Origin of the sequence: Streptomyces rimosus, assembly GCF_008704655.1 — a bacterium.
GTDB classification, from domain to species: Bacteria; Actinomycetota; Actinomycetes; order Streptomycetales; family Streptomycetaceae; genus Streptomyces; species Streptomyces rimosus.
The window spans coordinates 1606988-1664658 of the sequence record NZ_CP023688.1 but is presented as its reverse complement, the minus strand read 5'-3'; the positions used below and the strand labels follow the sequence as shown (position 1 = coordinate 1664658).

37 protein-coding genes, 1 tRNA gene and 4 pseudogenes (1 of these 42 cut by a window edge) are annotated in these 57671 nt (G+C 73.4%); 26 read left to right on the top strand and 16 right to left on the bottom strand.

The window, feature by feature from the left end; all coding sequences use genetic code 11:
* The first annotated feature begins 33 nt into the window (after positions 1-33).
* On the top strand, positions 34-171 hold the full coding sequence (locus CP984_RS41195) for a hypothetical protein (RefSeq protein WP_003983635.1): 138 nt from the start codon (positions 34-36) through the stop codon (positions 169-171).
* Positions 172-195: 24 nt separating this feature from the next.
* Here CP984_RS41195 and CP984_RS06715 read toward each other — a convergent pair whose 3' ends face one another.
* From CP984_RS06715 to CP984_RS06695, 5 genes are all read right to left on the bottom strand, one after another.
* Positions 196-483 carry a hypothetical protein gene (locus CP984_RS06715; RefSeq protein WP_003983634.1) on the bottom strand — a complete coding sequence of 96 codons (288 nt, stop codon included), beginning with the start codon at positions 481-483 and terminating at the stop codon, positions 196-198.
* A 314-nt stretch (positions 484-797) separates the two neighbouring features.
* Positions 798-1121 carry an SH3 domain-containing protein gene (locus tag CP984_RS06710; protein ID WP_003983633.1) on the bottom strand — a complete coding sequence of 108 codons (324 nt, stop codon included), beginning with the start codon at positions 1119-1121 and terminating at the stop codon, positions 798-800.
* Positions 1122-1391: 270 nt separating this feature from the next.
* A complete protein-coding gene (locus CP984_RS06705; protein ID WP_003983632.1) occupies positions 1392-2222 on the bottom strand; it encodes an aldo/keto reductase in 831 nt (276 codons plus the stop codon).
* 96 nt (positions 2223-2318) lie between these two features.
* Entirely contained in the window at positions 2319-3341 is a 1023-nt protein-coding gene (locus CP984_RS06700; protein WP_003983631.1) for a hypothetical protein, read from the bottom strand.
* A 138-nt stretch (positions 3342-3479) separates the two neighbouring features.
* Positions 3480-5306: an AMP-dependent synthetase/ligase gene (locus CP984_RS06695; RefSeq protein ID WP_003983630.1), complete on the bottom strand. Its 1827-nt coding sequence runs from the start codon at positions 5304-5306 to the stop codon at positions 3480-3482.
* Between the two features lie 491 nt (positions 5307-5797).
* Here CP984_RS06695 and CP984_RS06690 point away from each other — a divergent pair, with 491 nt between their 5' ends.
* Positions 5798-6658, top strand: coding sequence for a class I SAM-dependent methyltransferase (locus CP984_RS06690; RefSeq protein WP_003983629.1), 861 nt, complete (start codon positions 5798-5800; stop codon positions 6656-6658).
* Positions 6659-6691: 33 nt separating this feature from the next.
* The gene (locus CP984_RS06685; protein ID WP_003983628.1) at positions 6692-7543 is read left to right on the top strand and encodes a DUF3050 domain-containing protein; all 852 of its coding nucleotides are present in this window, start codon (positions 6692-6694) and stop codon (positions 7541-7543) included.
* Between the two features lie 83 nt (positions 7544-7626).
* Here the strand turns inward: CP984_RS06685 and CP984_RS06680 are convergent, their stop codons facing one another.
* Complete coding sequence (locus CP984_RS06680; RefSeq protein WP_003983627.1) at positions 7627-8514, bottom strand: LysR family transcriptional regulator; 888 nt, start codon at positions 8512-8514, stop codon at positions 7627-7629.
* 172 nt (positions 8515-8686) lie between these two features.
* Between CP984_RS06680 and CP984_RS06675 the strand changes: the two genes are divergently transcribed.
* From CP984_RS06675 to CP984_RS06655, 5 genes are all read left to right on the top strand, one after another.
* The gene (locus CP984_RS06675) at positions 8687-9745 is read left to right on the top strand and encodes a bile acid:sodium symporter family protein (RefSeq protein ID WP_003983626.1); all 1059 of its coding nucleotides are present in this window, start codon (positions 8687-8689) and stop codon (positions 9743-9745) included.
* A 123-nt stretch (positions 9746-9868) separates the two neighbouring features.
* On the top strand, positions 9869-10252 hold the full coding sequence (locus CP984_RS06670) for an EF-Tu C-terminal domain-related protein (protein WP_050506163.1): 384 nt from the start codon (positions 9869-9871) through the stop codon (positions 10250-10252).
* Between the two features lie 252 nt (positions 10253-10504).
* A complete protein-coding gene (locus tag CP984_RS06665; RefSeq protein ID WP_003983624.1) occupies positions 10505-10837 on the top strand; it encodes a hypothetical protein in 333 nt (110 codons plus the stop codon).
* Positions 10834-11973 (top strand): WXG100 family type VII secretion target, encoded by a 1140-nt coding sequence (locus tag CP984_RS06660; protein ID WP_003983623.1) that lies wholly within the window; start codon positions 10834-10836, stop codon positions 11971-11973. Before CP984_RS06665 ends, CP984_RS06660 begins: the two co-directional genes overlap by 4 nt.
* A gap of 18 nt (positions 11974-11991) precedes the next feature.
* Positions 11992-12654, top strand: a complete 663-nt coding sequence (locus CP984_RS06655; protein ID WP_003983622.1) for a hypothetical protein — start codon at positions 11992-11994, stop codon at positions 12652-12654.
* Positions 12655-12669: 15 nt separating this feature from the next.
* Here CP984_RS06655 and CP984_RS06650 read toward each other — a convergent pair whose 3' ends face one another.
* Positions 12670-14595 (bottom strand): exo-alpha-sialidase, encoded by a 1926-nt coding sequence (locus tag CP984_RS06650; protein ID WP_003983621.1) that lies wholly within the window; start codon positions 14593-14595, stop codon positions 12670-12672.
* A 314-nt stretch (positions 14596-14909) separates the two neighbouring features.
* Positions 14910-15851 carry a quinone oxidoreductase family protein gene (locus tag CP984_RS06645; protein ID WP_003983620.1) on the bottom strand — a complete coding sequence of 314 codons (942 nt, stop codon included), beginning with the start codon at positions 15849-15851 and terminating at the stop codon, positions 14910-14912.
* 134 nt (positions 15852-15985) lie between these two features.
* On the opposite strand from CP984_RS06645, the gene CP984_RS06640 reads away from it, so the two are divergent.
* Positions 15986-16450 carry a MarR family winged helix-turn-helix transcriptional regulator gene (locus tag CP984_RS06640; RefSeq protein WP_003983619.1) on the top strand — a complete coding sequence of 155 codons (465 nt, stop codon included), beginning with the start codon at positions 15986-15988 and terminating at the stop codon, positions 16448-16450.
* A 23-nt stretch (positions 16451-16473) separates the two neighbouring features.
* Here CP984_RS06640 and fdhD read toward each other — a convergent pair whose 3' ends face one another.
* Both fdhD and CP984_RS06630 read right to left on the bottom strand, forming a co-directional pair.
* Complete coding sequence (gene fdhD / locus CP984_RS06635; protein ID WP_003983618.1) at positions 16474-17331, bottom strand: formate dehydrogenase accessory sulfurtransferase FdhD; 858 nt, start codon at positions 17329-17331, stop codon at positions 16474-16476.
* A gap of 161 nt (positions 17332-17492) precedes the next feature.
* Positions 17493-18728, bottom strand: coding sequence for an FAD-dependent monooxygenase (locus tag CP984_RS06630; RefSeq protein WP_003983617.1), 1236 nt, complete (start codon positions 18726-18728; stop codon positions 17493-17495).
* Between the two features lie 238 nt (positions 18729-18966).
* Here CP984_RS06630 and CP984_RS06625 point away from each other — a divergent pair, with 238 nt between their 5' ends.
* Together CP984_RS06625 and CP984_RS06620 are read left to right on the top strand one after the other, a co-directional pair.
* Positions 18967-19644 carry a GntR family transcriptional regulator gene (locus tag CP984_RS06625; protein ID WP_003983616.1) on the top strand — a complete coding sequence of 226 codons (678 nt, stop codon included), beginning with the start codon at positions 18967-18969 and terminating at the stop codon, positions 19642-19644.
* 75 nt (positions 19645-19719) lie between these two features.
* Positions 19720-20484: an SDR family oxidoreductase gene (locus CP984_RS06620; RefSeq protein ID WP_003983615.1), complete on the top strand. Its 765-nt coding sequence runs from the start codon at positions 19720-19722 to the stop codon at positions 20482-20484.
* A gap of 57 nt (positions 20485-20541) precedes the next feature.
* Here the strand turns inward: CP984_RS06620 and CP984_RS06615 are convergent, their stop codons facing one another.
* A complete protein-coding gene (locus CP984_RS06615) occupies positions 20542-21453 on the bottom strand; it encodes a hypothetical protein (RefSeq protein ID WP_003983614.1) in 912 nt (303 codons plus the stop codon).
* Between the two features lie 310 nt (positions 21454-21763).
* On the opposite strand from CP984_RS06615, the gene CP984_RS06610 reads away from it, so the two are divergent.
* The gene (locus tag CP984_RS06610; protein WP_003983613.1) at positions 21764-22651 is read left to right on the top strand and encodes a siderophore-interacting protein; all 888 of its coding nucleotides are present in this window, start codon (positions 21764-21766) and stop codon (positions 22649-22651) included.
* Positions 22652-22678: 27 nt separating this feature from the next.
* On the opposite strand, the gene CP984_RS06605 is transcribed toward CP984_RS06610, so the two are convergent.
* Entirely contained in the window at positions 22679-26035 is a 3357-nt protein-coding gene (locus tag CP984_RS06605; RefSeq protein ID WP_030185194.1) for an ATP-binding protein, read from the bottom strand.
* Positions 26036-26073: 38 nt separating this feature from the next.
* Between CP984_RS06605 and CP984_RS06600 the strand changes: the two are divergent.
* The 6 genes and pseudogenes from CP984_RS06600 to CP984_RS06575 all read left to right on the top strand — a co-directional run.
* A pseudogene (locus tag CP984_RS06600) lies at positions 26074-26454 on the top strand (sugar ABC transporter ATP-binding protein); the annotation flags it as partial.
* Positions 26455-26480: 26 nt separating this feature from the next.
* Positions 26481-27463 (top strand): annotated as a pseudogene (locus tag CP984_RS06595) (Gfo/Idh/MocA family protein); the annotation flags it as partial.
* A 136-nt stretch (positions 27464-27599) separates the two neighbouring features.
* A complete protein-coding gene (locus CP984_RS06590) occupies positions 27600-28613 on the top strand; it encodes a sugar phosphate isomerase/epimerase family protein (RefSeq protein WP_003985977.1) in 1014 nt (337 codons plus the stop codon).
* Positions 28614-28694: 81 nt separating this feature from the next.
* Positions 28695-29232 (top strand): annotated as a pseudogene (locus CP984_RS06585) (sugar phosphate isomerase/epimerase); the annotation flags it as partial.
* An 85-nt stretch (positions 29233-29317) separates the two neighbouring features.
* Complete coding sequence (locus CP984_RS06580) at positions 29318-29707, top strand: chorismate mutase (protein WP_003985979.1); 390 nt, start codon at positions 29318-29320, stop codon at positions 29705-29707.
* Positions 29708-29859: 152 nt separating this feature from the next.
* Positions 29860-30504, top strand: a complete 645-nt coding sequence (locus tag CP984_RS06575; RefSeq protein WP_003985980.1) for a PASTA domain-containing protein — start codon at positions 29860-29862, stop codon at positions 30502-30504.
* A gap of 25 nt (positions 30505-30529) precedes the next feature.
* On the opposite strand, the gene CP984_RS06570 is transcribed toward CP984_RS06575, so the two are convergent.
* The 4 genes from CP984_RS06570 to CP984_RS06555 are packed head-to-tail and all read right to left on the bottom strand — an operon-like array spanning position 30530 to position 37032.
* Positions 30530-31891: an OFA family MFS transporter gene (locus CP984_RS06570; protein WP_003985981.1), complete on the bottom strand. Its 1362-nt coding sequence runs from the start codon at positions 31889-31891 to the stop codon at positions 30530-30532.
* Positions 31888-34041, bottom strand: coding sequence for an acetate--CoA ligase family protein (locus CP984_RS06565; RefSeq protein ID WP_003985982.1), 2154 nt, complete (start codon positions 34039-34041; stop codon positions 31888-31890). The genes CP984_RS06570 and CP984_RS06565 overlap by 4 nt, the downstream gene beginning before the upstream one ends.
* 32 nt (positions 34042-34073) lie before the next feature.
* Entirely contained in the window at positions 34074-35330 is a 1257-nt protein-coding gene (frc, locus tag CP984_RS06560) for a formyl-CoA transferase (RefSeq protein ID WP_003985983.1), read from the bottom strand.
* Positions 35331-35340: 10 nt separating this feature from the next.
* Positions 35341-37032, bottom strand: coding sequence for a thiamine pyrophosphate-binding protein (locus CP984_RS06555; RefSeq protein WP_030185197.1), 1692 nt, complete (start codon positions 37030-37032; stop codon positions 35341-35343).
* Between the two features lie 347 nt (positions 37033-37379).
* Between CP984_RS06555 and CP984_RS06550 the strand changes: the two genes are divergently transcribed.
* The 8 genes and pseudogenes from CP984_RS06550 to CP984_RS06515 form a co-directional block, all read left to right on the top strand.
* Positions 37380-37467, top strand: a tRNA-Leu gene (locus CP984_RS06550).
* A 654-nt stretch (positions 37468-38121) separates the two neighbouring features.
* The gene (locus tag CP984_RS42605) at positions 38122-41067 is read left to right on the top strand and encodes a helix-turn-helix transcriptional regulator (RefSeq protein ID WP_032922831.1); all 2946 of its coding nucleotides are present in this window, start codon (positions 38122-38124) and stop codon (positions 41065-41067) included.
* A gap of 373 nt (positions 41068-41440) precedes the next feature.
* Positions 41441-42496, top strand: a complete 1056-nt coding sequence (aroF, locus tag CP984_RS06540) for a 3-deoxy-7-phosphoheptulonate synthase (protein WP_003986822.1) — start codon at positions 41441-41443, stop codon at positions 42494-42496.
* 311 nt (positions 42497-42807) lie between these two features.
* Positions 42808-43257: pseudogene (locus CP984_RS06535) on the top strand (winged helix-turn-helix domain-containing protein); the annotation flags it as partial.
* 465 nt (positions 43258-43722) lie between these two features.
* Positions 43723-44718 (top strand): ParB/RepB/Spo0J family partition protein, encoded by a 996-nt coding sequence (locus tag CP984_RS06530; RefSeq protein ID WP_030180450.1) that lies wholly within the window; start codon positions 43723-43725, stop codon positions 44716-44718.
* Positions 44719-45197: 479 nt separating this feature from the next.
* Positions 45198-47264: an ABC transporter ATP-binding protein gene (locus CP984_RS06525; protein WP_003986826.1), complete on the top strand. Its 2067-nt coding sequence runs from the start codon at positions 45198-45200 to the stop codon at positions 47262-47264.
* 113 nt (positions 47265-47377) lie between these two features.
* Entirely contained in the window at positions 47378-56740 is a 9363-nt protein-coding gene (locus CP984_RS41940) for a non-ribosomal peptide synthetase (RefSeq protein WP_032923590.1), read from the top strand.
* On the top strand, positions 56737-57671 hold the beginning of the coding sequence (locus CP984_RS06515) for a non-ribosomal peptide synthetase (RefSeq protein WP_129820993.1). 3718 nt of this gene lie beyond the right edge of the window; 935 of the gene's 4653 nt are visible here — the first part of the coding sequence; it begins with the start codon at positions 56737-56739; its stop codon lies off the right edge, out of view. The genes CP984_RS41940 and CP984_RS06515 overlap by 4 nt, the downstream gene beginning before the upstream one ends.

Genomic DNA, 57671 nt, shown 5'->3' with positions numbered 1-57671 from the left:
ACCCTTGACGCATGACCGACGCACCCCGCGATCGTGCTGAGCTTCCACGGCCGGTGCCTCGTTCAGATCGCCCATGACCCGGACTGGTACATGGGCGGTCTGAGCGACGACGGCAGTGTCCACTGCTGGTCGGTTTACGGCGACTTCTCCGAGGCGCTGCGCGGGCTGTGACGCGGAATCGATTCGCCGGATGCCCTACCCCTCCTCGGGCTCCGGATGCCGCACCTTCCCCTTCAGGGCCTTCTCGACCTCGTACCTGCTCTCGCCGGCGGCCTCGGCGTGTGCGCTGATCGCGGCCTGGACGGCTTCCGAGGCCGTGCGCCAGGCGTCCCACTGCTGTTGCCAGGCCGTGTGCTGGTCGTCGGTCCAGCCGTCGCCGTCGGCGGGGCGACCGTACTCGGCCTGCATGGCCCGGACCTTCGCGTGCTCCGCGAGGGCAGCTTCTTCCAGCTTGATCAAATCGTCTGTGAGTTCGATAGCCACTGGCTGATATTACGCCGTCCTGGCCTGAACTCCACGCAACGCCACAAAGGCGTGAGCCGCGCCGGTATCGGGTCCGCCCTGGGAGAGGGCGGTCCCGATACCGGCGCCGGCCGGGCGCCGTCCCCCGGTCGACCACGTGCGCCGCGCGCCCCCGTCGGCGTGCTCGCGTGCGGTGTAGCGGTCGTGGCCGCGGCGGCCGGCCGGTGCCGGGCGGGGTGGTGGCCCTCCCGGGCCGGGAAGACCCTCCACCACCCCGCCGTGTGTTCGGCCCGCCGGCCCGTGGCGCGGGTGTGGCCGGGCCGGCGAGCCGGGTTTCAGCAGTCCAGGTAGGCGACGTGGATCCACACCCCGGTGCGGCCGCCCCAGAGGTCGCCCATGACCCAGGAGCCTTCGCGGCCCTTCGCGTTCATCTTCTGGCCCTTGTTCACCTGGCCCAGGACCGGATAGTTGGTGCCCGGGCCGCCGCGGTAGTTGACGCCGTTGTCGTTGACGGTGCAGACGATGTCCTGGACCGCGGGCGAGGCGGTCTGCCGGACGGGGGCCGAGGTGCCGGCGGCGGTGGCCACCGTGCTGCCGGCGAGCGTGAACACGGCCGCGGTGGCCGCGAGTGCGGCGGCGGCACGAGGGATGCGGAACATGTGGATCTCCTCCGTTGTGGTTCTCACGGTGCCGGGGCCGCTGACTGCCCGGACCCGGCACTCAGGACATTCGCCCTGTTCAGCGCCGCGGCCAAGGGGTTTCCCAACCCCCTGGGCAGCGCGGGAAACCGGGAAACCGCGCTCCAGCTGGGGCGCGGTGGGGAGGAGAGCGGGCATACGCGACGGCGCCGCCGGCCCGGGAGCGGGCCGGCGGCGCCTGAGAGAAGTGCGTACGGCCGGGCCGTACGCCGAGATCGCGGAACCGCGGTCTCAGCCGTTGAACGCGTCCGGGTCCGGACCCAGCCGCGTACCCGAGTCGAGGGCCGCGATCGCCGCCATGTCGGCGTCGTCCAGCTCGAAGCCGAAGACGTCGATGTTCTCCTTGATCCGGGACGGGGTCACGGACTTCGGGATGACGACGTTGCCGAGCTGGAGGTGCCAGCGGAGCACGATCTGCGCGGGGGTGCGCCCGTGCTTCTCGGCGAGCCGGGTGACGGTCGCGTCCGTCAGGAGGTCCTTGCCCTGGCCCAGCGGCGACCAGGCTTCGGTCGCGATGCCGTGCCGGGCGTGGAAGGCGCGGGCCTCGGACTGCTGGAGCCGGGGGTGCAGCTCGATCTGGTTGACCGCGGGCACGACCGAGGTCTCGCCCAGCAGGCGCTCCAGGTGGGCGGGCTGGAAGTTGGAGACGCCGATCGCCTTGGCGCGGCCCTCCTCGTAGATCTTCTCGAACGCCCGGTAGGTGTCCACGAACGTGCCCTGGGCGGGCAGCGGCCAGTGGATCAGGTACAGGTCGACGTACTCCAGCCCGAGCTTGTTCAGGGACTCGTCGAAGGCGCGCAGCGTGGAGTCGTAGCCCTGGGCGTCGTTCCACAGCTTCGTCGTCACGAACAGCTCGTCACGAGCGATGCCGGAGGCGGCGAGCGCCTTCCCCGTGCCCTCCTCGTTGCCGTAGATCGCGGCGGTGTCGATGCTGCGGTACCCGGCTTCCAGGGCGTTGCCGACGGCCGTGAAGGCCTCGTCGTCCGGCACCTGCCAGACGCCGTAGCCGAGCTGCGGCATGGCGACGCCGTTGTTGAGGGTGATGTGGGGGACCTTGCTCACGAGAGATTCGATCCTTAGGTCGACGTACATGTTCTCCAACGTCAACGATCATCCGGCACGGTGCATTCCCGCGCACCTCAGGTGAAGGGCGAAAAGTTACGGTGTGTGCGCCACCGGGCGCTCCGGACGTTCCGGGCGCACCGCGCGGTCCTGCGCCGTCTCCGCCGCCAGGGCGAGCGTGCCGAGGCAGAGCACCACCAGGCCGGCGATCAGCTCCAGCGCCCCCACCAGCCCGGGCAGACCGCGGACCGGGGACGTGCTCCCGCCGGTCAGGGCGTCGGCCGCGGTCCACGAGAGCCACAGCGTGCCGCCCCACGCGAACACCGTCGCCGAGCCCAGCCAGGCCAGCGCGAGCGGCACCCGCGTACGCAGCTGTCGCCAGGGGCCCCGGCCGGGGAAGAGAAGGGCACCCAGCCCGGCCGCACCGGCCAGCGCCAGCAGTCCCTGGACGACATCGGACGTGGCCGTGACGGCGGTCCGCGCGGGCAGGGCCCCGGCTCCGGCGCCCGTCGGCATGCCGAGGCCCCACAGCACGTCGACAACGCCGAGTACGGCGAGCAGCAGCGCCGCGGGGACGCCGAGCAGCCGTCGCGCGGCCCGTACACCAGGGGCCGGAGCGGGTACGGACCCCAGCCGCCGGCGCAGCAGCGCGCCCCAGCGGCGGTGCGCGTACACCGAGAACGCCCCCATCAGGGTGATGCCCTCGACGATGAAGGCTCCGTAGACCAGGACGTAGACCCAGGGCTGGAGGAAGTCGCCGGACGCCATCGGATTCGCCGCCCCGGCGAGGGCGGCGACGGCCGAGCCGGTGGGCACGGTGATCATCAAGGGCGTGAGCAGCCCGGCCGCCATCCACACGGGCAGCGCGAGCAGCCAGGCGGGGGCCCGCAGGCCGGACGGGCGGGTGAGCGTGTACGCGACGGCGGCGGCGACGGCGTCCATGAGGAAGGTGACGGCGTTGGCCGCGATCCAGGTGCCCCGGCCGGCCCTGCCCAGGTCCACGATGCCGATGCCGTGGCCCATGATCCACAGCAGTTTCAGGAGGAGGTACGGGGCGCAGGCCGCGACGGCGACGCGGCCCAGGAGGACCTGGCGGTCCGTGCGCTGATCGGTGTTCATGGAACACGAGCCTCCCGGCGGCCCGCGGACGGCACCTCGGGCCGGGGAATGAACCGCTTCCGCCGTACGGGGGAGGCGGCATCCGCGCAGGTACGAGCGCCACGGGCCCGTACGGGGGAGGCGCCCCGGGCCCGCCCCTCACGTCCGGTACAGCGCGTCCACCTCCGTCGCGTACGCCACCTCGATGGCCTTGCGCTTCAGCTTGAGCGAGGGCGTCAGCAGACCCTGCTCCTCGCTGAACTGGTGCGCCAGTATCCGGAACGTACGGATCGACTCGGCCTGCGAGACCAGCGTGTTGGCGGCGACGACGGCCCGGCGGATCTCGGTCTCCAGGTCCGGGTCGTGCACCAGGTCCGTCGGCGGCAGCTCCGGCTTGCCGCGCATGGCGAGCCAGTGCGCGACCGCCTCGGGGTCCAGCGTCACCAGCGCGGCCACGTACGGGCGGTCGTTGCCGACGACGATGCACTGGGCGACCAGGGGGTGGGCCCGTACCCGCTCCTCCAGGACGACCGGGGAGAGCGTCTTGCCCCCGGAGGTGACCAGGACCTCCTTCTTCCGGCCGGTGATCGTCAGATAGCCGTCCTCGTCGAGGGCGCCGAGGTCGCCGGTGGCCAGCCAGCCGTCGTGCAGCACGGCGTCGGTGGCCCGGGGGTTGTTGAGATAGCCCTGGAAGATCTGGCCGCCGTGCAGCCAGATCTCGCCGTCCTCGGCGATGTGCACGGTCGTGCCGGGCACGGGCGAGCCGACCGTGCCGAAGCGGGTGCGCTCGGGCGGGTTGGCGGTGGCGGCGGCGGTGGACTCCGTCAGGCCGTACCCCTCGTAGATCGTCACGCCGGCGCCCGCGAAGAACAGCCCGAGCCGGCGCTCCATCGCCGAGCCGCCCGACATGGCGTGCCGCACCCGGCCGCCCAGCGCCTCCCGCACCTTGCCGTAGACCAGCTTGTCGAACAGCTGGTGCTGCATGCGCAGCGGGGCGCCGGGCCCGGACGCGGTGCCGAACGCCTTGTGCTCCAGCGCCTCCGCGTAGCGCACCGCCACCTCGACGGCCTTCTCGAACGGGCCGAGCCTGCCCTCCGCCTCGGCCTTGCGCCGGGCCGCCGCGAAGACCTTCTCGAAGATGTACGGCACGGCGAGGACGAAGCTGGGCCGGAACGACTGGAGGTCCGGGAGCAGGGCGGCGGCGGACAGCTCCGGCTGGTGGCCGAGCTTGACCCGGCCGCGGATCGCCGCGACCTGCACCATCCGCCCGAAGACATGGGCGAGCGGCAGGAACAGCAGGGTGGACGCATCGTCACCGGGCTTGGAGTGGAAGACCGTCTCGTAGCGCCGGACGACGTTGTCGGCCTCGGCCATGAAGTTGGCGTGGCTGATCACGCAGCCTTTGGGGCGGCCGGTGGTGCCGGAGGTGTAGATGACCGTCGCGGTCGCGTCCGGGGTGACGGCCATCCGGTGGCGGTGCACCACATCGTCCTCCAGGTGCGCGCCCGCCGCCGTCAGCTCGGCCACCGGGTCGGCGTCCAGCTGCCACAGCCGGCGCAGCTGCGGCAGCCGGTCGATGACCGAGCCGATGGTCATCGCATGGTCCTCGTGCTCGACCATGCAGGCCGTGACCCCCGCGTCGTGCAGCATCCAGTAGACCTGCTCGGCGGACGAGGTCGGGTACAGCGGTACGGGCTGGGCGCCCACGGACCACAGGGCGAAGTCGAACAGCGTCCACTCGTAGCGGGTACGGGACATGATCCCCACCCGGTCGCCGAAGCGGACGCCCTGCGCGAGCAGCCCCTTGGCCAGGGCCAGCACCTCGTCGCAGAACGCGGCCGAGGTCACGTCCCGCCACTGCCCGGCGGCGTCCTTGCGGGCCAGCGCCACGCGGCCGGGGTCCGAGTCGGCATGGTCGAAGACGGCGTCCGCCAACCCGCCGACGCGGGGCGCCGTCGCCAAAGGCGGGACGGTGAACTCGCGCAATGACCCAGCTCCTCGTGGTGCTTCACACAGGGCCGAGACCGTACCCCAACAGGACGGTCCGCGGGAGGGGCGTCCTGCCCGGCGGGCGGATGGCATAGTCGCTGGTCATGCGCCGAAAACGGGCTACTCCGGAGAAGCCCGGACATCGGCGGGGGCGGCGGGAGCCGAACGATCACGGCGCCGGGACCGGATCTGCACCAAATCTCTCCCAAACGGATCCCGCAAGCCCCCGGGCGGGGCGGCGACCGGCCGCAAACAGGGGTGAACGCGTCCGCCTCCGGCTCCGTATCCCAGGCATCACCAGCCCACGGGGGGAGAAGGAGCCATGACCCAGCCATCGGCGCAGCGACGTCCGGTCCGGGCGCGCGCCGCGTACGCAACCTGGCGCGCCCGCCCTGCGCATCGGGGCCACCGCACGCCGCCGCGCGGCCGTATCCCGTCCGCCACCCGCTTCCCGGCCACGGCCGCCTGAGCCGGGAGGGCTGCCACCGATGCGCACCATCCGAGAGCGGTACGCGGCGGACGCCGCCGGCCACGCCCGCTGGACCGAGTCCAACCGCGCCCTGTGGGACAGCTGGACCGAGGCCCACGTCCGCAGCGACCACTACGACGTGCGGGGCTTCCTCGCCGGGCGCGAGAGCCTCCAGTCCTTCGAGCCCGGGGAACTGGGCCCGGTGGCGGGCCGTTCGCTGCTCCACCTCCAGTGCCACTTCGGGCTCGACACGCTGAGCTGGGCGCGCCGCGGCGCGCACGTCACCGGCGTCGACTTCTCGCCGGCCGCCGTCGGGCAGGCCAACGCCATCGCCGCCAAGGCCGGCCTCCCCGCCGAGTTCGTCTGCGCGCAGCTCTACGACCTGCCGCCCCGCTTCGACCACGCCTTCGACATCGTCTACGTCTCGTTCGGCTCCCTCGTCTGGCTGCCGGACATCGGCCGGTGGGCGCGCGCCGCGGCCCGCTACCTGGCGCCGGGCGGGGTGCTCTACGTCGCCGAGTACCACCCGATGGTGCACGTACTCGACTTCGACGAGGACGCGGACGGGCCCCGGCTGCGCTATCCGTACTTCCACCGCACCGAACCCCTCACCCACGACCTCGACGGCCCGTACGCCGGGCCCGGGTCCGGGGCGATCGCCGGATACACCTGGGCGCACTCCCTCGGCGAGATCCTGACCAGCGTGATCAGGGCGGGGCTGCGGCCGGAGTTCCTGCACGAGTACCCGTCCGCCTGGTTCCCGATGCTGCCGTACCTGGAGCGGCGGGCGGACGGCAGGTACTGGCTGCCCGCCCGTATCGAGGGGGAGTGCCCGCTGCTGTTCACGCTGCGTGCCACCGCGCCGGGCGCGCCCGCCTGACCGCCGACGGTCCGATCACCGATGGAGCCGACGATGACCAGCCACCGCCACCGCACCGACCACCATCCCGATCAGCGCCACCAGCACCGGACCGACGACCGCCCGCGGATCGACGACCCCGCCCACCCCGGCCTGAGCGCCCTGCTGCGCCGGGTGGGCCCGGCCCGCGACCACGTCGCGAAACACCGCGTGCACAGCGAACTGACCAGCCTCGGCCGCGTCACGGCCTTCCAGGAACACCATGTCTTCGCGGTATGGGGCTTCATGGCGCTGCTCAAGAGTTTGCAGCGCGAGCTCACCTGCACCGAGGTGCCGTGGGTGCCGCGAGGGCCCGCCGTCGGCCGCCGGCTGATCAACGAGATCGTCCTGTCCGAGGAGAGCGACACGGTCGGTGCCGGCTACCGGAGCCGCTTCGAGCTGTACGTGGACGGCATGCGCCGGACCGGGGCCGACACGGTCCCGGTCGAGTCGTTCATGGCGCTGCTGCTCGACGGCAACACCGTCGCCAAGGCGCTGAAGTACGCCGACGTGCCCCCGGGCGCCGCCGACTTCACCGCCGCCACCTGGGACGTCATAGCCCACGCGCCGCTGCACAGCCGGGCCGCGGTGTTCGCGTTCGGCCGCGCGGACCTGATGCCCGGCACGGTCCGGCGGGTCGCCGCAATCGAGGGCGTCCAGGAACGGCTCGCGACGTTCAAGGAGTACCTGGCCCGGCACCTCGGCGGTGAGGGGGACCCGCAGGCGCCGATGGCCCTGCGGATGCTCGTCGAGATCTGCGGCGACGACCGGGAGAAGTGGGCACAGGCCGCGGAGGCCGTGATCGAGTCGCTGCGCGCCCGGCAGGCGCTGTGGGACGCGGCGTCCTGCTCGTTGGCGTGGAGGTGAGGGGCGGGGTTCCGCGTGTGGAGGGGAGGGTTCCGCTTCTGGTGCGGAGGTGACGGGCCCGGTCCTGGACCCACTGCGCCGCCCTACGGCAGTTGCAACCGGTCCCCGCCCGCCAGTATCGCTTCGGCCAGCGCATCCGCCGGGCCCCTGGCCGCGCCCTCCCGCTCGTCGCCGTACAGCAGGACGAAGTCCACCCCGCCGAGGTCCGGCAGCCCGGCCCGGGACGGCATCCGGACCAGGCCGGGCGGGATCATGCCGAGGCTGTGCGCCATCACGCCGAGCCCGGCCCGGGTGGCCGCGATCAGGCCGTTCAGGCTGCCGCTCGTACAGGCGATGCGCCAGTCGCGGCCCTGCCGCTCCAGAGCCTCCAGCGCGCGGGCCCGGGTCACCGCGGGCGGCGGGAACACCACCAGCGGGACCGGTCGCCGCGCGTCCAGCCGCAGCCGGTCGGTGCCGACCCACACGAGGCGGTCGCGCCAGACGAGCCGACCGGTCGGCGCCTCCGGGCGGCCGCGCGCGGGGCCGGGGCGGCGCTTGGCGAGGACGAGGTCGAGGCGGCCGGCGGCCAGGAGTTCGTGCAGCGTCCCGGACAGCTCGACCGTCAGCTCCAGATCCACTTCGGGGTGGTCGCGCCGGAACTCCTCCAGCACCTCCGGCATCCGGGTCAGGACGAAGTCCTCCGAGGCCCCGAACCGCAGCCGGCCGCGCAGTCGCGTCCCGGTGAAGAAACCCGCGGCCCGCTCGTTGGCCTCCAGGATCGTGCGCGCGAAGCCGAGCATGGCCTCGCCGTCCTCGGTGAGGTCCACGGCGTGGGTGTCCCGGGAGAACAGCCGCCGCCCGGCCGCGGCCTCCAGCTTGCGCACGTGCTGGCTGACGGTGGACTGCCGCAGGCCGAGACGGTGCGCGGCCTGCGTGAAGCTCAGCGTCTGGGCCACCGCGAGGAACGTACGCAACTGCACCGGGTCGAACATCGTCCCAGCCTACCGGCGGCCATCGCGATCCGTGATAGCAGTCACCACGGTAAGAGGGGTTCCCGATGGCCATGGCGCCAGGCAGGCTGGAGAGGACACCGTCCACACCACGCTTCCCGACCACCTCACCTGCACCGATCACCCCACCCGCACCAACCGTCGAAGAGAGACCATGCGCCGCCCTCAGCTCAAAATCCCCTCCTGGCTCCCCGTGGACGGATTCATCCTGGCCCTCGTCGCCACCGTCGGCCTCGCGGCGCTGCTGCCCGCCCGCGGCACGGCCGCCACCGTCGCCGACAACGCGTCCACCGGCGCGGTCGCGCTGCTCTTCTTCCTCTACGGTGCCCGGCTCTCCACCCGCGAGGCGCTCGCCGGGATGCGCAGCTGGCGGCTGCACCTGACGGTCCTGGCCTGTACGTTCATGGTCTTCCCGCTGCTGGGCCTGGCCGCCCGCGGCCTCGTCCCGTACGTCCTGACGCAGCCCCTCTACACCGGCCTGCTCTTCTTGTGCCTGGTCCCCTCCACCGTCCAGTCCTCGATCGCCTTCACCTCCATAGCGCGCGGCAACGTCGCGGCGGCGATCTGCGCGGGCTCCTTCTCCAGCCTGGTCGGCATCGTGCTGACCCCGCTGCTGGCGGCCCTCCTCCTGGGCGGCGGCGGCGGCTTCTCGGCCCGCTCCCTGGTCTCGATCGTCTTCCAGCTGCTGGTGCCCTTCCTCGCCGGACAGCTGCTGCGCCGCTGGATCGGCGGCTTCCTCACCCGTCACAAGAAGATCCTCGGCTTCGTCGACCGCGGCTCCATCCTCTTCGTCGTCTACAGCGCCTTCAGCACCGGCATGGTCGAGGGCATCTGGCACCAGGTCTCCCCGTGGCAACTGCTGAGCCTGCTGGGCGTCGAGGCCGTCCTGCTGGCCCTGATGCTGACCATCACCTCGTACGGCTCGAAGAAGGCCGGCTTCCCCCGCGGCGACCGCATAGCCATCACCTTCGCCGGCTCGAAGAAGAGCCTGGCCGCCGGGCTCCCCATGGCCACCGTCCTGTTCGGCGGCGGAGCCGGCCTGGCCGTCCTGCCCCTGATGCTCTTCCACCAGATGCAGCTGATGGTGTGCGCGGTGCTGGCGAAGCGGTACGCGGCACGGGTGCCGGAGGAGGCGGGGGCCGCAGCGGTGGCCGATACGGGGCAGACACGGCGCGGGGAGAAAGCCGAGGCGGTGGGGGCGTCGGGGCGGTGAGGCCGCCCGGACGCCGTACGCACGGAGATCGCCGGACGCACCCGGCGCACGCGAGAATGCGCCGATGAGTGCCCTGCGGAAGCCGTTCCTGATGCCCGTCGAAGATGTCTTCAGCCTGTGGGCATGAACGTCGGTCTGCTGCTGCATGGCGCCGAGGCGGGAGAGGCCGAGCGTGGCCAGGTTCTCGCGGCGCCCGGGTCGATTGCCGCGCACGCCGTCTTCGCGGCCGACATCGCTCTGCTGTCGGAAGACGAGGGCGCCGCCGAGGTGCGCACCGGCGGAAGTCTTGCCTTTTATGTGCGCGCTGCCGCGGTACGGGGCGTGGTGACGCTGCCCCACGGGATGGACGTACTTCGCCCGCTGCACACGGCCACGGTGACTGTCGCCCTCGAACGGCCCGTAGCCCTTGAGGAATCCCAGGCTTTCGCCTTCCGCCACCAAGGACGCGCCGCGGGCTCCGGAACGGTGACCCGGCTTTTGCGGCAATTTCCCGGGGTGTCTCGATAGGTGCGCTACGCCGTTTCCGGAGTCGCGCATCAACCCCAAATAATGGTAAAGAGAATTATTAGGGCTGGCCAATGACCAGCAAAGAGCGGTCGGCAACCCCTCGCCCCGCGCCGCCTCTTGACCCCACAAATCTGCACAACGGACCCCAACACCCCCGTCCTGCCCGCCGTCGGTGACGCCGTACTGTGGTCCGGGTCTTTGCGGCGCCCCGGCGCGCCTGACCGCACCATGACAACGGATCGGGGGAGATCTGTGCCCGAGCAATTCACCGCTGCTCAAGAAGCCCTGCACAAGTTCGCCAAAAGTTCTGACCAGCGGGCGGAAAAGCTGCGGGCGATACGCAGCAAGCTCGCCTCGCACTCGCTGAACCAGCAGGCATTCGGGAAGCTCCCGGAGGCCGACGAACTGTACAGCGCCTACTCGGAGCAGAGCGAGGACTGCCTGGACATCCTCGAGAAGGCGGCGACGCTGGAGGAGAAGGTCGGCGAGGGCGTCACCGAGACGGCACGGGCGTACCAGTCCGACGAGGACGAGACCGTGCGCACGATGCAGCACGTCCAGGGCGGTTCCGGGAGCGCCCGATGAGCGGCGTGGCGACGGGTGCGGTGAGCGCCTACAACAAGGTCAACGACTGGATGAGCGGGTTCGACTCGGCGGTGGACGCCATCATGCGCCCGCTCGTCGAACCGCTCGCCGAGCACCTGGAAGCCGTCACCGGTGACGACGAGGGCCTTCAGGAGGCCGCCAAGCTGTGGCGCGAACAGGCCCGCGATCTACGTGATCTGATCGCCGATCAGCGCCGGGACCGCGCGGACCTCGCCCACGAGTGGACCGGTGAGGCGGCCGACGCGTTCCAGGGGCACCTGGCCGAGATGGAAGCGGCCCTGGAGCAGGAAGCCGCCGACATGGACGCGGTCGCGGACGTCCTGGAACAGGCCGGTTCCCGGGCCAAGCTGGCCGAGCAGGTCGTGGAGACGCTGATCCGCGAGCTGATCGAGTGGGCGATCATCGAGCTGGCCGTGGCGCTCGCCACCTCGATCATCACGGTCGGTGCCTCGGCCGCGGCGGCCGCCGCCACCGCCGTGGCCCAGGCCGGGATCGTCTCGACCCGTATCGCCCGGGTGCTGGAGGAACTGGCCACCGAACTGCGGGCCTTCGTCAACATCATCAAGTTGCTGAAGAAGGCCAAGAAGATGTCGAAGGTCAAGAAGCTCAAGCCCTGGACCTGGAAGCACATCAAGGACCCGGTCGAGGCCGAGAAGTTCCTGAAGGGCATTGCCGCGAAGAAGGCCCTGAAGGCGATCAAGGTGCCGATGAAGGGCGCCGTCGGCCTCGGCATGGGGGGCCTGGGCTTCTCGGGCGATCCGACGCAGGCCCTTTCGCCCATCGTCCAGGCAGGAGCCGAAAAACTCGACCACATGCTCGATGGCAGTGACGACGGGGGCGCCAAGGCCGGTGGCGCGCAGCGGCACGGCGACGTCCACCTGCCGCCGGCGTCGGACTTCGACCCGTCGCCCTCCGGGGGAGGTACGGCCGGCGGGCCCGCCGTCAGCGGACCGCTGAGCCCGCCGTCGAAGACCGGGGTCCCCACCGCCCCGGCCCCCGCCAACCCGGACCCGCTCGGCCGCTACCAGAAGCCGGCCGTCGACCAGGACATCCGCCTGATGTTCCGCCCGACGGCGGCCCAGCAGCCGCGCGACCCGGACAATCCCTTCGGCTGAGGCAAGGAGAATGGCCGCGTGATCGACCACGAGACTCCGTGCCGGCAGTTCCTCCGGCCCGGCGAGGTGCTGCTGCAGAGCGAGCAGTACGAGGTGTACCCGTCCCTGCCGCTGGTCCCCGCCCATCTGCGGCTGCCGCCCAAGCAGTCGGCGCTGGAGAAGCGGATCCGGGGCGTGCTGGGCAATGTCCTGGGCAAGGCGTCGCGGCCCATCGGCGCGGTCACCGACAACCGGTTCACCGACAGCCGGCTGACCCGCGCCGTGGGCAACGTCGCGGAGGGGATCAGCGAGGCCCCGGAGAACATCGAGGACGCCATCGACGACGCGGCCGAGCGCATGATGTACGGCAAGCCCATGGAAGGCAGCTGGACCAGCATGGCCGGGCGCTTCCTCGTGCAGGTCACCAACGCGGGCGGCGTGCCCCGGCACCAGGCGGTCACCGACCGCCGGCTGTTCGTGGTCACCGACCACGCCACTGGGTGGCGGGCCCGTGACCCCGAACCGGCCCTCGCCGTGGAAGTCCCGCGCCAGGACATCGCCGAACTGCGGCCCCGGCCGCGCACGACGCTGCCCCGCGGCCGCTTCGACCTGGTCTTCGTGGACGGCTCGTGGATCGCGCTCTGCTGCTCCTTCCAGAAGAGCATGGAGTCGCTGGTCGACGCCTTCTACGGAAGGCGTTGACCAGTGGCCCCGTGCCTACTCGCCGTCCACGTCGTCCAAGGGCAGGTCCAGCACGACGGGCCCCCTGACGCGCCCGTTCTCCTCGCGGACCCGGGCCAGTTCGCCGTCGCTCAGTGCCCGCCCGTAGACGCGTACTTCGTCCAGGTCACCGGCCAGGTGAGCGCGGCTGTCCACCTTCTGGCCCGCGTGCACGCCGAAGACGGAGTTGCGGCTCACGGAGCCGGGGACGTCGGGGACCGTACGGGTCTCGGCGCCGTCGACGGCGAGGGACAGCCGGCCACCGGTGCGCCGCAGGGACAGGTGGTGCCACCGGCCGTCGTTGTACGCGGCGGTGGTGGCGGCCTCGGCGGTGGCGGCGGGCCGGGCGCCGTCGAGCGCGGTGATGGAGGCGCTGATCCGGCCGCGGGCCGGGTCGCCGCGCAGGGCCACCTGCGGGCTGCGGCTGCCCACCCCGCCCATCCACAGGAACGGCTGCTCGCCGGACGTGGCGCGGTAGCGGAACCAGAGGCTGCACGTGAAGTCCCCGCTGCCCAGGGGGAGCGAGCGGCGGAAGGGCAGCCGTACGGCGTCGTCCCGGCCGTCGAAGGAGAGCGCGTCCCCGAAGCGGCCCGGTACCGGGCGGGCACCGCCCAGCACGAGCGCGGGCCGGGCGTGCCGCCCGTGGTCCGGGGTCGTCGGATCGGGGCCCCGGCGGGGGCCGAGCCAGGCGTCGGTGAAGCGGGCGAAGCGGATCTCGTCGCGGGCGTCGGCCGCTCCGCCCTCGTACAGCAGCCCGGTCAGGCCGGGGGAGACGGCCACCAGGTCCGAGTAGCCGGACCAGTCGGTGGTGATCCGGGCGCCCCGGTCCACGCCTTCCCAGGTGCGGCCCTCGTCGTACGAGGAGCGGATGGTCATCGTGCGGCGGCGGTCGGGGTCGGCGGGCGCGGCGATCAGGGTGCGGGTGGGCAGCCGCAGTACGGAGCCCTGCACCATCGGCGTGTACAGGTCGGGCAGGGTGCGGAAGGGGTGGGCGAAGGAGGCGCCGCCGTCGCGGCTGACGGCCGCCGTGCGGTGGCCGAGATCGGTACCGTCCTGCTCGCGCCCGTTGACGTACACCGAGCCGTCGGAGCGTTCCAGCAGGCTCATCTCGGACGGCTTCTGACGGAACGTGCCGTCGGCGGCGGTGGGATAGCTGTCCACGGCGCCCACCCGCCAGGTGTCGCCGCCGTCGTCGCTGAGCATCAGCGCCGCGTGGTTGGCCGTTATGCGGCCGCCCGCGTAGCTCTCGGCGTTGACGGTGAAGACGAGCCGTCCGGCGTGCCGTCCGCGGGTGAGCTGGATGCCGTGCACGGGGCCGGTCGCGTACCAGGAGTTCCATCCGGCGGGCCGGAGTTCGGCGGTCAGGTCGCGCGGCGCCGACCAGGTGGCGCCGTCGTCGTCGCTGTACTGGAGGTGCGGGGTGCGGTCGCAGGGGACGTCGCAGTTCCCGGCGTCGGTGCGGCCCTTGTTGTAGGTCTCGGCGAGCAGGATGCGGCCGGTCTCGCGGTCGACGACGGGGGCCGGGTTGCCGTGCGTGTCGCCGCCGCCTTCGTTGACGACCTGGAGGGGGCCCCACGTACGGCCGCCGTCGGTGGACCTTTTCAGTACGAGGTCTATGTCGGCCGCGTCGCCACAGTTGCGTACCCGGCCCTCGGCGAACGCCAGCAGGGTGCCGTGGGTCGACCGGACGATGGCCGGGATGCGGAAGCACGCGTAGCCGTGCTCCTGGGCCGCCTTGAACAGCACCTGCTGGTCGAAGCCGGTGGACGGAGCCGCGGTGGTGGTGGGGCCGGCCTGGGCGGTGGCCGCCGGGACGAGAACGGTGGCCACGGCGGCGAGCGCGGCCAGCGCGCGGCGCCGCGGCCGAGATCCGCTGGCGGGTCTGCCGCGGTGGTTGTCATGGAGACGGAACGGTGGCGTCATGATCCGACCTGCCCTTCGAGGCGTAGGCGGGGCATCGGCGGGGCGTCGGAGGAGGGAGGGGAGGGCGGGGCGGGCGGGATACCGGGATCGCGGGTGAGGCACCCGGAATTCCGGTATTCCGCCCGCCCGTATGGACGTTGTACGTAGGACGTCCTACCTCCTCGCGGTGCGCAGGAAGCTACTGGGCTCCCGGCACCGCCACAAGCCACGCGCGGCGGTTCTTCGCACCCGGCGGGATTTCCCCCCGTCCGGAGGACGCGGGGGATGCCTGTACGGGTCGCGGGCAGGCCGCTGCCGGCGCCCCGGCCCGCCGGTCAGGGGATCAGCATGACCTTCCCCAGATTGCCGCGGCCCTCGATGATCTCGTGCGCCCGGCCGGCCTCCGCCAGCGGAACGCGGGCGTGCACGGCGGCCCGCAGCCGCCCCGCGAGGAAGTGCTCCCACAGTTCGGCGCCGTGCCGCTCGTACAGCTCCGGGCGGGTGGCGGCGAAGCGCGCCATGGTCAGCCCGGTGATCGTCTTCGAGCCCGCGAGGAGGTCGTACGCCGGGACCGTGCCGCCGCCCGAGTTGAAGAACACCAATCGGCCGCCGGGCGCGAGGGCCGCCACCGCACGCGGCAGCAGGTCCCCGCCGACACCGTCGAGCACGATGTCGACGGGCTCGCCCCAGGACGCGTCCTCGTACACCACGACCTCGTCGGCGCCGAGCCCGTACAGGAAGTCCGCCTTGGCGGCGGAGCCGACGGCCGCCACCACCCGCGGTACCCCCCGCAGCTTGGCGAGCTGCACCGCGAGGTGGCCGGTGGCGCTGGCCGCGCCCGTGACCAGCACCGATTCCGTACCGGCCGGGGCGGCGGTGGCCAGCGCGGCGAGGGCGACCTGGCCGCCGCGGACCAGCGCGACGGCGTCCTCGCTCGTCGCGCCGTCCGGAATCCGGGAAGCCAGCGCGGCCGGCACGGTGGCCACGTCGGTGTACGAGCCGGTGAAGGAGAGCCCGGTGACCCGCTCGCCGACCGCGAAGCCGGTGACGTCCGGGCCCAGCCCGATCACCTCGCCGGCCACCTCGCCGCCGAGGACGGCTGGCAGCGGTACGCCGCCGCCGTTGCCGTCCCCGCGTGTGCGGCGTACGGACGGCAGGCTCACCCCGATGGCTTCGGTACGGACGAGCAGCTCACCGGGGCCCGGCTCGGGGACCTCGGCCTCCTCCACCCGCAGGACCTCCGGACCGCCGTAGGAATGGAAGCGGACTCGCCGCATGGGCACCTCCGGGGAGTGGGCGCGGCGCAACGCGCGCAGGGGCGGTCGCCCGGACGCACCGGGAAACCGTTGGATGCCCCAACGATAACATCAGTCATTGGGGCACCCAATGGTTTTCCGGATAGGCTGGCGCCATGGCAGAGACCCCGTACGCGCCCGCCCGTATCCGCGCCCTCCCCAGCTGGCTGCTCGGCCGGGCCGCCGCCCGCGGCCACCGGCTCGTCGCCGAAGCGCTGGCCGAGGAGGGGATGCGGATGATGCACCACGCGGTGCTGTCGGCCGTCGGCGAACTGGGCCCGGTCTCCCAGGCGGAACTGGGCCGCAGTGTCGGCATCGACCCCAAGGACATGGTCGCGGTCGTCAACGACCTCCAGGCCGACGGGCTGGTGACCCGCACCCCCGACCCCAGGGACCGGCGCAAGAACGCCATCGAGATCTCCGCCGCGGGGGAGCGCACCCTGCGCCGTACGGAAAAGCTGGGCGACCGCGCCAACGACGAACTGACCGCGGGTCTGACGCCCGCCGAACGCGAGCAGCTGATGGCGCTGCTGGCGCGGGTCGTGAACCCCGGGGAGAAGCCGGGGCCGGACGCGGGCTGACGGGCCCGCGCCGGCCGGTGCGCTCAGGCCCTGCTGCCCGCCCCCGCGCCCAGCGCCAGCCGCTCCGCGCCCGCGTAGACATTCATCGACGACCCCCGCAGGAAGCCCACCAGTGTCAGCCCGCTCTCAGCGGCCAGGTCCACGGCGAGGGAGGACGGCGCGGAGACCGCGGCGAGGGTGGGGATGCCCGCCATGACCGCCTTCTGGACGAGTTCGAACGAGGCCCGGCCCGAAACCATCAGGATGGTGTCGCGCAGGGGCAGCCGCCCGTCCTGGAGGGCGCGGCCGACGACCTTGTCGACGGCGTTGTGGCGGCCCACGTCCTCGCGTACGTCGAGGAGTTCACCGTCCGCGTCGAAGAGCGCGGCGGCGTGCAGCCCGCCGGTCCGGTCGAACACGCGCTGCGCGGCCCGCAGCCGGCCGGGCAGCGCGGACAGCGTCGCGGGCGCGATGCGGCCGGGGGCGTCGGCGGGCGGGTCCAGGGGCCAGCGGGCGGAGGTGCGGACCGCGTCCAGACTGGCCTTGCCGCACAGGCCGCAGGACGACGTCGTGTAGACGTTGCGCTCCAGCGTGATGTCCGGGACGGGGATACCGGGCGCGAGCTGTACGTCCACCACGTTGTACGTGTTCGACCCGTCCTCGGTGGCCCCCGCGCAGTACACGATGTTCGCCAGCTCCCCGGCGCCGCCGAGCACGCCCTCGCTCACGAGGAAGCCCGCGGCCAGCGCGAAGTCGTCGCCCGGCGTGCGCATCGTGATGGCGAGCGGCCGGCCGCCGAGCCGGATCTCCAGCGGCTCCTCGCCGACGAGGGTGTCCGGGCGCGTGCTCACCGCTCCGTCGCGGATGCGGATGACGCGGCGTCGCTCGGTGACCCGTCCCATGTCTGATCAGTCCTGTCCGTCCCTGGTGCGCCGACCCGCGGTGGCGGTCCGGCCTCGGCCGTTCCATTGTCCGGTACGCGTACGGGCGGGTGCCCGGCGCCCGGGTGGCGCGTGGCCGCGCCCGTCGTACCGGTACCCCCTGACCGGCCGCCGACAGGCCGTCACCCTTTTACGGTCCCCCGCACCCCCGGCAAGGGCCGCCCGCCGAACGCCCTCGCGTCCGCCCCCGCCCACAGCGCGTCCAGGTCCGTCTGGCCCGCCGTCCGCCAGTCGGGGCCGCGCAGGACGAGTGCGTCGCCGAGGCGGCGGCCGAGTTCCATCATCGAGGTGCCGACGGGGCCGCGGGACGCGTCGTACGCGGCGGCCACCTCGGACCAGGTGTCCGCGGCGGTGCAGGCGGCCTCCAGGGCGGTGGCGTCCTGGAGGGCTTTCACCGCGCCGCTGCCGGTGTGCGGGCGGGCGACCGTGGCCGCGTCGCCGGTGAGCAGCAGGCGGCCCGCGGCGTAACGGGGCGCGGTGAAGTCGTACATCGGCTGGATGAACAGCTCCTCCGGCCGGGTCAGCTGGAGCAGGCCGCCCCAGTACGGCGGCAGGAGTTCCCCGGTGACCTGCGCGAAGTGCGCGTGCAGCGCCTCGCCGAGGGTGCCGGGCGGGAGGCTGGTGGGGGTGTCCAGGCCGAGGTCGAGCTCCGGGGGAGGGGCGGTGTAGAGCACCCAGTTGGCGCGGTGGCCGCCGGAGCCGTCCGGGATGCGGTAGATGACGGCGTGGCCGCCGGGGAAGACGGCGAAGACGCAGTCCTCGACCGGCCACGCGCCGGCCGGGCCGCCGAGCGCGGTCAGCCGCTCGGCGGGGAACGCGCCGCGCAAGGCCAGATAACCGGCGTACGCGGGCCGTACGTCGGGGAAGGCGGCACCCCGGACCGCCGAGCGGTAGCCGTCCGCGCCCACGACCAGGTCGGCGTGGTGCGCGCTGCCGTCCTCCAGGCGCACCGTGGCGCCGTCGGCCGCGATCTCGACCGTACGGACCGGGCTGTCCCCGCGGAACACGGCGCTCGCGGGCATCCGGTCGCGCAGCTCGCGCCAGAGCGGGCCCCAGTTGTAGGTGCGGAACGGGAAGGGCAGTTCGCCCACCGGCCGGCCGAGCGGGTGGTGGCCGTCGCGGGTGTACCAGCGGCGCCGGGACAGCTGGAGCCAGGGCATGTCCGCGTCCATGTACCCGGCCGATGCCAGTTCCGCGTAGCGGGCGTTGTGTACGGCCAGGCCGGCGCCGCGGTCCGCCAGGCGGCCGGCGGCGCGTTCGTAGACCGTGATGTCCGTTGCGCCGCCCCGGTGTACGGCGAGTGCGGCGGCGCATCCGGCGATGCTCCCGCCCACGACGGCGACCGTTCCTGCGCGCATGGGTGCCCTGCCCTCCCCGCGGCCTCGTGACGGTCCGCGGTGGTCCACGGTGCTGCAAGCGAACGTATTCTCGCAGGAGTTGCCGCTGTCCGGGGGGACGGCAGGGCGCGGCGCGGCCGGTGGGCGGCCTGCGCGCGGACGGCGCCGATCGGTAGACTGTAGACGATAACCAATCGGTCGCCCGGGCCGCCGCGCGCACCCGCGCCGCCCCCGGTCGCGTCCACGGAGGGGTATCTCGATGCTGTCCACAGGGCTGCCGCAGGGCACCGTGCCGAAGCTGGAACGCCCCGGCCCGCTGCGCGAGCGCGTCTACGAAGCGCTCCTCGAACTGATCACGACCCGCGCGCTGCGCCCCGGCCAGCACCTCGTCGAGAGCGAGCTGGCGGGCCACCTCGGTGTCTCCCGGCAGCCGGTCCGCGAGGCGCTGCAGCGGCTCAACACGGAGGGCTGGGTCGATCTGCGCCCGGCGCAGGGCGCGTTCGTGCACGAGCCCACCGAGGAGGAGGCCGACCAACTGCTCACCGTACGCACCCTGCTGGAGGCGGAGGCCGCCCGGCTCGCCGCCGCCAACGCCGGATCGGCGGGCATCGCGGAGCTGGAAGCGCTGTGCGACAAGGGCGAACAGGCGGTACGGGACGACGACGTGGAGACCGCGGTCGCCACCAACGCGGAGTTCCACGCCAAGGTGATGGCCCTGGCGGGCAACGCGGTGCTGGCCGATCTGGCGGCGCAGGTCGGGCGGCGGGTGCGCTGGTACCACACGCCCGTCGCCCGGCAGCGCGGCAAGGGGTCCTGGGCCGAACACCGCGAGCTGATCGCGGCGATCACCGACCGGGACGAGGCCCGGGCGACCGCGGTCATGCGGGCCCACACGGAGCACACCCGGCGGATGTATCACGAGCGGGCCGAGGGCTGAGCAGTAAATTAGGTTAGGCTAACCATGGTTAATGGGGGCAAGGGAGAACTCCACGCACACGATCGAGGAGTGACCATGGGAAACCTCGGCGGCAAGGTCGCACTGGTCACCGGCGGCAGCCGGGGCATCGGGCGGGGCATCGCCGAACGCCTGGCCCGGGACGGCGCTCTGGTGGCCGTGCACTACGGCAGCAACGAGGCGGCGGCCAAGGAGACCGCCGCGGCCATCGCCGAGGCCGGCGGCCGGGCCTTCGTCGTGGGCGCCGAACTGGGCGTTCCCGGCGATGTGGACACGCTCGTGGCCGGCCTGGAGGCCGGACTGCACGCACACGGGGAACCGGCGATCGACATCCTGGTGCACAACGCGGGGCTCAACCTCATGGGACGGCCGATCGAGGTGCTCACCCCCGAGGAGTTCGACCGGATGGTCGCGGTCAACGTCAAGGCGCCGTTCTTCCTCACGCAGCGGCTGCTGCCCCGGCTGCGCGACGGCGGCCGGATCATCAACATCTCCTCCGTCTCGACCCGTGTCGCCTCAGCCCACGGCATCGGTTACCCGCTCACCAAGGGCGCGCTCGAAGTGTTCAGCCACACCCTGGCCAAGCACCTCGGCCCCCGCGGGATCACCGTCAACGCCGTCTCGGTCGGCTACACCCGCACCGACATGACCTCCGAGGTGCTGGCCGACCCGGCGAACGTGGAGCGCAACATCGGCCTGACCGCGCTCGGCCGGATCGGCCGGGTCCCGGACATCGCCGACGCGGTCGCCTTCCTGGCTTCCGACGACGCCCGCTGGATCACCGGGACCAAGATCGACGTCACCGGGGGCGTCAACCTGTAGCGAGGCCGGCGCGACGGCAGGGCGGCCATCGCGCCGGCCACCGCGCCGGCCTGACGCTCAGTCGGCCGACATCGCGTTGATCGGGTCCATCGCCACATCGTTCTGCCGCGCGGGGGCCGAGTCGGCCGCTGGGCGGGACGAGGTGTCGGGCGACTGTCCGGCCGGCTGCTGCGCGGTACCGGCCGACGGGCGCTGCGCGGCACCCGCCGACGGCTTCTGCGCCGACCCGGGCGTCTGCCGGGCCGGGGTGGCCGGGGCGGGGGTCACCTGCTTCTGGGCGGTGCCGGTCCCGGGCGACGCGCTGCCGGCCTGCTGGAGGGTGAACTTCGCCGCGCCGTCCCCGTCGAACACGCGCTGTCCCGCGCCGATCGGCGACTGCCCCCGGAACGCGCCGCGGAAGGCGCCGACGCCGCGCTCGGTGAGGGTGAAGCTCATCTTGGCCTGTGCCTGTCCGCCGCCGACCTTGACCCGGTTCGGGTCGACGTGGAACGCCAGGAAGTCGGTCCGGCGTCCCTTGGAGCCGCCGACGGTGCCGGTGACGCGCGAGGTGGCGAGTTCGCCCCGCAGCGCGCTGACCCTCAGGTGGCGGTGGTCCTTGCGTACGAAGTCGAAGCCGCCCCCGAAGTCGAGGTGTCCGGAGGTGAAGCGGGTGTTGAGCGTGCCGCCGGAGATCGGGGTGGTCACGCAGCGGCGCGCGGCCGGTCCGGTGAGCTTCGCCGGGGCGATCGGGGCCAGGCGGATACCGGCCTTGTCGAGCGCGCGGGTGGCGTCGGGGGTGAGGCAGAAGTGGGCGGTGCCGGTCCCCACCCGCACCGTCGCCTCCCGCGGGTCCTGGGGCGCGGCGGCGCGCGCGGGCCCGGAGGCGGTGGCGGGCGAGGCGACGAGGGCGGCCCCGGCGCCCAGAGTGGCGGCGAGGGCCAGGGCGCTCGCGGAGGCGATGGGCAGCAGTCGGCAACGGTCCGTGGGCATGGTGGTGTGTTCCGTTCTCGTGCGGGACCCTACGCGGCCGGTGGCACCGGACGCTTCCTGTCAGCAGACGTATTGACGGCGGGGCCCCCGTAGTGACGGCCTCGGGGGCGAATCACCCGGATAGCTCGGGGAGGGGCGGCGGCGACCGCCCGCACGCGTGCCGCGCGTGCAGGTGCGCTGTAGGTGCCGTGTAGGCAGCGGCTGCGATGGTCGTCCCACTGCCCCGTACGGCGCGCCGGAGGTCCCACGCGCTGTACCGTCCGCGCGCCACGGCCCGTCGCCGGCCGATGGCCCTGCCCACGGAGACGCCATGCAACAGCCCCCTTCCCAGCCCGCCACCCTGCCGGTCCGCTACCTCCGGGTCACCGCGGTCCGGCGCCTCTCACCGCGCATGGTGCGCGTCACCTTCGGCGGTCCCGACCTCGCCGGCTTCCGTCTCGACGCGCCTGACCAGCAGGTGAAGCTGTACTTCCCCAAGCCCGGCCAGGCCGTCCCGCGGCTCCCGGAGCCGCCCGCCGACGGCGACCCGATGCGCTGGTACGCGGCGTACCACGCGATCCCCGAGGACGAACGGCCGTGGATGCGCAGCTACACCGTCCGCGCGCACCACCCCGAGGACGCGACGATCGACATCGACTTCGTGCTGCACGGCGCGGGGGCGGCGCGCGGCCCGGCGACCGAGTGGGCGGGCCGTGCCGCGCCCGGCGACACGCTCGGCATGTTCGGCCCGTCGGCGTACTTCGCCCGGCCCGTCCCTCTCGGCACGGCCGACTGGACGCTGCTCGCCGGGGACGAGACCGCGCTGCCCGCCATCGGCACCCTCGCCGAGTGGCTGCCCGAAGGGGCCCGCGCGGTGGCGTACATCGAGGTGGCGGACGCGGCGGAGGAGCAGACCTTCGCCACCCGCGGCGACCTGACCGTGCACTGGCTGCACCGGGACCGTCGCGCGGCCGGGCCCGGTGAGCTGCTGGTCGAAGCAGTACGCGGGGCCGACTTCCCCGCCGGTTCGGTCTTCGCCTGGCTCGCCGGGGAGGCGGGCGCGGTACGCGCTCTGCGGAGGCATCTGGTCGAGGACCGGGGCCTGGACAAGCGGTCCGTCGACTTCACCGGCTACTGGCGCCGGGCGCTGTCCCAGGACGACGCGCCTACGGAAGAGGACCTGGCCGAGGCACAGGAGCGGCTGGCGGACGCCCAGTAGGCGCGCGGGGACCGGCGTTCGCGCTGGTCAGATGAGGGCGGCGGCCTCCTTCACGGAGAGGCCGCCGCCTTCGCGGTAAGCGCTCTCGTACGCGTCCGCCGCCAGCGCCGCGCGCACCGCCGCCCCGGCCCGCTCCCGTACCCGGGCCTCCACCGCGGGCGGCAGCGGCTGAAAACCGAAGCCCTCGGCCTCGGACGCGTGGCGGTCGTACGCACCCAGCAGGCGCGCCCCTTCCTCGGCAGCCCCTGTCCCGGCCGCGTCCAGCTCCGCCATCGCCCACGCGGCGCAGAGGAACTGATGGGTGACCAGGTACGGAGCCACCAGGTGCGCGAGTGCGGCGAGCTGCCGCACGGCCCGGCGCACATGCTCACGGGCCCGGACGAAATCCCCGTCGAGGCAGTCCAGCCAGCCGTGCAACCCGCTCACCATGCCCGTGAAGATCGGCGGGGTGCCGCTGGTGAACGCCTGCTCCGCCTCGTTCAGCTGCTCCCGGGCGAGGCCGGTGCGGCCGGTCCGGCCGTAGTGCCGCGCCAGCAGCAGCCGCGCCGTGCTCAGCGTCTCCCCGGCGGCGGGCCGGGATTCGGCCACGGCCTCCAGCAGCAGTCGCTCGGCCTGCTGGACGCGGGGTGACCGCACCGCGGCGCCTTCCTCCGTCCCGTACGTCCCCTCCAGTCGTACGGACGCCAGCCGCGCCTTGAACTCCGGCACTTGAGCGTGGGCGCCGATCCGCTCGGAAGCCTCCATGGCCCGCGAGAAGTCCGCGTCCGCCAGTGCGTACTGCCCACGCCGCTCGTACGTGTCGCCGCGCGCGGACAAGGACTCGGCGATGCCCCACAGGTCCCCGGCCTCCTCGAAGAGGGCCAGCGCCTCCTCGGCGTCGCGCGCCGACCGGTCCAGTTCGGCGGGCCGGTTGTCGAGCAGCTTGGTCCGCAGCAGCAGCGCCAGACCCAGTTCCCAGCCGTCGCCCAGCTCACGGCAGTGGCGTACGACGGCGTCGACGGTCTCGTCCAGCCCGGCGAACCCGCCGGTCATCAACCGGGCGAAGAACCACATGACGCCCGGCTGCCGACCGGTCTGTGGCAGCCCGGGACGGTACGCGGCCACGACCGACTCCGCACGCACCGGCCCGGACGGCCCGGCCCCCTCACCGCTGCCGGCCAGCACCAGCAGCCGCACCCCGCGCCGGGCCTCCCACAGCCGCTCCCCGGACCACGGCGGCGCAACCGCCGTACACCGGTCCGCCAGCGGCTCCGCGGGCCGTACCGGATCGGCGAACGGGTCGGGGCCCAGGTCCGCGACGGCGGCGGCCCAGTGCCGCGCGTCCGCCTGGTGGTTGCGCAGCTGCCAGAACCAGCTCATCGACAGCGCCAGGCACAGCCCCTCCTGCTCCTCGCCCCGGCCGACCGCCGTGCGCAGCGCGGCCCGCACGTTGTCGTGCTCGGTCTCCAGGCGCGCCAGCCACTCCGCCTGGCGCGGCCCGCGCAGTCCGGGCTCGCCGGTACGGGCCAGCTCCCGGTACGCCGTCAGGTGCCGCAGTTCCACGGCCGCCCGCTCACCGGACTCCGTCAGCCGCTCCCCGGCGTACTCGGCGACCGTTTCGAGCAGCCGGTAGCGCATGCCGCGCGGGCTCTCCGGGGCGGCGGTGACCAGCGACTTGTCGACAAGCGAGGTGAGCGCGTCCAGGACATCGGCGGGGGAGCGAGGGCCGTCGGCCAGGCCAGGGGCGGCACACACCTGCTCCGCCTCCGCCACCTCACAACCCCCCGCGAAGACGGCCAGGCGGCGCAGCACCGCCCGTTCGTCGGACGTGAGCAGGTCCCACGACCAGTCCACCACCGCCCGCAGTGTCTGCTGCCGGGGCAGCGCCGTCCGGCTGCCGCCGCTCAGCAGCCGGAACCGGTCGTCCAGCCGATCCGCGATCTGCCGTGGCGTCAGCGCCCGCAGCCGCGCCGCCGCCAGCTCGATGGCGAGCGGCAGCCCGTCGAGCCTGCGGCAGATCTCCGCGCACGCGGCCGGGTCGTCCTCCGTACGGAATCCGGTGCGCGCGGCGGCGCCCCGCTCGGCCAGCAGCCGGAGCGCGGCCGACGGCGGCAGCGGCTCGACGGGGCGCACCGACTCGCCCGGTACGCCGAGCGGTTCACGGCTGGTGGCCAGCACCGTCACACCGGGGCAGCCGGCCAGGACGGCGTGCGCCAGCCCGGCCGCCGCACCGATCACGTGCTCGCAGTTGTCCAGGACGAGCAGCAGCCGCCGCTGCCCGCAGTGCTCCACCACCTGGGCGAGCGGCGTCGTGGGGCCGCCGGGCGCGCGCAGATCGTCGGCCCCGGGGGCGCGTACCTGCGTCGGATGCCCGCCGAGCGCGGTCAGCACGGCCTCGGGCACGTTCTCCGCGTCCCGTACGGAGGCCAGCTCGGCGACCCGGACGCCGTCGGGCCACCGCGCGCCGTCCGCGACCGCCGCATCGGCGGCTTCCAGGGCCAGCCGGGTCTTGCCGACACCGCCCGCGCCGAGCAGAGTGACCAGTCGACTGCTCCCCAACTCCTCCCTCAGCCAAGCGATTTCGGTGTCCCGGCCGACGAACGAACTGAGGCGGGAACGGAGCCGTACGGATGGTGCGGGCGTGCGGGGTGCCGGGGCCGGACCCGGCACCCCGGCCAGCAACTCCGCATACAGGGAGCGCAGTTCGGTGCCGGGATCCGTGCCCAGCCGCTCGGCGAGCCCGGCCCGTACCTCCTCGTACGCCTGCAACGCCTCCGCCTGCCGTCCCGCCGCCGACAGCGCCCGGATGTACAGCGCTTGCAAAGGCTCGTCCAGCGGCTCCGCCGCGGCCAGCGCCGCCAGCTCGGCCAGCGCGTCGGCCGCCCGGCCGCACGCCACCTCGGCCGCCAGCCGGGCGCGCCGCGCCTCGCCGTGCCGCCGTTCGGCCCGTACGGCGAGCGGGTCGCCGTCCCGGTCCGGCAGATCCGCCAGCGCGGGACCGTGCCACAGCGCCAGCGCCTCGTCCAGCAGACCGGCGGCGCCGGCAGGGTCACCGGCACGCAGCGCGGCGACCCCCTCCGCCGTCAGCCGCTCGAAGCGGAACAGGTCGACGGCGTCCGCCTCGGCCGCCAGCGCGTACCCACCGGGCGACGAGGTCACCGCCGCCCCGCCGAGCGCCCGCCGCAAGCGCCCCACCAGAGCCTGAAGCGCCGCCGGAGCATCCGCAGGCGGCTCCGCCTCCTCCCCCCACACCTGCGCAATCAGCCGCGCCACCGCCACCGGCCGCCCGCCACCCGCCGCCAGCGCCACCAGCAGCGCCCGAAGCCGCGCACCCTTCAGAGGCACCTCGGTGCCGTCGGGGCGGCGGGCCTGCGCGGTGCCGAGGATGCGGTAGTGGTAGATCACTGGGTCATTGTCCCTGGGCGGCCGTGTGCCGCCGAACCCTCGGACACGAGCCGGCCACCGCCGGTTTTCTCCGTGCCCGCGCGGCGCGGAGCGCGACCGCCGGGCTCCTGCGCCGCCTCGGCCACCCCGAGATCGACCCGGGCGCACCCGTCGGCTCGCTCTCCGCCGCCGGCCAGCAGATCGCCTCCATGGCCCGCGCCCTCTCCCACGACGTACGTCTGATCGTCATGGACGAGCCGTCCGCCGCCCTCGACCCGGACGAGGTCGCGAACCTCTTCCGTATCGTCGCCGACCTGACCGGCGCGGGCGTCGCGGTCGTGTACATCTCGCACCGGCTGGAGGAGGTACGGCGCGCCGGCGACCGTGCCACCGCCCTCAAGGACGGCCGCGCCGTGGCCCGCGACCTGGACGCGGCATCAGGGTGACGAGGTCCCGGGTGGATGTCGCCGCCGAGACCGACTGGCGGCGCCTGCTGGAGCGCGACGACGTGCACCTTGTCGACATCTGCACGCCGGGCGACAGCCATGCCGAGATCGCCGTCGCCGCCCTGCGGGCCGGCAAGCACGTCCTGTGCGAAAAACCGCTGGCCAACTCGGTGGCGGAGGCGGAGGCGATGGTGGCGGCGGCCGAGACCGCCCGTGCCCGCGGCAGACTCGCCATGGTCGGGTTCCACTACCGCCGTACCCCGGCCGTCGCGCTCGCCCGCCGTATGATCCGCGACGGCCGGATCGGCACCCTGCGGCATGTACGCGCCGGCTACCTCCAGGACTGGCCGGTCGACCCCGAGGCGCCGCTGACCTGACGGCTGCGCCGCGAACAGGCGGACTCCGGCGCGCTCGGCGACCTCGGCGCGCACCTGGTCGACCTGGCCCGGTACCTGGCGGGCGAGCGGCTGGCGGGCGGCTCGGCGGTCACCGGCGCCTTCGTACGGGAACGGCCGCGGCCGTCGGGCGGCCGTGGCCGACGGGCGGCCGTGGCATCGTCACCGTGGACGACGCCGCCCTGTTCACCGGTCGCTTCCCCTCCGGCGCACTCGTCTCCTTCGAGGCCGGCCGGGTCGCCGCGGGCCGCAAGAACGCGCTGCGCATCGCATTCAACGGCGCGCACGGCTCGCTCGCCTTCGACCTGGAACGGCTCAACGAACTGGCCTTCCACGACCGGACCGAACCGGCCGACGCCGCCGGGTTCCGCCGCATCCTGGACACCGAGCCCGGCCACCCGTACCTGGAGGCGTGGTGGCCGCCGGGCCACGGCCTCGGCTACGAGCACGCCTTCGTCCACCAGGCCCGCGACCTCGTGCACGCCATCGCGGCGGGCGCCGAGCCCGCACCGGCCTTCGCGGACGGGCTCCAAGTGCAGCGCGTTCTGGTGGCCGTCGAGGACAGCGCCGCCAAGGACTGCACGTACACACCCGTACCTTGCTCCTGATGCCCTGTCGGGTTCGGGTGGCCGGACTGTCCCACCTGACGCCCCGCCCCCTCTTGTCAGTCACGGCTCCGCACCCGATCGTGTCCCTTCGGCTCATCGCCCCGCCCGACGCCCCGTCCGTCCCGAGGAGGCCCGTATGGCCAGACCGTTCACGCTCTTCACCGGACAGTGGGCGGACCTGCCCCTGGAGGAGGTCTGCCGGCTCGCCCGCGACTTCGGTTACGACGGGCTCGAACTCGCCTGCTGGGGCGATCACTTCGAAGTCGACCGGGCGCTGACCGAGCCCGGCTATCTGGCCACCCGGGGCCAGCTGCTCGACAAGTACGGACTCAAGTGCTGGGCCATCTCCAACCACCTGGTGGGGCAGGCCGTCTGCGACGCGATCATCGACGAGCGGCACCGCGCCATCCTGCCCGCCCGCGTCTGGGGCGACGGCGAGCCCGAGGGCGTACGGCGACGGGCCGCCGCCGAGATGGCGGACACCGCGCGCGCCGCCGCGGCCTTCGGCGTACGGACCGTCGTCGGCTTCACCGGCTCCGCCATCTGGCACCTGGTCGCGATGTTCCCGCCCGTACCGCCCTCCATGATCGAAGCCGGGTACGCGGACTTCGCGGACCGCTGGGGTCCGGTCCTGGACGTCTTCGACGCGGAGGGCGTGCGGTTCGCCCACGAGGTGCACCCCGGCGAGATCGCGTACGACTACTGGACGACCCGCCGCGCCCTGCAGGCCGTCGGCCACCGCCCCGCCTTCGGCCTCAACTTCGACCCGAGCCACTTCGTCTGGCAGGACCTCGACCCGGCCGGCTTCCTCTACGACTTCCGGGACCGGATCTACCACGTGGACTGCAAGGAGGCGCGGTGCCGGCTGGACGGCCGCAACGGCCGCCTCGGCTCCCACCTGCCCTGGGGCGATCCGCGCCGCGGCTGGGACTTCGTCTCGGCCGGGCGCGGCGAGGTGCGCTGGGAGGACGTCTTCCGGATGCTGCGCGCGATCGGCTACGAGGGCCCGGTGTCGGTCGAGTGGGAGGACCCGGGCATGGACCGCCTCCAGGGCGCGCCCGAGGCACTGGCCCACCTCAAGACGTACGACCACGAGCCGCCCGCCGCCGCGTTCGACGCGGCCTTCGGGGCGGGCCCGACCGGGGTGTGAGGACCTGACGGCCCCATCGGCCGGGGGAGCACCGAGAAGCCCGCGCGCCCACCACCCGCAAGGGAGGCAACCGTGCACGCCTCCGCCGACCCCACCGCGTACACCTTCGCCACCAACCTGACCAAGGTCCTCGGCCATGCGGAGGCCCTCGGCCTGCCATACATCGGCACCCCCTCCGTCCCCGACCGCTACGGCAACACCATCGACGCCTGGAAACGCGCCGCCGCGGAATTCAACGCGTACGGCGCCGCCGCCAAAACCCGCGGCATGCGTTTCTAGCACCACAACCACGCGGAGGAATTCGCTTTCGCCACCGACAACCCGCGCGTCCGCCTTTACGAAGTCCTGCTCGCGGAAACCGACCCGCGGCTCGTCTTCTTCGAGATGGACATTTTCTGGGCCTAGATCGCCCAGTACCCGTTCTCCCGTCGGCCGGACGGCACCCCACCCCCTTCGAACCCCTCGACTACGTCCCGAAGTCGCCCGGCCGCTACCCCCTTCCCACTGGATCGTCGAACGCGACGCCGCCGTGGACCCGGCCGCCAACCCGGCGGGCTCCCTGTCCACCGCCCGCCGCTCGGCCCGCCATCTGCGGAGCCTGCGCGCGCCGTGCGGTTAAGCCGTACGCCCGTGGCCGGGTAGTGTGCACAGGATCAGCACTGCCCGACCGGGGCGGCCGGTACGACCAGATTGGCGAGACGTACATGAGCGAGGGGACCGCACCACTGGCGGGCGACGCGACCTCCGTCGCCGACGAGGAGGCGCGTGAGCGCCTGATCTACCTGCGCGGCAGCATCGACAACCTGGACGCCGCGCTGGTGCACCTGCTCGCCGAGCGGTTCAAGTGCACCCAGCAGGTCGGTGAGCTCAAGGCCCGCCACCATCTGCCGCCCGCCGACCCGGCCCGCGAGGCCACCCAGATCGCCCGTCTGCGCAAATTGGCGGAGGACGCCAAACTGGATCCGGCTTTCGCCGAGAAATTCCTGAATTTCATCATCGGCGAGGTCGTGCGGCACCACAAAGCCATCGCGCAGCAGGGCACACCCGTGACGGACGAGGCTCCCGAGGCGTCGGTCCCGGCCGCCGAACACTGACCGGGACGGCGGCGGCCGAACAAGAATTCCCGCCCCGCCCCGTACAACCCTCGGGGGGTATCGGCGGTCTCCCTGTCCGTCACGGTCCGTTACGGCATCATCGCCGTACCGGCGCCGTACTCGGACGACGCCATTCCCGCACTGGGGGAGCCATGCACCGCACCACCGTCACCGTCGCCGCCGTCGCGGCCCTCTGCCTCGGGCTCGCCGCCTGCCAGCCGTCGGGGAGCGCCGACGGCAACGGCGGTTCGCCCTCGAAGGCGGCGCCGGAGCCGAGCGTGGCCGGGGAGACCACGCCGGGACCCGCTCCGGCCCGTACGGTCACGCTGCCCGACCTGGTGGGCAAGGGACTGCAGAGCGCGCAGGACGCCGCCCAGGCGGCCGGTTTCCGGGCGCTGCGCAGCCATGACGCGCTCGGGCGCGGGCGTATGCAGGCGTTCGACCGGAACTGGAAGGTCTGTACGCAGACCCCCGGGCCCGGTGCGGTCGACACGCGTAAGACGGTGGATTTCGGGGCGGTGAAATTGTCGGAGACCTGCCCCGAAAAGGATGCCGGGGCCGAGGCCTCCGCCGCTCCCGCCTCGACCATGCCCGACCTCCGGAACAAGTCGGTGAAGGTGGCCCGGCGCGCTTTCGACACCAGTACCAGTATCAGCGTGAAGGACGCGTCGGGCCGCAACCGGATGGTTCTCGTGGAATCCCATTGGAAGGTGTGCCGCCAGAATCCCGCGGCGGGCACGAAACTGGACGGTCAGCCGGTGACGCTGGAAGCGGTGAAATTCCAGGAGGAGTGCTGAGAGGAGGGCGCGTACGGGGAATCCGTTACCCCGCCACGGCCGCCCCTTTTCCCGCCGGCCGCCGCAACAACAGCGACAGTCCCGCCGCCAGCAGCCCCACGCACCCCGCCACCGCGTACGCGCCCTCGTACCCCCACGCCGCGACCACCGACGCGCCGAGACCGCCGCCCAGGAGGCCGGAGACGAGTTTCGAGCTGTAGACGAGGCCGTAGTTCGACGCGTTGTTGTTCTCGCCGAAATAGTCGGGGACCAGGGCCGCGAAAAGCGGGAAGAAAGCGCCGCCGCCGAAGCCGGATATGAAGGCGAAGAAGAGGAACAGCGGCTGGTTGGCGCTTTCGCCCGCCCACAGGACGCCGAACTGGGCCAGCCCGAGGACCAGGCACACATACGTCAGGGTCGGCCGCCGTCCCAGCCGGTCCGAGAGCCAGCCGACCACGCCCCGGCCCGTGCCGTTGACCACCGACATGATGCCCATGGAGGACGCGGCCACCAGCGGCCCGAACCCGGCCTCCCTGGCGAACGGCACCTGGAAGGAGATCCCGAAGATCGAGACGCCGGCGGTGCACAGCAGGCAGACCCACATCAGCGGCAGCATGCCCGTACGGACGGCCTCGCGCGGCGTGAACTGCGCTGCCGCGGGCGGGTTCCTGCGCAGTGCCGTGGAGGTACGGGCGTCGCGCGGCACGGCCAGCGGGTCGACGTGCGCGGGCCACCAGTTCTTCGGCGGGTCCTTGAAGAACAGGCCCGCCACAGCGGTCAGCAACAGCACATACAGGCCGACCAGGTCGAGAACGGCCTGGTAGTCGCCGGAGTCGAAGCCGTAGGAGAACAGGAAGATGAACGGCACGGCGCCGTACGCGAAGCCGCCGTTGACGAAGCCGGTCTTGCCGCCGCGCCGCTCCGGATACCACTTGCCGACCGTGTTGATGCAGGTCGCGTAGACCAGGCCGGCGCCGGTGCCGCCCAGCATGCCGAAGCCGGCGACCGCCCACCGGATGTCCGTGGCGTGGCTCAGACTGAGGAAGCCCAGCAGTGACAGCACCGACCCGCACAGCATCGCGGCCCGGCTGCTGAGCAGGCCCTTCTCCCGCAGCCTGCCCGCGGGGAAGGCCACCGCCGCCTGGCAGAAGATCCAGACGCTGAGCACCCAGAAGGTGCCGGTGTGCGTCCAGTGGTGGGCCGTGGCGAGGGTCGATTCGGCGGCCCCGTAGGCGTACTCGAAGATGCTGATGCCGAGCATCGCGATCCAGGGCAGCAGCACCATGGTCCACCGCGGGCGGCCGAGCAGCTGCCGGTCTGTCTCGCCCAGCCGGTAGATCCGGCCCTGCGCGTCCCGGACCTCGGTGAACGCGGCCCGGCCCGGGTGCCGTACGTCCTGCGTCGTCACCGCGCACCGCCTCCCGGCAGCAGGCCGGCGGCGCGCGCCCACCGGTACTTCGCCCCCAGTACCGCCACCGGCAGCTCCGTCGTGTACGGGTACGCCACCACGCCTCGCTCGAAGAGGTACGCGCTGGCCTCCTCCACCTCGGTGTCCCCGGCCAGCGACACCACCACCGGCTTCTCGATGCCCGCCGCCCGGAACTCGGCCACCACTCGGGCGGTCAGTTCCGCGAACACCATGGGCGGGGTGACGAGGGTGTGCCAGTAGCCGAGCACCAGGGCGTGGACGCGCGGGTCCGTCATACCGAGCCGGATGGTGGCCTCATACGTGGCGGGCGGTTCGCCGCCGGTGATGTCCACCGGATTGCCGGCCGACCCGAACGGCGGGATGAAGCGCCGGAATGCGGCGTCCAGGTCGTCGGGGACCGTCATGAGGCGCAGCCCGTGGTCGACGGCCGCGTCCGAGAGCAGGACGCCGGACCCGCCCGCCCCGGTGATGATGATGACGTTCTCGCCCTTGGGCGCCGGCAGTACGGGCAGCGCCCGCGCGTACTCCAGCATCTCGTGGAGCCCCGGCGCCCGGATGACGCCCGCCTGCCGGAGTACGGCGTCGTAGACCGCGTCGTCACCGGCCAGCGCGCCGGTGTGCGATCCGGCCGCCTTCGCGCCCGCGCCGGTCCGCCCGGCCTTCAGGACCACGACCGGCTTCTCGCGCACGGTCTCCCGCGCGGCTTCCACGAACGCCCGGCCGTCCTTCAGGTCCTCCAGGTGCATCGCGATACTCCTGGTGCGCGGGTCAGCGCCGAAGTACGTGAGCAGGTCGTCCTCGTCCACATCGGCCTTGTTGCCGAGCCCGACGATCGCCGAGACGCCCGTACGGGTGGCGCGCGCGAAGCCCAGGACGGCCATGCCGATGCCGCCGGACTGCGAGGTCAGCGCGACCGGACCGGTGACGTCGTACGGGGTGCAGAACGTGGCGCACAGCCGCTGCCAGGGGGAGTAGTAGCCGTAGATGTTCGGGCCGAGCAGCCGGGTCCCGTACTTCTCGGCGACGGCCACCAGGCGTTCCTGGAGGGCGTGTTCGCCGGTCTCGGCGAAGCCGGAAGGGATCAGTACGGCGTTCGGTATGCCCTTGCGCCCCACCTCCTCCAGAGCCGCGGGCAACAGCGGCGCGGGGATGGCGAAGACCGCCACATCGGCCCCGTCCGGCACATCCGCCACGGAGCGGTACGCCGTACGGCCGAGAATGTCGCCGCCCTTCGGGTTCACCGGATGGACCGCGCCGTCGAAACCGCCGTCGAGCAGGTTGCGCAGCACCGCGTGGCCGATCTTCCCCGGCTCGTTCGAGGCGCCGATGACAACGAGGGAGCACGGGCGCATCAGCCGCTCCATAGAGGCGAGGATCTCCTCTTTGGCGTACCGGCGGCGCCGTGGAGGCGGCCCGTCACCGAGCACGATCCGTACGTCGGCGGCGAGCACCCCCTCGGGCGCGGCGAACACCGGGTTCAGATCGACCTCGGCGATCTCGGGGAAGTCGGCGGCCAGCCGGGACACCCGGACGATCAGGTCGGCCAGCGCCGTACGGTCCACGGCGGGCCCGCCGCGTACGCCGCGCAGCACCTCGGCCGCGCGGATGTCGTCCAGCATGGATTCCGCGTCCGTCATCGAGGCCGGCGCGAGGCGGAACGTGACGTCCTTGAGTATTTCCACCAGCACCCCGCCGAGCCCGAACGCCACGACCTTCCCGAAGGTCGGATCGGTGACCGCCCCGACCAGCACCTCCAGCCCCTCCGGCACCATCTGCTGTACCTGTACGCCCTCGACGCGGGCCTCCGGGGCGTACGCGGCGGCGTTCCGTACCACCTCCGTGTACGCGTCCCGTACCTCGGCCGCCGAGGACAGGCCCACCCGTACGCCGCCCGCGTCCGTCTTGTGCGGGATGTCCGGCGAGACGATCTTCAGCGCGACCGGACCGCCGATCTGTCCGGCGAGCTCCACCGCCTCGTCCGCCGACTCCGCCAGGCCCTCCGCCGGGGTGGGAATGCCGTACGCCGCCGCGAGGAGCCGCCCCTCGGGCGCCGTCAGCGTCGTCCGTCCGGCCGCCCGCGCGGCCCGCAGTACAGCCGCCGGGTCCGCGTGCCGTAACCGATCGCCCACCAGACGCTCCTGTCCACCCGTCAACCGGTCCATCAGATGACCCCGTCCTCCCTGAGCAGCCGCAATTCCTCCGCGCCGAGCCCCAGTTCGCCCCCGTACACCTCCTCGTTGTGCTCGCCGAGCAGCGGCGAGCGGTCGATCTCGACGGGGGAGTCGGACAGCTTCAGCGGCGATCCGACGGTGGTGAACGTGCCGCGCTGCGGATGCCGGACCCGCACGACCATGCCGTCCGCGGCCAGCGACGCGTCCTCGACGAGCTCCTTGGTGGACAGCACCGGGCCGCACGGGATGGCGTGCGCGGTCAGCCGGTCCAGCACCTCCCACTTGGGCAGCGTGCTGCTCCACTCCTCGATGAGCTGGAACATCTTCGCCAGCTTCGGCAGCCGCGCGGCCGGCGTCGCCCACTCGGGGTCCTCGGCCAGCTCGGGCCGCCCGATCAGCTCCGCGAGCGGCCGCCAGCCCGCCGGCTGCACGATCACATATACGTAGTCGTTGGGGCCGCCGGGCGCGCACCGCACCGCCCAGCCGGGCTGCCCGCCGCCGCTCGCGTTGCCGCTGCGCGGCACCGTGTCCCCGAAGCCGTCGTTGGGGTACTCCGGCAGCGGACCGCGCTCCAGGCGCTGCTGGTCGCGCAGTTTGACGCGGCACAGATTCAGCACCGCGTGCTGCATCGCGACCTGGACGCGCTGCCCGCGCCCGGTGCGTTCGCGCTGGTAGAGGGCGGCGAGGATGCCGGCGACGCAGTGCACGCCGGTCCCCGAATCGCCGATCTGCGCACCGGTCGCCAGCGGCGGCCCGTCCGCGAACCCGGTGGTCGACATCGCCCCGCCCATGGCCTGCGCGACGACCTCGTACGCCTTGAACCGCGTGTACGGGCCCTCGCCGAAGCCCTTGATCGACGCGTACACCAGGCGCGGATTGATCTCCCGGACGCGCTCCCACGGGAAGCCCATCCGGTCCACGGCGCCCGGCCCGAAGTTCTCCACCAGGACGTCCGAGCGCCGGATCAGCTCGCTCAGCAGCTCCTTGCCCCGCTCGGTCTTCGTGTTCAGGGTGATGCTGCGCTTGTTGCAGTTGAGCATCGTGAAGTAGAGCGAGTCCACGTCCGGGATGTCGCGCAGCTGACCGCGGGTGACATCGCCGGTGACCGCCTCCAGCTTGACCACGTCCGCGCCGAGCCAGGCGAGCAGCTGGGTGGCGGACGGGCCGGACTGCACATGTGTCATGTCCAGCACCCGGACCCCGGTCAGGGCCTTGGCGCCGGGACCGTCCTCGTGAGCGGTGCCCATCAGCGACTCCTCACTTGTACATGGTCTGGTTGACGGTTCCGGGGGCGTACGCGTCCGGGTCCACCCAGACGTTGATCAGCGAGGGCAGGCCGGAGCGCCGGGCGCGCTCCAGCGCCGGCCGGATCTGCGCGGGGTCGCGGACCTCCTCGCCGTACCCGCCGAGCATCCGCGCGAAGGCGTCGTACGGCACATCGCCCAGCGTGTTGCCGATCCGCTCCCGCGCCTCGCCGTACTTCGCGCGCTGCCCGTACCGGATCTGGTTCATCGAGGAGTTGTTGCCGACGATCCCCACGAACGGCAGGCCGAAGCGGACCAGCGTCTCGAAGTCCCACCCCGTCAGCGAGAACGCGCCGTCCCCGAAGAGCGCCACGACCTCCTTGTCCGGCTGGGCCCGCTTCGCCGCCAGCACGAACGGCACACCGACGCCGAGCGTGCCCAGTGGCCCCGGGTCCATCCAGTGCCCCGGCGCCTTCGGCCGCACCACCTGCCCCGAGAAGGTGACGATGTCGCCGCCGTCCCCGATGAAGACCGAGTCCTCGGTCAGGAAGTCGTCGATCTCGGCGACCAGGCGGTACGGGTGGATGGGCGCCGCGTCCGAGCGCAGCAGCGGCAGCCGCTTCGCCACCGCGGCCTCCTCGACGGCCCGCAGCTCCTCGATCCACTCCTTGCGCCGGGCCGCCCCGGTGTCCAGCCGCCCCGACGCGGCCTGCGCGGCGGCGGCCAGCACCAGCCCCGCGTCGCCCACGATCCCCAGGTCGACATCCCGGTTCCGGCCGACCGTGCGGTAGTCCAGATCGATCTGCACCACGGTCGCGGCCGGCGAAAGCCGCTTCCCGTACCCCATCCGGAAGTCGAACGGCGTCCCGACGACCACGATCAGATCGGCGTGCGTGAAGGCGTGCCGGCGGGACAGCTGGAAGTGGTGCGGATCACCGGGCGGCAGCGAGCCGCGGCCCGCGCCGTTCATGTAGGCGGGCAGGTTCAGGTCCCGTACGAGAGCGGCCGCCGCGTCCGTACCGCGCGTCGTCCACACCTGTCCGCCGAGCAGAACGGCCGGCTTCTCGGACCGTACGAGCAGCTCGGCCAGCCGCTCGACGGCGTCCGGATCACCCGCCGAACGCGTCGAGGCGCGGTAGTGCCCCGCCCGGGGAACCCGCGCCGTACCGCGCGGCACCTTCGCGTCCAGCACGTCCCGGGGGATCTCCAGGAAGGACGGCCCGGGAGCCCCGTGGAAGCACTCCCGGAACGCCATCGAGACCATGTCGGCGACGCGCGCGGTGTCCGGCACGGTCGCCGCGAACTTCGTGACCGGCGTCATCATCTCGACATGCGGCAGGTCCTGAAGAGACCCCATCTTGTGCTGACCGAGCGCCCCCTGCCCGCCGATCAGCAGCATCGGCGACTCGGCCCGTAAGGCATTGGCCACCCCGGTCACGGCGTCCGTCGTCCCGGGCCCCGCGGTGACCACCGCACACCCCGGCCGCCCGGTGATCCGCGCATGGGCATCCGCGGCATGCGCGGCAACCTGCTCGTGCCGCACGTCCACCACGTCGATGCCCTCGTCGACGCAGCCGTCGTAGATGTCGATGATGTGACCGCCGCAGAGGGTGTAGATCACGTCCACGCCCTCCGCTTTGAGGGCTTTGGCGACGAGGTGGCCGCCGGAGATGGGGGTGTCGGGGTTCGGGGTGTCGTCGGGCATGGGGCATCGCGTCCCTTCGTGGGGGTGACTGCTCGTGGAGGCCCGGTGCTGCCGTGGCACGGCACGGTGATCGCAAATCGCATACAGTCGACGAATACTGTATGGAGCGTTATCCCGCATCGGACCGAAGCTGTCCAGGGCGTACCGCATCGTTCAAGCCACGGTCCGACGCGGCGGGCCGGCCGCTCCCGTGGCCCTCCGCTTGGCCCGGAGCCCATCCGCCCCACCGCCGACCAGGGCATAAGTCGCCCTTATGTCCCGCCCGGATACGCAGGTGAAACCCACTCCGAAACCTTGGTATTGTTGTCCATGTCGCCGCGGGGAACGCCCCGCGAAGACCACACCTAGTCCGGGTGGCGGAATGGCAGACGCGCTAGCTTGAGGTGCTAGTGCCCTTTATCGGGCGTGGGGGTTCAAGTCCCCCCTCGGACACCAGCTGAGACCCCTGTTCATCAGGGGTTTTTTGCTTTTTGGCGCGAGCGTACGGAAGGGCCCGCCGGAGATCCACCTTGTCCCCTCCGCGCTACGGCGAACCCACACGTCCGGCAGTAAGGGCACGGCCAGTCTCGTATCCCAGCTCCCACCGCGTCCGCGCCGGGTGCCTCGACGCACGTGCGCTTGAGTTCCCTCCACTCCGGCATGGTCACCTCCTGCTGTGCGGGACGCCCTCGGTGCGGCAGGGGTGAGCCGGGACCGTCGATGCTCGCGGGGGCTGAGGTGGCGTGGTGAGTGGTGGAGTGTGGGGGATTGGGGTGTTGCTGTGGGGTGCGTTTGGGGCTCTGGATGGTGATTATGGTTACGCGCCGTAAGGGTGATGGGGGAGGTTGTGCGGTGGGTGGCCAAGGGAATGGTGGACTCCTCAAATTGTTTCACTGCTGGGGGTGGTGGCGGGGTAATGTTGGTGGAATAAGGGACGTGTTAGGGCGGGGCGGGTCGTCGCCGGGTGCGGACGCGGGGGATGACTGTTCCGGGGCCGGGGAATGACGGCCGGGTGCATTTTCTGTGGCCGTTGGAGCCGAGGGGCCGGTCGCGGCTGGATATCCGTCCTACTGAACAGCGGGAGTCCGGATACGGGGGTGAAGCCGGCTCATGAAGTTGGTGGAACGGGACACGGAGCTCTCCGTCCTGGAGGGCATGCTCGATGCCTGTGCGGCCGGGCGTGGTGGGGCGGCGTTGGTCAGCGGTGCGGTGGGCGGCGGGAAGACGGCGCTGCTGCGCGCGTTCCGGGAGCGGGCGGCGCCGGCCGGTGCGGTGTGGTTGCAGGCCACGGCGACCGCGGCGGACAAGGACGTGCCGCTGCGCGTGGTGGGGCAGCTGCTGCGGACCGCCGGGTCGCCCGGCGCGGACGGGGAGCCGGCGGTGTGGCCGCTGACGTCGCCGGTCGCGGGCGGCGTGCCGGTGCGGGGCGCCGACGGCGCCGTTCCCGCGGAGGTGGTCGCGGACGTGTTTCCGCGGCTGTGCGGAATCCTCTTCGCCCGGGCCAGGAAACGGCCGGTGGTGGTGTGCGTCGATGACGTGCATCTGGCCGACGCCTATTCCGTGGAATGTCTGCTGCATGTCGTGCGACGGCTGGATGTCAGCAGGATTCTGGTGGTTCTCGGGGAAAGCAGCGGTTCGGAGTGGGACGACAGTCGTACGCGGCGGGAATTGCTGCGGCGGCCGGTATGCCGTTTTCTGCATGTCGGTGCGCTGCCGCGGGACGGTATCGCCGCCATGCTGGCCGACGGGCGGAAAGGGCGGCGTTCGGCGCCGCCCGTATCGGAATTCCACCGGCTGAGCGGTGGCAGTCCGCTGCTGATGCGGGCGCTGCTGGACGATTACGCGGACGCGGACCGCGCCGGAGGTGCCGAGTTGGTGCCCGGCGAGGCGTACGAACGCGCCGTCGCGCTGTGCCTGAACCGCAGTGATCGCCTCACCCGCAGCACGGCCTGGGTGCTGGCGGTGCTCGGGCCGCGCGGCGAACGGGCCGAGCCCGCAGAGCTGCTCGGGGTCCCGCGCGCGGCGGGCGAACGCAGCCTGCGCGCCCTGCACGACATGGGGCTGCTGGCCGCCGGCCGGTTCCGTCACGAGGCGGGGCGGACGGCGGTGCTGCGCCGGGTGGAGCCGCCGCGCTCGCCGCGCCTGGAGGCCCGCGTCGCCCGGGTCCTGTACGAGTACGGGGCGTCGTCGACCGTACTGGCCCGCCATCTGGTTGCCGCGGAGAACGTGGACGCCCCCTGGGTGCTGCCCGCCCTCCTGGAGGCGGCCGAGGCGGCACTGGCTCGTAACGAAGTGGGGCGGGCGCTGGACTGCCTGCGCGTGGCCCGGGACAGTTGCGCGGACGAGCGGCAGGTGCTCAGGGTGCGGATCGCGCTGGTACGGGCCGGGTGGCGGGTGGATCCGTCCGCCGCCGTACGGTACCTGCCCGCCCTCACCGACGCCGCGCTGGCCGGGCGCCTGACTCCCCGGGACATGAAGGCGCTGATCGGCCATCTGCTGTGGTTCGGCAGGGCGGATGAGGCGCTGGAGGTGCTTCGGGTGGTGGAGGGGTTGGGGGAGAGGGAGGGGCTGGAGGAGAAGGAGGAGCTGGGGGAGGTTGCGGAGGGGGCTGTGGCCCCTGGGCGGTGGGGAGTTGGTGGGGCGGGGGAGCGGCAGGTGGTGGAGTCGGCCCGGCTCTGGTTCGCCTATGGGTACCCCGGGGTGGCGGCCCGGTGCGGGGCCGCGGTGGCCCCGGGGCCGTACGGAGGCGTGGGGGCCGGTGGCCGGATCGCGGGTCTGGTGGCCGAGTGCGGTACGCAGCAGCGGGCCCTCGCCCTGATGGCTTCCGTACTGGACCAGGGTGCGGCCGGGGACGCGGTCGTCCGTGCGGAACGGATTCTCCAGGAGACCCGGCCGGAGGACCGGACCCCGGCGGCGGGGCTGGCGGCCCTGGTGGCCCTCATCGTCGCCGACGGGCTGCCGGAGGCTTCCCGGTGGTGCGACATCCTGCTGGCGGAGGCGCGTGAGCGGCGGGCGCCGATGTGGCAGTCGCTGTTCGCCACGGCCAAGGCGTACACCGAGATCAGACTCGGCGAGCTGGCCGCGGCGGAGGAGTCGGCGCACACCGCGCTGACCGTCGTCCCGCCCGAAGGGTGGGGAGCGGCCGTCGCGGCTCCGGTTGCCGCGCTCCTGTATGCGAAGGCTGCCATGGGGCGGCTGGACGAGGCCGCGGCGCACCTGAGGATTCCCGTGCCCGACGCGGCGTTCCGGACGCCCGGCGGGCTGCTGTACCTCTGGGCGCGCGGCCATTACCACTTCGCCGCGGGCCGCCCGTACGCCGCGCTGGAGGACTTCCACCGGTGCGGGGACCTGATGGCGCGCTGGCGTCTCGACCTGTCCGCGCTGGTGCCGTGGCGCTCCGACGCCGCGCAGGTGTACGTCTCGCTGGGGGACGACCGCCGCGCCCGGTCCCTCCTGGAGGAGGAACTGACCCGTCCCGGCCCCCGGCCGCCGTGGACGCGCGGGGTCGCGCTGCGGGTGCTGGCGGCGCTGGCCGAGCGCGCGGACCGCCCGCGGCTCCTCGCCGAGGCCCTGGACATCCTCCAGCGCAGCGGCCACCGGCTGGAGCTGGCGTACGCGATGGCGGAACTGTCGTACAGCTACTGGGACAGGAACGAGGACGGCCGGGCCCGGGTGGCGGCGCGCAAGGCGCAGCAGCTGATGCGGGAGTGCGGCATCAAGGCGCCCGTCCTGAAGGCGTCGCCGGTCGGCGCGGCGAGCGCCTGCCCGCCCGAGCGGCCCGAGCGGCCCGGGGCGGGGCGTTCGGCCACCGGGCTGAGCGGCGCGGAACTGCGCGTCGCGGCGCTCGCGGCGCGCGGGTACACCAACCGGCAGATAGCCGGGGCGCTGTTCATCACGATCAGTACGGTGGAGCAGCACCTGACCCGGGCCTACCGGAAGCTGGGCGTGCAGCGCCGTACGGACCTGGCGACCCGGCTGAACCTGGACGCCGAGGAGGGGACCGGGGCTGCCGGGTGCGGCGACGGCTTATCGCGTGACTGTCTGCGGGCCGGTTAGCCGGAAGAGGAGGGCGGGGCCCCTTCTCCGGTTGTTGAGGGCGCGCCCTCGGCCGGTACGGGCCCGCCCTTCGCCCCAGCCGGTACGCACCCACGATCGGCCCGGCCCCGGCGTTGCGCGGTTGGACACCCCGCCCCCCACCTATGGAATGATTGACCGCAATACCACATACCGCGAACTCCCTTGAAAACAGCCGCAGTTGTCGTGCATCGCGGCGGCGCGGCGGGGGTTCGCGCACGGGCGCCGCGGTGCGGCCGGACGGTCCCGGGGAGCTCCAGCAGACGGACCGGCGCACGGCGGTGCGGGCGTGCGCCGGTTTCTCGCAACCACATCCGGCCGGCCGGTGCCGGCCCACTCAACGGGAGGAACCCTCATGGTGGTGGTGATGGCCCCGGGGGCCACGCAGGAGGATGTCGACGCCGTCGTCGGCCTGGTGCGCGCGGCGGGCGGTGATGCCTTCGTCAGCCGGGGGGTGACCCGTACGATCGTCGGGCTCGTCGGGGACGTGGACGAGTTCGAGGCGCTCAACCTGCGCAGCCGCAAGGGGGTCCTGGACGTCGTACGGATCTCCGTGCCGCACAAGCTCGTCAGCCGGGAGCACCACCCCGCCCGGTCGGTCGTCCGGGTCGGCGGTGTGCCGATCGGGCCCGACACCCTGTCCGTGATCGCGGGACCGTGTGCCGTCGAGTCGCCGGAGCAGACGCTCACCGCGGCGCGGATGGCCCGTGCCGCGGGGGCCTCGCTGCTGCGCGGCGGCGCGTACAAGCCGCGGACCTCGCCGTACGCCTACCAGGGGCTGGGCGAGGCAGGGCTGCGCATCCTCGCCGACGTACGCGAGGAGACCGGGCTTCCGGTGGTCACCGAGGTCATCGATCCCGGCAGCGTCGAACTGGTCGCCTCCTACGCGGACATGCTCCAGATCGGCACCCGTAACATGCAGAACTTCGCGCTGCTGCAGGCGGTGGGCTCGGCGGGCCGGCCGGTGCTGCTCAAGCGCGGGTTCGGCGCGACCATCGACGAGTGGCTGATGGCCGCCGAGTACATCGCGCAGCGCGGGAACCTGGACATCGTGCTGTGCGAGCGCGGTATCCGCACGTTCGAGACGCGTACCCGCAACACGCTGGACATCAGCGCGGTGCCGGTGGTCCAGCGGCTGTCGCACCTGCCGGTGATCGTGGACCCGTCGCACTCGGGCGGCCGGCGCGAGCTGGTGCTGCCGCTGATGCGCGCCGCGCTGGCGGTGGGTGCGGACGGCGTGATGATCGATGTGCACCCGGCGCCGGAGGCGGCGCTGTGCGACGGCGACCAGGCGCTGCTCGACGCCGACATGCAGGAGATCGCCAAGACGGCCACCGTCCTGTCGCCGCTGATGGGCCGTTCGCTCACACAGCCGGTGCCGCGGACCCCGGCGGGGATCGCCGCCTCCTGACGCGGCTGCCGTTTCGAGCGCTTCGAGGGTGCGGGGCGCGCGGAGGTGCGGACGGCGCGCTGGGGCTCCGGCGCCGGCCGGGCGTACGCCGTCGGTAGGGGTACCCCGACGGGCGCTCGGACGAAAGCGCACACGACCCACCGTCCGGCCGCTTGGTACAGGCCAATTTCCGCACGTGCGGCCGGACGGGTGGGGCGCCGGGGGACGGGTGTTCCCCGGTGCACCGGGCAGACCGCGATAGGGGTACCGGCGCTGAACCGGTGATGTCGGGCAAGGCTGACGCATCGCGAATCTTGCGGTATGTCGGAGAGATGCGATACGCACAGGGCGGCGGACTGACCGCCGAGCGGCGGGAGTTCCGCGAACGGCTGCGGCTGCAGGCGGTCGAGCGGTTCGCGCGGGGCGAGAGCAACGCGGTGATCGCCAGGGATCTGCGGGTGAGCGTGCGGTCGGTGCAGCGGTGGCGCAAATCCTGGCGGAGCGAGGGGGCGCGGGCCCTGGGCTCGAAGGGGCCGGCGTCCCGGCCGCGGCTGAGCCCGGCCCAGTTCCGCCAGCTGGAGGCGGAACTCGCCAGGGGGCCCGCGGCTTACGGCTGGCCGGACCGGCGGTGGACGCTGGAGCGCATCCAGACGGTGATCGCGCGCCGCTTCCACGTCACGTACACGATCCAGGGGGTGCGCAAGATGATGCGCCGTCACGGGTGGTCGTACGCGGCGCCGGCGTCCAGGGCGGCGGAGCGGGGCGCGGGCGGCTGGGTCCGCACGGAGCGCGGGCGGGAGGGGCGGGTCGCGGGTGCCCCGCGCCCCAAGCGGAGCGAATGACCCAGGTGGCGAATGCACATATCTTTTCGGCGGCGAGGGATCTTCGGGAATGCGCCGTTCCCGATGCCGCGCGGAATGCGACATTGCAGGTTCAGCTACGTCAGGTAGGGGTGCCCCGTAGATAAAGGCACTGTTAGAGTATGTATCTGTATGGGGGAAGATGGTTTGTTTGCATATGTGTTCCGCTTCGCGTCGCGAGTTTCCTGCGATCCTGCGGTGCGGGAACCCTCCTCCCCCGCCGGGAGTTGCAGAAGAAGGAAGAGAAGCGGGGGTGGGTTCTACGCCTGAACGGCCCGGTGATGTCTCTCTCCGGCGGACATCGCCGATGCACGGGCCTGCCGTAAGTCGTTAGGGTGCGCCAGCGCGAGCTTGCGCACGGGGGAATCACAACGCGAGGAGCCTGGAGTGGAACCTGGGCAGGCGCACGTGGATATGCAGACGGTCGTCGAAGTGGAGATCGATTCACTGTCGGTGGCCGGCTCTCCGCGCATATCCGGGGAAGATACGGAGCACGTCGAGATGCTGGCGGTGGCACAGGCGCCGCTGCCGCCCATCATCGCGCACCGCGCGACGATGCGGGTGATCGACGGAGTGCACCGATTACGAGCAGCACAACGCCGCGGTGACGACAAGATCGCGGTGAGATTCTTCGACGGCGACGAGGCCGACGCCTTCGTCCTCGCCGTCGAATCGAACATCACGCACGGCCTTCCGCTGTCCATGGCGGACCGCAAGAGCGCGGCCGAACGCATCATCCGCAGCCACCCGTTGTGGTCGGACCGGATGATCGCCTCGGTCACCGGGATCGCACCGGGCACCGTCGCGGAGATCCGCCGCCGGGTGTCCGGCGCCGCCGCGGCGGGGCGCGGCAGGATCGGCCAGGACGGCCGCTTCCGGCCGCTGAACGGCGCCGAGGGCCGCCGGCTCGCCGGCAACCTCATCGCCGAGAACCCCGGTCTGTCGCTGCGGCAGATCGCGCGGGCGTCCGGGATCTCGCCCGAGACGGCGCGCGATGTACGCAACCGGCTGCGCCGGGGCGAGGAGCCGCTGCTCAAGGGGCGGGGCCGGCCGGCCCGTACGTCCCGGGAGCAGGAGCCCACCGGGCACAGCGGCCCCCGCGACGGCGACGCCGCTGCGGTCCCCGCCCGGCTGCCGGCGCAGGACCGGACGGTGGTGGTACGCCGCCTGAAGGTCGACCCGGCCCTGCGGTTCAGCGAGACGGGGCGCACGCTGCTGCGGCTGCTGAGCATTCACACGATCAGCGCGGAGGAGTGGGACGACATCATGGCAAACATTCCTCCGCACTGCAGCGGCATCATCGCCCAACTGGCCCGTGAGTGTGCGGATATCTGGGCGGATTTCGCCCAGCGGGCCGAGCGGAACGTCGTCGAAACCGTGTGACAGGCGACCGGGCCGTGTCCAAGTGAGGAAAGCGACCGGTTGGACGGACTCCGCACCGTCCAACCGGCCGCGGTGGAAAAGCGCGTACGGTCGGTACCGGCGGGTGCCCGCGAAAGCGGTGCCCGCCGGGCCGCCCGGCCGCCGAACCCGAGCAATTCGCCGGTGAATCGGTGCGGTGCGGGCCGGTGACCTGCCTCGGAATTTCTTGGGTACGCGGGAGAGAAATCCAGTGACGGTGTGAAACCCCGTGCGCCGCCCCGGGCATATCGGCCTGGCTGGTGGGAGACGACATGGGTATCGTCGCAACGGCGCACCCCTTCGGGGAAAAAGACGGCCACCGCAAAGCGGCCGGCCGGTTCTGACGAAAGCTTGCCGACACCACGGAACAGGTGCCCTTGTGGCGCCGCCCTTCGCATGCGGTCGGCCGAATGATCAGGAACCAGGTACCAGGAATCCCGACCCAGGAGGTCTCCGCTGATATGTTTGCCGGTCAAGGCTCGGGCATCATGCTGGCGACGTACGACGACCCGGGCAATTCCACGGCTGCGCAGCGGCTCCGGCCGGGAACGCTCCGCCGCATCCTGTCGTACGCGAAACCGCATTCCCGCGAATCGGTCCTGCTGCTGGTGCTGACGCTGCTCGATTCGCTCATCATCGTCTCGACCCCGCTGCTGCTGAAGGAGATCGTCGACGTCGGCATCCTGCAGAAGGACACCTCGACGCTGACCGTCGTCTCCCTCGTCGTCGCGGGCCTCGCCGTGCTCGACGCGCTGCTCCAGCTCGCCCAGAGCTGGTACTCGGGCCGGATCAGCCAGGGCGTCAGCTACGACCTGCGGGTCCAGGCGTTCGCGCACGTACAGCGCCAGCCGCTGGCCTTCTTCACCCGTACCCAGACCGGGTCCCTGGTCAGCCGCCTCAACACGGACGTGGTGGGCGCGCAGCACGCGCTCGGCACCCTCCTCGGCTCGCTGTCCAGCGTGTTCACGCTGGTCCTGGTGCTGGGCAGCATGTTCTACCTGTCGTGGCTGGTCAGTCTGCTCGCGCTGCTGATCCTGCCGCTGTTCATGATTCCCGGCGCGCTGGTCGGCCGGCGGCTGACCCGCTACTCCCGTGAACAGATGCAGATGAACGCGGAGATGGGCGCCACCATCGGCGAGCGCTTCAACGTGGCGGGCGCGATGCTCTCCAAGCTCTTCGGCCGCCCCCGCGAGGAGGCGGAGCTGTTCGCGAAGCGCGCGGACAAGGTGCGCGAGGTCGGCATCACCTGGACCGTGCTGAGCCGTCTGACGGTCATCATCATGACGCTGCTGGCCGCCGTGATCACCGCGCTGGTCTACGGCCTCGGTGGCGCCCTGGTGGTCAACGGGACCTTCCAGGTCGGCACGCTGGTGGCACTGGCCGCCCTGCTGGCGCGGTTGTACGGGCCGATCACCCAGCTGTCCAGTGTGCAGGGCGACGCGCACACCGCGATGGTCAGCTTCGACCGGATCTTCGAACTGCTCGACCTCAAGCCGCTGATCACCGAGCGCGAAGGCGCCGTCGATCTGCCCGCGCCGGACGGCGCGGCGGCCCCCGAGGTCGCCTTCGAGGGCGTGTCCTTCCGCTACCCGCCGGCCAGCGAGGTCTCCCTGGCGTCCCTGGAGTCGAACGCGCTGCCCGCCGACGAGCGGGCCAAGGAAACGCCCGAGGTGCTGCACGACGTCAGCTTCACGGTGCCGTCCGGCAAGCTGACCGCCCTGGTCGGCCCGTCCGGCGTCGGCAAGACCACCGCCACGCATCTGGTGTCGCGGCTGTACGACCCGACGGCGGGCAGTGTCCGCATCGCCGGGCAGGACCTGCGCGACGTCACCCTCGACTCGCTGCGCAGCACCGTCGGCGTGGTGTCGCAGGACGCCCACCTCTTCCACGACACCATCCGCAACAACCTGACCTACGCCCGCCCCGGCGCCACCGAGGAGGAGCTGATCGAGGCGTGCCGGGCCGCGCAGATCTGGGACACCATCAGCTCGCTGCCCAGCGGCCTCGACACCGTGGCCGGTGACCGCGGCTACCGGCTCTCCGGCGGCGAGAAGCAGCGCCTCGCGCTGGCCCGGCTGCTGCTGAAGGCGCCCTCGATCGTGGTGCTGGACGAGGCCACCGCGCACCTGGACTCGGAGTCCGAGGCGGCCATCCAGCGGGCCCTGAAGACGGCGCTGCGCGGCCGTACGTCCGTCGTCATCGCCCACCGGCTGTCCACCATCCGCGAGGCCGACCAGATCCTGGTCTTCGACGAGGGCCGTATCCGCGAGCGGGGCACGCACGACGAGCTGCTGGCGGCCGGCGGGCTCTACGCGGAGCTATACCACACGCAGTTCGCCCGGCAGGCCGCGGGCGGCGGGCCGGAACCGGCCGTGCCCGAGCGTGTGGCGGAGCGCGAGCCCGCGCCGCAGATGGCGCCGGGGGGCCCGGGACACATGGTCTTCTTCGACGGGGACGGGCCCGACGGCGGAGGCGCCCCGGGCGGCGGCGTGTGGCACACCAACGGTCAGGGCCCCGGCGGCCGCTGACCTCCGGCCGCCCGGCGGCCGCGTACACGGGGAAGACCGCGCCACCGCAGCGGACCACCGCAGCGGTGGCGCGGCAGGCAGAGCGAGCAACGTTTGCCGTCGAAGGGGGAGACATGGAAGGCCAGGCACAGTTCACTGCGCCCCTGACCGATTGCCAGGAGGGGACGTGGCTGGCCCAGCGCGCGGAGAACCCGCCCCGGCCGTACGACATCAGGCAGTACGCCGATGTCCTGGGCCCGCTGGACACCGACGTCTTCCGGCGGGCGCTGCGGCAGGCCGTCGCCGAGACGGAGGCGCTGCGCCTGCGGTTCACGTGGGACGGCGGGGTCCCGGCGCAGGCGATCGGCGAGGCCGTGGGCGACAGCGCCCTGCGGATCGTCGATCTCGGCGCCGAGGGCGAACCGTGGGAAGCGGCGCAGGCGTTGATGCGCGCGGACGGCCGCCACCCGGCCGACCCCGCCGAGGGCGGCCTGGCGGGTCTGTCGTCGTACATCCTCTTCAAGCTGGCCCCCGACCGGTACCTCTGGTACCAGCGCCATCACCAGCTGCTGGTGGACCACTACGGGAGCACGCTGCTGGCCCGCCGCGTCGCCGCGCTCTACACGGCGATCCTGCGCGGCGAGCCGTACAGCCCTCCCGGCCACGCCCCGCTGCGGGAGCTGTGGGAGCAGGAGACGGCCTACCGGGAGTCGCCGCAGTGCGCGGCCGACCGCCGTTACTGGCACGAGCACTTCGCGGACCGCCCGGAGCCGGCCACCGTGCCCGGCCACCGCTCCGCCTCCCGCGACGCCCACCCCCACGCGTCCGGGCGGCTGTCCGGCGCGGGCCGCGAGGCGCTGCGGACGGCCGCCGACCGTACGGGCACGAGCCGGGGCGCGCTCGTCGTCGCGGCGCTGGCCACCTTCGTGTGCCGCACGACCGGGGCGGACGAGGCGCTGCTGAGCTTCCCGGTCGACGGCCGTACGGGCAGCGCGGCCCGGCGCACGCCCTGCGCCACCGCCAACGTGCTGCCGCTGCGACTGCCCGCGGCGCCCGGCGACAGCCTGGCGGAGCTGGCCCGCGCGGCGCAGCGCGAGATCGACGGGCTGCTGGAGCACCGGCGCTACCGGGGCGAGCGCCTGCACGCGGAGCTGGGCAGGCCGGGCGGCGGGCGCAACTTCGGCCCGTCGGTGGCCGTCCCGGCGATCGGTACCGGCCTGCGCTTCGGCGAGGTCCGCGGCACGCTCCACGATCTGCCCGGCGCCCCCGTCGAGGCGTTCTCCGTGGTGGTGCGCGAGCTGCCGGACGACGCCGGGACGAGTGTCGTCCTCGAAGCCGATCCGGCGCTGTACGACCAGGAATGGGCCGGGGCGGGCCAGCGGGCCTTCGTCCGGCTGCTGGAGCAGGCGGCGGCCGAGCCGGAGGCGCCCGTCGGGCGGTTCGGTGTGCTGGGTGCGCCGGAACACGGGCTGGTCGTGGAGGGGTGGAACGCCACGGGCGCCGAGGAGCCGGGCACGTCGGTGCCGGAGCTGGTCGCCCGCCAGGCCGCGCGCCGCCCCGGCGCCATGGCCGTGTCCGACGACGAGATCTCCGTCACCTACGGCCAGTTGGATGCCGAAGCGGGCCGCCTGGCGGGCTACCTCAGCGGCCTCGGGGTGACCCGCGGCAGCCGCGTCGCCGTGCTGATGGAGCGCTCGGCCGGGCTGCCGGCGGTGCTGCTCGGCGTGTGGAAGGCGGGCGCGGCATACGTACCGGTGGACGCGGCGTACCCGGCGGAGCGGGTGGCCGTCATGCTGGCCGACTCCGCGCCGGCGGCCGTGCTGTGCACCCGCGGCACCCGGGCCGCGGTGCCGCCCGGCGTGCCGGGGCCGCTCGTGGTGCTGGACGACCCGCGGGTGCGGGCGGCCGTGGCCGGGTGCCCGGCCGAGGGCCCGGAGGTCCGGATCGGCCCCGAGGACCTGGCGTACGTGATGTACACCTCCGGCTCGACCGGGGTGCCCAAGGGCGTGTCGATGCCGCACGGCAGCGTCGCCGGGCTCGTCGGGCAGCGGGACTGGTCGGTCGGCGCGGGCGACGCGGTGCTGATGCACGCGCCGCACGCCTTCGACGCGTCGCTGTACGAGGTGTGGGTGCCGCTGGTCTCGGGCGCGCGCGTGGTGGTGGACGGGCAGGGCGTGGTGGACGGGCCGCGTATCCGTGCGGCCGTGGCGGCGGGGGTCACGGCGGTGCATCTGACGGCGGGGTCGTTCCGGGTGGTGGCGGAGGAGTCGCCGGAGTGCTTCGCGGGTCTGCGCGAGGTGCTGACCGGCGGCGACGTGGTCCCGGCCGCGGCCGTGGCGCGGGTGCGGGAGGCGTGCCCCGAGGTGGCCGTACGCCACATGTACGGGCCGACCGAGGCCGCGCTGTGCGCCACCTGGCACCGGCTGCGGCCGGGCGACCCGGTACCGGACGTGCTGCCGGTCGGCCGCCCGCTGGACAACCGGCAGGTGTACGTCCTGGACGCGTTCCTCCAGCCGGTGCCACCGGGCGTGACGGGCGAACTGTACGTGGCCGGTACCGGGCTGGCCCGGGGCTACCTGGGCCGCGCGGGGCTGACCGCGGAACGCTTCGTGGCCTGCCCGTTCGCGCCCGGCATGGGGGTCCCCCCGGCCGAAGGCCGGGGGAGGATGTACCGCACCGGCGACATGGCGCGCTGGACCGACGACGGTGAGCTGGTCTTCGTCGGGCGGGCGGACGCGCAGGTCAAGGTGCGCGGCTTCCGTATCGAGCCGGGGGAGATCGAGGCGGCGCTGGCGGCCCACCCGGCGGTCGGCGAGGCCGTGGTGGTGGCCCGCGAGGACCGGCCGGGCGAACGCCGCCTGGTCGCGTACGTCGTCGCGCAGGCGCCGGAACCGGCCCGCGACGGACGCCCGGCGCGTGACGGGCAGCCGTTCCGCGACGAGCCGGGCGGGCGGGAGCCGGCCGGGACGGACAGCGCTCCGGCCCTGCTCACCGGCGCGTCCGGCGGCAGCGCCGGGGCGGCTCGGGACACCGGCGCGCTGCTCGCCGCGCTGCGCGAGTTCGTGGGCGGGCGGCTGCCGGAGTACATGGTGCCGTCGGCGTTCGTACCGCTGGACGGGCTGCCGCTGACCGTGAACGGCAAGGTCGACCACAAGGCGCTGCCCGCCCCGGAATTCGCCGGGCGCGGCAGCGGCCGGGAGCCGCGCGGCGCCGCCGAGGAAGCCCTGTGCGCGCTGTTCGCGCAGGTGCTCGGCCTGGACCGGGTCGGCCCCGAGGACAGCTTCTTCGAGCTGGGCGGCGACTCGATCATGGCGGTGCAGCTCGCCTCGCGGGCCCGCCGCGCCGGGCTGGTGCTCACCACTGAGCAGATCTTCGACGAGCGGACCCCGGAGGGACTGGCGCGGCTGGCCCCCTCGGCGGCCGAACCGCCGCGTACGGACACGGAGACCGGCGAGGTGCCCTGGACGCCGCAGACCGCGGCGCGGGGCGGGCGCTTCGCGCGCTGGGCGGTCCTGGAAGCGCCGGAGGGCCTGCGGCCGGACACGCTGCCGGCCGCCGTCGCCGCCGTACTGGACACCCACGCCGTGCTGCGCGCGCGGACCGTTGCCGGTGACACCGGGGCGTCTCTGCTCGTGCCCGGCCGGGGAACGGTGGACGCGGCCGCGCTGGTCACCCGGGAGACCGTAGCCGTGGCGGACCTCGACCGGGCCGCCGGGCGGGCGGCCCGCGAGGCAGTGGCCCGGCTGGCCCCGGCGGCCGGGGCGAACCTCCAGGTGGTGTGGCTGGACGCGGGCCCCGCGGGGCCCGGCCGCCTGGTGCTCGCGGCCCACCACGCGGTGATGGACCCGGCTTCCTGGGGCATCCTCGTCCCCGACTTCCGGTCCGCGTGCGAGGCCGTGGCGCAGGGGCGGCAGCCGGTGCTCGGCCCGGTGGGCACCTCGTTCAGGGAGTGGGCGGGACGGCTGGCCGCGCAGGCGGCGCAGGAGCAACGCGTTGCCGAACTGGACGACTGGCGTGCGGTGTTGGAGGGCGGGGCCGGGCTCGGCGATCTGCCGGACTTCGAACCGGCAGGCATGCGTCCGCCGGGTGCGGAACGCCGGATGGCCTGGACGGTGCCGCCGCAGCAGGCGGCAGCGCTGCTCGGCCGGGCGCCCGCCGCGTTCCACTGCACCGCCGACGACGTGCTGCTGGCCGCGCTGGCCGCCGCGGTCGCGTACGGGCGTACGGGCGCCGGGGCCGGCGTGCTGCTCGACATCGAAACGGACGGACGGCGCGGCGCCGGAGCGGTCGAAAGCGTGGACCTCTCCCGTACGGTGGGCCGGTTCACCGGCGTGCACCCGGTCCGCCTGGACGTGTCCGGCACGGCCCTGGACGAGGTCCGCGCGGGCGGTCCGGCCGCCGGGGCGCTGCTGAAATCCGTCAAGGAACAGGTGCGGTCGGTGCCCGGCGACGGCTTGGGCTACGGCCTGCTGCGCCACCTCAACCCGCGGACGGACCGCGCCCTGTCGGATCTGCCCGCTGCCCGGATCGCGTTCCGCAGCTCGGGCAGGCCGGCCGAGGGTGTGGAGTCGGGCGCCGTCCCGGCCGGTGGCGAGCCGTCCCCGTACGCCCTGGAGGCCGAGGCCACGATCGGTGAGACAGCCGACGGGCCCACGCTGACCCTCGCGCTCACCTGGCACCACCAGGCGCAGGACGGGCGGACCGACGCCGCGGCGCAGCGGCTCGGCCGCCGGTGGGTGGAGATGCTGGGCGGCCTCGCCGCCCATGTGGAGCGGCCCGGGGCGGGCGGCCACACCCCGTCCGACTTCCCGCTGCTCGACCTCACCCAGGACGGCGTCGCGGAGCTGGAGGCCGCCGTGCCGCGGCCGGCCGACATCTGGCCGCTGTCGACCCTCCAGGAAGGGCTGCTGTTCCAGTCCTCCTTCGACGAGGAGGGGCCGGACGTCTACGAGACCCAGTGGATGCTGGAGCTGACCGGGCCGCTGGACGCCGCCCGCCTGCGCGCCTCGTGGGAAGCGCTGCTGGCCCGGCACGACGCGCTGCGGGCCAGCTTCCACCGGCGGGCGACGGGCGAGGCCGTCCAGGTCGTCTCCCGCGACGTACGGCTGCCCTGGAAGGAGATCGACCTCTCGGGCCTGACCGAGGCCGACGCCCTGTCCGGCATCGAGGAACTGGCCACCCGCGAACAGGAACGCCGCTTCGACACGGCGCGGGCACCGCTGCTGCGGCTGCTGCTGATCCGCCTCGGCGCCGGCCGCCACCGGCTCATCGTCATCAGCCACCACATCCTGATGGACGGCTGGTCGATGCCGGTCCTGCTGTCCGAGCTGGCCGAGGTCTACGCGGCGGGCGGCGACGCCTCCGCTCTCGCCCCGGCCACCTCCTACCGCGGCTACCTCGCCTGGCGGGCCCGCCAGGACAAGGACGCCGCGCGCGCCGCGTGGAGCAACGAGTTCGCCGGTACGGAAGAGCCGACGCTGATCGCCCCGGGCGCGGTGGACCGGGGACCGGTGGACGCCGGGCACCTGATCACCGACCTTCCCGAACGGACCACCCGCGGCCTGTCGGAGCTGGCGCGCCGCCACGGCCTGACCGTCAACACGCTGCTGCAGGGCGCCTGGGCGCTGGTGCTGGCCCGGCTGGCGGGCCGTACGGACGTGGTGTTCGGCGCCACCGTCGCGGGCCGCCCGCCGGAGCTGCCCGGCATGGAGTCGATGGTCGGCCTGCTGATCAACACGGTGCCGGTACGGGTACGCCTGGACGCGGCGCAGCCGGTGCTCGGCCTGCTGCGCGACCTCCAGGAGCGTCAGTCCGCCCTGGTCGCCCACCAGCATCTGGGCCTGCCGGAGATCCAGCGCCTCGCCGGGCCCGGCGCCGTCTTCGACACCCTGGTCGTGCACGAGAACTACCCGCGCGCGGTGGCCGCGCCGGGCGACCCGGACGCGCTGGCCTTCGAGGTCCTGGGCACGCGCGAGGCCACGCACTACCCGCTGACCCTCGGCGTCGTCCCGGGCGAGCGGCTGCGCGTCCATGTGGCGCACCGCCGCGGCCAGGTCGCGACGGACCTCACCGAAAGGCTCGTCGCGCGGCTGGTGCGGGTCTTCGAGCAGCTGATGCGGGACTGCACGGTGCCGGTGGGCCGGGTGGGCGTCCTGGACCCGGACGAACACGCCACCGTCGTGAAGGGTTTCAACCGTACGGACACGCCGGTGGCCGCCACGACGATGCCGGAACTCTTCCGCGCGCAGGCCGCACGGACGCCGGATGCCGTCGCGGTGGAAGACGCCCGACGAAGCCTCACCTACGCGGAGTTGGAGTACGAAGCGGGGCAGCTGGCCCGTCACCTCGTCGAACTCGGTGTGGGACCGGAGTGCCGGGTCGCGGTCGTCGTCGAGCGGTCGGTGGCGATGATCACCGCCGTGCTCGCGGTGGCCATGGCGGGCGGAGTCTACGTACCGGTGGACCCCGAATACCCGGCCGAGCGTGTCGCGTTCGTGCTGCGGGACGCGGAGCCCGCGGTGGTGCTGTGCACCACGCGGACCCGGTCCGCGCTGCCGGACGGCGCGGGCGGCAGCACGGTCGTCCTGGACGACCCGGCGGAGGCCGCGGCCGTGGCGCGCCGCGCGGGCGGCTCCCTGTCCGACGCCGAACGCCCCGCGCCGCTGGGCGTGGACAACGCGGCGTACGTCATCTACACGTCCGGGTCGACCGGTGTGCCCAAGGGCGTTCTCGTCGCCCACCGCGGCCTCGGCAACCTCGTCGCGGACCGTGTCGCGCGCTACCGCATCGGCACCGGCAGCCGCCTGGCCCAGCTCGTCTCGCCCAGCTTCGACGTGTCGATGGGCGACATCTGGCCGGTGCTGTGCGCGGGCGCGCGGCTGGTGCTGGCACCGGCCGGGCAGCAGACGTTCGGCGAGGACCTGGCCGACCTGCTGCGCGAGCGCGGGGCCACCCATGTGGTGCTGCCCGCCGCGTTCCTGCCGCAGCTGCCGTCCGACGGCCTGTCCCGGCTGCGGGTGCTGGTCACCGGCGGCGAGCCGATGACCGACGAGGTGCGCCGCCGCTGGTCCGCCGGGCGGGAGCTGTTCAACGAGTACGGCGTCACGGAGGCCACCGTCACCTCCACGGTGACCGCGCCCCTCCACGGGGACAGCGCACCGGCGATCGGCCGCCCGATCGTCAACACACAGGCGTACGTCCTGGACGCCTTCCTCCAGCCGGTGCCCCCGGGCGTACAGGGCGAGCTGTACGTGGCCGGGGTGAACCTGGCGCGCGGCTACCTGGGGCGCCCGGCGCTGACCGCGGCGCGGTTCGTCGCGAACCCGTTCGCGCCCGGCATGGGGGTCCCCCCGGCCGAAGGCGGGGGGAGGATGTACCGGACCGGGGACCTGGCCCGGTGGACCGCCGACGGCGACCTGGTCTTCGCCGGGCGGGCGGACGCCCAGGTCAAGGTGCGCGGCTTCCGCGTCGAACCGGGCGAGATCGAGGCCGCGCTGACCGCCCACCCGGCGGTCGCGGAGGCGGCGGTGGTGGTCCGCGAGGACCGGCCCGGCGAACGCCGCCTGGTCGGTTACGTCGTGTCCGCCGGGCCGGACCTGGACGAACGGTCCGTCCGCGCCCATGTCGCCGCGACGCTGCCGGACCACATGGTCCCGGCGGCCGTGCTCGTCCTCGGCGAACTGCCGATGTCGCCCAACGGGAAGCTGGACCGCGCGGCACTGCCCGCGCCCGACTTCGCCGGACAGGTCGGCGGACGCGAGCCGCGTACCCCCGCCGAAGCGGTGCTGTGCGCGCTGTTCGCCGAACTGCTGGGCCTGGAGCGGGTCGGCGCGGAGGACAGCTTCTTCGAGCTGGGCGGCGACTCGATCATGTCGCTCCAACTGGTGTCGCGGGCCCGCCGCGCCGGGCTGCTGGTGACCTCCCGGCAGGTCTTCGACGAGCAGACGCCGCAACGGCTCGCCGAGGTGGCGGAGCCGGCCGCGGCCGGGCCCGGCGCGGACCCCGCGGGTTCGGGGGCCGGCGAGGTGCCGTGGACGCCGGTGATGCGGCTGCTGGGCGAGCGGATCGCGGGCGGCCGGTTCGCACAGTGGACGGTTCTGGGCGCCCCGGCCGGATTGGGCCGCGACGTGCTGGCCGCCGGACTGGCCGCCGTCCTGGACACCCACGCCATGCTGCGCGCCCGGGTGGTGGAGCGGCCGGGCGGCCCGGTGCTGACCGTCGGCGGCCGGGGCTCGGTGGACGCCGACCGCCTGGTGACCACGGTGGACGCGACCCGGACCCCCGAGGCCGATCTCGACGGCCTCGCGGAACGGGCCGCCGAGGACGCGGTGACCCGCCTCGACCCGGCCGCCGGCGTCCTGGTCCGAGCGGTGTGGCTGGACGCCGGACCGCACCGGACCGGCCGGCTGGCGCTGGCCGTGCACCACCTCGCGGTGGACGGCGTGTCCTGGCGCATCCTGGTGCCGGACCTGCGGGCCGCCTGCCAAGCCGCGGCGGCCGGGCGCGAGACGGACCTCGACCCCGTGGGCACCTCGTTCCGGCAGTGGGCCGCGTTGCTCGCAGCCGAGGCCACGCAGCCGCACCGGGTCGCGGAACTGCCGTACTGGACCGCCGTACTCGAAGGCCCCGACCCGGTGCTCGGCACCCGCGCCCTCGACCCGGACACGGACACCTCGGCGACCGTGCGCCACCACACCTGGGAGGTGCCCCGGGAGCAGGCGGCGGTCCTGGCCGTACGCACACCCGTGGTCTTCCACTGCGGCGTCCACGAGGTGCTGCTCGCGGCCCTGGCGGGCGCGGTCGCGCGCTGGCGGCCGGACACGGCGGCCGGGGTGCTGGTGAACGTCGAGGGCCACGGACGGCACCCGGTCGCCGGGGCCGACCTGTCCCGTACGGTCGGCTGGTTCACCAGCGTGCATCCCGTACGGCTCGACCTGTCCGGCGTGGACCTCGACCAGGCCCCGGCGGGCGGCCCCGCGGCCGGTGCGCTGCTCAAGGCCGTCAAGGAACAGGTACGCGCGGTGCCCGGAGACGGCCTCGGCCACGGGCTGCTGCGCCACCTCAACCCGCGGACCGGCCCCGTACTGGCGGCTCTGCCGGCCCCGCGGATCGGCTTCAACTACCTCGGCCGGTTCCCCGCGGGCGCGGGCACGGCCGGGCCGTGGGAGGCGGCGGGCAGCACCGCGCTCGGCGGATCGGACGACCCGGACATGCCCGCGCCGCACGCCGTGGAGGCGGGCGCGGTCGTCCGTGACACACCGCACGGACCGGAACTGACGCTCACGGTCGGCGGCCCGGCCGGTGTCCTCGGCGACGAGGCCGCGGCCCGCCTGGGCCGCCTGTGGCGGGACCTGCTCGGCGGCCTGGCCGCCCACACGGCCGCGCCGGAGGCGGGCGGCCACACGCCCTCCGACTTCCCGCTCCTGGACCTCGGCCAGGACGAGGTCGAGGAGTTCGAAGCGATAGCAGCACGGCTCGAAGGGGGACTGTCGCTGTGAAGACCTCACCACCGGCCATGGGACCGGCGTCCGGCAAAGGCTCGGCACTGGCCGAGGTGTGGCCGCTGTCACCGCTGCAAGAGGGCATGCTCTTCCACGCCGGTTTCGACGCGCAGGGGCCCGACGTCTACGTCATCCAGCGCACCCTGACGATCGACGGCCCGCTGGACCCGGCCCGCTGGCGCGCCTCCTGGCAGGCCCTGCTCGCCCGCCACGCGGCGCTCCGCGCCAGCTTCCACCGCCGCAGGTCCGGCGAGGCCGTCCAGCTCATCAGCCGCGAGGCCGCCCTGCCCTGGCGCGAGACCGACCTTTCGCACCTGCCGGAGGCCGCCGCGCTCGCCGAGGTCGGCCGGCTGGCCGCCGAGGAGTGCGCGGAACGCTTCGACCTGGGCGTGGCACCGCTGCTGCGGCTGCTGCTCGTCCGCCTCGGCCCCGACCGGCACTGCATGGTGTTGACGGCGCACCACATCCTGCTGGACGGCTGGTCGATGCCGATCCTCTTCGACGAGGCGACCGCGGTGTACACGGCGGGCGGTGACGCCTCGGGGCTGCCCCGTACCCGCTCCTACCGGGACTACCTCGCCTGGCTGGCCCGGCAGGACAAGGACGCCGCACGGGCCGCGTGGCACGCCGAGCTGGCCGGGGACGGCGAGCCGACGCTCGTCGCCCCCGCGGACCCGGCCCGCGCCCCGGCCCTGCCCGACAAGGCCGAGGCGGACCTGCCCGCCGCGCTCACCCGCGCGATCACCGACCTGGCCCGCCGCCACGGCCTGACGGCCAACACCGTGGTGCAGGGCGCCTGGGCGCTGCTGCTGGCCCGGCTGTCCGGGCGCGACGACGTGGTGTACGGCACGACGGTGGCCGGGCGCCCGCCGGAGCTGCCCGGCGTCGAGTCGATGGTCGGCCTCTTCATCAACACCGTGCCGGTACG

Bases quoted from the DNA above. Each gene is read 5' to 3' on its own strand.
- CP984_RS06710 (WP_003983633.1), bottom strand. From the start codon at position 1,121: ATGTTCCGCATCCCTCGTGCCGCCGCCGCACTCGCGGCCACCGCGGCC.
- CP984_RS06700 (WP_003983631.1), bottom strand. From the start codon at position 3,341: ATGAACACCGATCAGCGCACGGACCGCCAGGTCCTCCTGGGCCGCGTC.
- CP984_RS06690 (WP_003983629.1), top strand. From the start codon at position 5,798: ATGCGCACCATCCGAGAGCGGTACGCGGCGGACGCCGCCGGCCACGCC.
- CP984_RS06685 (WP_003983628.1), top strand. From the start codon at position 6,692: ATGACCAGCCACCGCCACCGCACCGACCACCATCCCGATCAGCGCCAC.
- CP984_RS06680 (WP_003983627.1), bottom strand. From the start codon at position 8,514: ATGTTCGACCCGGTGCAGTTGCGTACGTTCCTCGCGGTGGCCCAGACG.
- CP984_RS06675 (WP_003983626.1), top strand. From the start codon at position 8,687: ATGCGCCGCCCTCAGCTCAAAATCCCCTCCTGGCTCCCCGTGGACGGA.
- CP984_RS06670 (WP_050506163.1), top strand. From the start codon at position 9,869: ATGAACGTCGGTCTGCTGCTGCATGGCGCCGAGGCGGGAGAGGCCGAG.
- CP984_RS06660 (WP_003983623.1), top strand. From the start codon at position 10,834: ATGAGCGGCGTGGCGACGGGTGCGGTGAGCGCCTACAACAAGGTCAAC.
- CP984_RS06650 (WP_003983621.1), bottom strand. From the start codon at position 14,595: ATGACGCCACCGTTCCGTCTCCATGACAACCACCGCGGCAGACCCGCC.
- CP984_RS06645 (WP_003983620.1), bottom strand. From the start codon at position 15,851: ATGCGGCGAGTCCGCTTCCATTCCTACGGCGGTCCGGAGGTCCTGCGG.
- CP984_RS06640 (WP_003983619.1), top strand. From the start codon at position 15,986: ATGGCAGAGACCCCGTACGCGCCCGCCCGTATCCGCGCCCTCCCCAGC.
- fdhD (WP_003983618.1), bottom strand. From the start codon at position 17,331: ATGGGACGGGTCACCGAGCGACGCCGCGTCATCCGCATCCGCGACGGA.
- CP984_RS06630 (WP_003983617.1), bottom strand. From the start codon at position 18,728: ATGCGCGCAGGAACGGTCGCCGTCGTGGGCGGGAGCATCGCCGGATGC.
- CP984_RS06625 (WP_003983616.1), top strand. From the start codon at position 18,967: ATGCTGTCCACAGGGCTGCCGCAGGGCACCGTGCCGAAGCTGGAACGC.
- CP984_RS06620 (WP_003983615.1), top strand. From the start codon at position 19,720: ATGGGAAACCTCGGCGGCAAGGTCGCACTGGTCACCGGCGGCAGCCGG.
- CP984_RS06615 (WP_003983614.1), bottom strand. From the start codon at position 21,453: ATGCCCACGGACCGTTGCCGACTGCTGCCCATCGCCTCCGCGAGCGCC.
- CP984_RS06610 (WP_003983613.1), top strand. From the start codon at position 21,764: ATGCAACAGCCCCCTTCCCAGCCCGCCACCCTGCCGGTCCGCTACCTC.
- CP984_RS06590 (WP_003985977.1), top strand. From the start codon at position 27,600: ATGGCCAGACCGTTCACGCTCTTCACCGGACAGTGGGCGGACCTGCCC.
- CP984_RS06580 (WP_003985979.1), top strand. From the start codon at position 29,318: ATGAGCGAGGGGACCGCACCACTGGCGGGCGACGCGACCTCCGTCGCC.
- CP984_RS06575 (WP_003985980.1), top strand. From the start codon at position 29,860: ATGCACCGCACCACCGTCACCGTCGCCGCCGTCGCGGCCCTCTGCCTC.
- frc (WP_003985983.1), bottom strand. From the start codon at position 35,330: ATGGGCACCGCTCACGAGGACGGTCCCGGCGCCAAGGCCCTGACCGGG.
- CP984_RS06555 (WP_030185197.1), bottom strand. From the start codon at position 37,032: ATGCCCGACGACACCCCGAACCCCGACACCCCCATCTCCGGCGGCCAC.
- CP984_RS42605 (WP_032922831.1), top strand. From the start codon at position 38,122: ATGAAGTTGGTGGAACGGGACACGGAGCTCTCCGTCCTGGAGGGCATG.
- aroF (WP_003986822.1), top strand. From the start codon at position 41,441: ATGGTGGTGGTGATGGCCCCGGGGGCCACGCAGGAGGATGTCGACGCC.
- CP984_RS06525 (WP_003986826.1), top strand. From the start codon at position 45,198: ATGTTTGCCGGTCAAGGCTCGGGCATCATGCTGGCGACGTACGACGAC.
- CP984_RS41940 (WP_032923590.1), top strand. From the start codon at position 47,378: ATGGAAGGCCAGGCACAGTTCACTGCGCCCCTGACCGATTGCCAGGAG.